Below are 57,671 nucleotides of genomic sequence, written 5' to 3' on the forward strand. Positions count from 1 at the left end.
TCCCATTCATAAAATAATACCTCCTTGCAACACTTAATGTCTAGTTTTATTCACTCGCAACCCCGTATCTCTCACATTCATCACTTACCTTTTCTGTGACTATACATTCCTTTTTCTTTAATGTTTCAGCCACTTGCTTCACATTTTCATTTTCCATATCAAAAGAAACCGCCTTAGTTCCATCTATATTCAAAAGATTGAGAAAATCTTTCTCATCTTCTCGTTTCCTTTCCCTTCATATTCAAAAAAATCCTCACATCTAAAGAAAGATACACCAAGGACAAGCATAAAGTTTTCACACTCTCTATCAGTCTTATCCCCTTTGCAACTCCCTCTCCACTGATTCCGTAGGCAGAATATATGCCACTCATTCCTCCATTTTCTAAGATTACACTAACTGGAATCGTGTAAACTCCAAAAAAAAGAAGCGAAAACACGCCTATACTCAAATAAACTGGACGCTTATCAAAGACCTTAAACGCAACTATTAAAAGAACCAGTTCCATGCTCTTGCACACCAAGCGTACTCCTCCTGCTAATGCAGGAGAAAGAAATTCAATTCTATAAATCACGTTCAGCAAAATACAAGCCAGAAATAGAAAGCGAAACCACTTCTCAGGAACCTTCCGTATCAGTAACATACCTAAAACCATAGCAACCAACAACATATTTATTTACTCCTTCTCATACCGTAATTTATTCTTCAACAGTAGTTTTCTCCAATATCCACCAGATGATTATAAAACATCCAACATACACAATCGTTCCAACTGTTGTTGATTCTCTGCCAAGCGTTGTGGTCAAATTCCAAATTGCATTATCTAAACCTAACTCTTGTACTTCCGGCATATCACCAAACCTCTCCACTGCATATTGCACTTGTTTCATGTAATAGAATAAAGTTCCCGCATAAAGAACTAACAGTGAGCAGAATACTGCCACTAAACCTGTAATTTCCTTTTTTTCTTTTTGTATCTTTCTTTTTCCTACCTTTACAAACAAAAAATAATATAGTCCTGTGATATAGAACATCATAGAAATTTCCATAACCGCTGCAAGTATCAACATATTCGGCTGACGGGCTACCGTCAAATCAATACAAGTATCAATCCCAGCCTTGATTAACGTTGTAAGAAATCCGAAAATTATACTTTTTGTTATATACTTCTTATTTCCTCCATCCATACACATCGACTCTGCGACACAAAATAAAACAGAATTATAAACCCACCACAATACAATCGATATAAAAAAGCCACTTGAAAAGTCTCCAAATACCATATATGGAATTCGTACTAATAACCTGCTCAAAAATCCAAAGGCAACTGTTGCCGCTATTATAATTGCTAATTCATTCTTTCTTTGATCTTCCATACAATTTTCTCCTTTCACACCTCTGAATATCTCATCTTCTTTTACTGCAATTTTTTATAATCCACGTACTCTATCCCTAATTTTTCCATTTCACCAAACATGTCCTCTTAACGTTCTTCATTATTCTGTATAACTTCAACCCTTTTTTCTGATAACCATTTTAAAATTTCCTCCTGTTCTTTATTTTTCGTAATATAATATACTAATTTCAAGGAGGAAATTTTCAATAAAGCTCCTATATTCGCTAAAAACAAACCTGTAAAATCTACAACTTCCAATTTATCTCTTTATCATAATTATATACATCAGCAGCCTACATTGTAAAGCCAAAAGCAAGCCATTTTCAGACTTGCTTTCCACCATATCACTTTCCTTATTGATAAATCATTTCTTTATCCACAATCTCCCTTGCACACGATTGTAAATTGTTTATTCTCGCTACCCATTCCATCTGATTTTCTGCCTTTAACCGTTCCGTGATCCCATGTGCCTGTTTCATCTGCTCTACAATCCTTTCAAAGCGTTCCTGTGCCTGTTCTTCTATATCTGCAAGATAACTATTCAGCCTGCCACTTGTAAGCAAAGTAATATAAACTGCTTCCTTATGTTCTTTCAAATAGCGTTTATGTCTTTGTCCCCATACGCCGATAAATCTTTGTTCTTCCTCCGGCAAGGTAAGGCAGGGGATAAGATAATCCCCGTGTCTGATATAAGTGCCGCCTATTTCTTCAAATATTGTTTTCTTCATAATCGTTTCCACCTTTCTTATCGTTCTCTATCCATTGATTTTTTCTTGACTGACCGTTTCGGCTGCTGTCTGCCTTCCTGCTGATAGCGGTGCAGCTTTTCCAGTACACTCGCTTTTTTCGGCTGCTCCAACGGTTTTTCTTTCTTCTGTTCCGTCTGATTTTTCCATACCCTTAGTTCTTCGTTGTATTCTATAATCAATTCTTCTGCCTTGTTATAAACCTTCTGAAAGGCTTGCACATTGGGATAGCCTTCCCGCTTTACGATCTGTTCCAAACTCTTTCTTATGCAGACGCTTTTCCAAATCCTCTAACAGTTCAATTCGCCCTTCCAGAGATTTTCGCTCTTTGCCTTTAAATAGTCCTCGTAACTCTGACAGTTGCTTTTTCAAAGAAGAAATATCCTGCTGTGTGCGTTTTATCTCCATGGACTGTCTCTGCAATTCATACATAAGCTTCTGCATATCTTTCCATTCCTGCAAATCAATCTTTGGTACAGGCTTCGGCGGTAGTTTAAATTTAAAAATTACCTCCTGCAAAAAGTCTTTCGCACCTCGGATAATCTGACGGAACATATCCGGCAGCCAACCGTGTGTCCTGATAGATTGCAGCGTTTTGTCTGTGATTTTTTCCTGCTTTATCTTCAAAACATCTTCTTCGGGAATGCCCTCGACTAATGCCACATCAACTGTCCGATTCCATTCCTGCCTTGCCGCATTGTCTGCCTTTATCTCCTCTGCTTTCGGATTGTTCTTTCCAATTTTCTTGGTTGCCAGATATACTCCGCCCTGTTGGAATACAGAGAGTTTTTCTGATTCCTCTTTTACATATCGGTTGATCGTATCGGTAAACAGTTCCTTGACTTCTTTGGTAAAGTCTTTGTTCTTAAACCATTCATCCTTTTTCGTGAAGATATGGCTTTCATAAACTTCCCCTTTAGGGATAATACTGCACCCCGCCCGAAGATTGCCCTGCTCGTCTAAAACCTCTTTCTTTGTGCGTCTATGCTTCCCCTGCTCATCATAAAACATATTTCGGGTAGCAATCTTTACTTCGGGTTGTTCTAACATTTTTCGTTCACTGAATACCAGATGAATATGATAATTCGTCTTTGCCTTGTTGTGATGAAGGGCAGCACTGCACTCCACTCCATATCTTTTATGAAAACTCTCCGTAAAAAGCCTTACCACATCATCTGCCCTGTACTGAACAAAACTTTCAGGAAGTGCAATGATAAACTCACGCCCTTCAATACATTTCCCTGCTGAACCACTCGCCTTAAAATCCAACTGATTTTCTCTTGCAAGATTTTTCCAAAACTCCGGTGTTGCCCCTTCTGTCTGATAGGTCGCATAGAGATATTCCTGTCGTTTCGGATTGGAGATATAATCAATCCTTCCTGCCACATCGGACAGCTTGCTTTGTCTGATAAATGAATGTCTGCCTATAAGCATCCTCCTTTCCCAGCTCTCGCCGACTTTATTGTGAGTAGGTGCATAGGCACCTGTTTACGAACCTATCCGCCTGTCGGCGGTTTGCTCCCGGCAGGGCGAAATATACAGAGCATAAAACTTTAGTTTTGTGCGATGGGTGTATTTCGCTCTCAAACGCCGAGGGCTTGTTTTTGTTTAACAAAGTCCGATTACTTCTCGGACTCACGCTTAGATTTATGGGCGTATCCGCCCTTTTTCTCTGCCCGTATCCGGGCTACTTTTTCTTTCCGACTTCTTTAAACCTTTGAACCACACCATTCATAATGAAATCGAATTTATATCCACCTCCTACCTTGTCTGTTATTCACAGGGGTGTGCCACACCCCTGTCCTTATCATCAAGGAAGAATTACCAACGGAAACTCTCCGACACTCCCCGCCTGTCCAGATATTCTTTTCTTGCCTGTTCCCGTTCTTCCTTTGTCGGTGCAGTTTTTGATTTTCCAAACAGGTCACGCATGACCATCCTGTCCAACTTTTTCTCCAACTCCTGCTTGATTTCTCTCTCACAGCTTTCATCTTCCATCAAGTGAAAACGGAGCAGCTGCATAAATAATTCCTGTGATATTTGCACGTTTCTCATCGTATCCCATCCTTTCCGTGACGGTATGTGACAGTTGTGACGGTTATTTCGATACCGCCCCGCTGTCAAAAATACCGTCACAACCGTCACCAACTGTCACGCTGTTTCCGTATCGTCTTTCCAAAACCGTATTTTTCTTCCATCATGGGTACGGTTGCTCTTATAATAAATGTCATGCTCCGCATACAATCGCCCTGAAAGAACATTCAGTTTTCGTGTGATGACATGGGGTTGAATTTCCACCTTTATCAGCAAAACCAGTTCCGTTGCCGAGCCTTCCCAAAAGGTTTTATCCTTCATAACAAGTTCGTCAATCTCATCCAGTAAAGGCTCTGGCGGTTCCTTCCACAGTTCGGTTTCTGCCCTTTGCAGTTCCCACAATAACGTTTCTGTATTGCGGATAAGATATAGCTTTTGGTCTTGCTGGTCTCTGCCCGATACTTCCAAAGTTGCGGCATTGCCTGTCCGTTTTTCTTTCTGAAGGAGAAACGCCCCATCCGCCGCACCGAGCAGTCCGCTTGTCCCCGAAATCATATCAAACTTATCATCCGCCGTCTGTTTCCTTGTGTGGTGTACGAGCAGGATACAAAGACCGTGGGCATCTGCAAAACTTTTCAGCCTTGCCATAATCTGATAATCGTTTGCGTAACTGTAATTATCTCCGCCGACCTCACGCACCTTTTGAAGTGTATCAATGATAATCAGTTTCGTGTCCGTATGCTCTGCCACAAACCTTGCAAGCTGTTCATCCAGCCCTTTCCCCAGCTGGCTGGCAGAAACAGAAAAGAAAAGGTTGTCCGCGCTCTCTGTTCCAAACATCCGATACAGACGTTCCTGTAAGCGGCGGTAATCGTCCTCAAGGGCAAGATACAGTACCGTTCCTTTTCGGGTGGTATACTTCCAAAGCGGTGTGCCTGTGCTGACATGATAGGCAAGCTGTGCCATCAGAAAACTCTTTCCCAGTTTGGGAGAACCCGCAAAAATATATGTGCCGGGGTAGAGCAGACCGTCGATCAGCGGCGGCTTGCTCTGATACTGGGTGTCAAACAGTTCATTCATGGAAACTGCTTTGAGATAGGATGGGTCTAAACTCAACTGCATTTCTCTCTGCATTTCCTCAAAACTCTTGATATTTTTCTCATACTCGGATATACTATTTTCAGCGATTTTTTGAATTGGCTGCTCCGTATCTGCGCCAACAGATACATTCGGGGCAGTCTTTTCTTTTTTATTCTCCATTCTCATCCTCTCCTTTCAGACCGCCAAGAATAATGGCAATCAGTTCAATTACATTCAGCAGTTCCTCATCCACGCTGTTCCCTGCTTCAATCCGCTTTAACTCTGTAAGGATAGCGGCAAGTTCCAGTTTGAGTGCCTTATACACTCTCGGATTACCCTGTACCACCACATCCTGATTCAGACAGCGGCGGTAACAGTATTCCTGTTTGGGCAGCCCCGATAAGGCAACCGCCTTGTTGATGCGTTCATTTTCTTCGGGAGATACCCGAAATCCTACTGTGATGTTTCTCCATCGGTTTTTGTTATCCCTGTTCTTAGCTGACATTTGCAATCTCTCCTTTCCCTAAATCATCTAATCTATCTGCCATTTCCGTCTGTTTTGACGGGAACAGATGAGCGTACTGGTAAGTGATGTCAATGCTTTCATGCCCCACACGGTCTGCAATCGCCACCGCCGAAAATCCCATATCAATGAGCAGACTGATGTGACTATGCCTGAGATCGTGAATGCGAATACGCCTTACGCCTGCGGCTTCTGCCCCTCTGTCCATCTCGTGATGGAGATAACTTTTTGTGACTGTAAAGATACGGTCTTTCTTCTTCAATCCGTAGAGCATACTCAGATACTCCTGCATTTCCTCACAAAGGAACTTCGGCATTTTGATTATGCGGTTGCTTTTCTTTGTTTTCGGTGTGGTAATCACATCTTCTCCGTGTAGCCGCTGATAGGATTTATTGATTCTGACCGTTTCTTTCTCAAAATCGAAATCCGCTGCGGTCAGTGCAAGCAGTTCCCCTTCTCGGATACCGCACCAGTAGAGCATTTCAAAAGCGTAAAAGGAAACTGGCTTGTCCATCATCTCAAAAGAGAACTTCTTGTATTCTTCTTTTGTCCAGGACAGCATTTCCTTGTGTTCCTCACTTCCCATATTTCCCACCTTTGCGGCAGGATTGGAACGTAACTCATAATAACGTACCGCATGATTAAATATGGCTGACAGTTGATTATGCAGCGTTTTCAGGTAAGTCTTGGAATAAGGCTTTTTCTTCTCATCCCGATAGGCAAGCAGTTCGTTCTGCCATGTGATAATCTCCTTTGTAGAAATCTCACTGATTCTTAACTTTCCAAAATACGGAAGTATCTTCGTGCGGATGATATGCTCTTTTGTCAACCATGTGTTCTCCTTCAAACGGTTTTTCACATCCCGGATATACAGTTCAGTAAAGGCTTCAAAGCTCATATCAAGGTCAGACGCATTCTGCAACTGGAACATCCGCTCCCATTCCTGTGCCTCTTTCTTGGTAGCAAAACCACGCTTGCATTTCTGTTTACGCTCACCTTTCCAGTTTACATACCTTGCCATCACATACCATGTTCCATTGGCTTCATTCTTAAATACCGGCATTACTTTTCCTCCTTTCCTGCTCCGTAGAGCCTTTCATAAAAATACTGGCGGTTTACACGCCCTGTGATCGTAATAAAACCTTTGGCTTTCAGTTCCTCATTCAACTGCCGGATTAACTTATAAGCATAAGGCTTTGATACGCTTAGTTCCTGTGCCACTTCTTCGGCACGAATAAATTTGTTATCCATAGATTGCCCTCCTTTTTCTCTAAACTTATTTGTTTAATTTTTAGCCTATTATACTAAGCATATTTGTTTGTGTCAAGTGGTTTCGAGAAAAATATTAAACTTTTTTGTTTTGTATTATCTTGACTTCGCCTAAACATATCTGCTATACTAATTACACTACATATACAAGGAGCGATGATTATGGCGATTGGAGAGAGAATACATTTTTTCCGCATTCTGCGTGGAATGACACAAAAATATCTTGGTACGATTGTCGGCTTTCCTGAACGAAGTGCCGATGTGCGTTTAGCACAATATGAAACAGGAACAAGAAAACCGAAAGCGGAACTTACTGCTGCACTGGCACAGGCACTTGATGTTTCCCCTCATGCCCTCGATGTACCCGACATTGACAGCTATATCGGACTGATGCACACTTTGTTTACCCTTGAAGATTTATATGGTCTGACTGTCAGCGAAGCAGACGGAGAAGTCTGTCTGAAAGTCAAGAAGGACAAAGGGAAAGACGCTCACGAACTACTGAAAATGCTCTATGCTTGGAAAGAACAGGCGGACAAGTTATCTTCCGAAGAAATCAGTAAGGAAGAATACGATAACTGGCGTTACCACTATCCGAAGTTCGATACCACACAGAGATGGGCGAAAGTACCATCACAGGAACTTAATGACACCTTAGTTGAAATGTTCAAAGACCAACTCAAACCAGATAAATAAAGACGACAAAAAGCCCTTAGCCATGAGTTTCATACCCACAGCTAAGGGCTTAGTTTATAATATGGATTTATTTGTTACACAACCACCTGTCAATCATTCTCTAACCATAAAACCACCGGATTATAAGAATAATGGCTCTTATGCAACTGTTATCAATTTGTTATCAAAAGACTTCTTGAAGTGCCGCAAACCCGCATAAACACTGGGTTTTTACGATACTACAACTTATTCAAACTCAATCGTTCCCGGTGGCTTGCTGGTCAGGTCGTAGAATACACGATTAACTCCCTTAACCTCATTAATAACACGGTTCATGACTCTGTTCAGTACTGCATATGGAATCTCAGAGGATTCGGCTGTCATAAAGTCAACTGTCTGAACTGCGCGGAGCGCTACTGCATAATCGTAGGTTCTGAAATCACCCATAACACCTACGCTCTGCATATTTGTCAGCGCTGCAAAGTACTGGTTCGGCATCCAGGACGGATCCTCACCGTGTTCCTTCTTATATTCAGCAGCTGCGTTATCTACCTCTTCACGATAGATAAAGTCTGCATCCTGTACAATGCGCACTTTCTCTGCAGTAACTTCACCGATGATACGAACTCCAAGTCCTGGTCCAGGGAATGGCTGACGGAACACCAGTCTTTCCGGAAGTCCAAGTTCCAGGCCAGCTTTACGCACCTCATCCTTGAACAGATCACGGAGCGGCTCGATGATTTCCTTGAAATCAACGAAATCCGGAAGTCCTCCTACATTATGATGAGATTTGATCACTGCGGACTCGCCGCCCAGACCACTCTCTACAACATCCGGATAAATAGTTCCCTGTGCAAGGAAATCTACTGCACCGATCTTCTTAGCTTCTTCCTCAAAAATACGGATAAACTCTTCACCGATAATCTTACGTTTTGCCTCAGGCTCTGTAACACCTGCAAGCTTGTCATAATATCTCTGCTGTGCATTGACACGGATAAAGTTCAGGTCGAACTGTCCCTCCGGTCCAAATATAGCTTCAACCTCATCTCCCTCATCCTTGCGGAGAAGGCCATGATCTACAAATACACAGGTAAGCTGTCTGCCGATCGCTCTGGAAAGAAGACCTGCTGCTACAGAAGAATCCACTCCGCCGGACAGAGCAAGGAGAACTTTTCCATCTCCAACCTTCTCACGGATCTCTTTAATGGTGTTCTCAACAAATGCATCCATTTTCCAGTCTCCTGCACAGCCACAGACATCAAGGACGAAATTGGACAGCATCTTCTTGCCTTCTACTGTATGAAGCACTTCCGGATGGAACTGGATCGCATACAGCTTCTTCGCCTCATTCTGTGCAGTTGCTACAGGGCAGTCTGCAGTATGTGCCGCAATCTCAAACCCAGGTGCAATCTGTGAAATATAATCTGTATGACTCATCCAACAGATTGTTTTATCAGATACATCTTTAAAAATTCTGGAATCTGTCTTATCGATCAGAAGTTCTGTCTTTCCGTACTCGCTGACATCTGCTTTCTCAACTTTTCCGCCCAGGACATGCATCATAAGTTGAGCTCCATAACAAAGACCCAGAACCGGAATTCCAAGTTCAAATAATTCTTTCGGACATGTAGGTGAATCTGCCTCATAGCAGCTGTTCGGACCACCGGTAAGAATAATTCCCTTAGGATTCATTTCTTTTATCTTCTCAAGATCGATCTTGTAGGAATAAATTTCACAGTATACATTACATTCTCTGACACGTCTCGCAACCAGCTGATTATACTGACCACCGAAATCCAGTACAACGACTGTTTCTCTCTTCATGTTTTCCTCCTTGTTTGTCATTATTTTTTCGCATCTCATTATAAATTACAGCCATAACTTTTACAATATTTATTTTACCTAAATATTTTTTAAACACGCTCTTGAGTTTATAAGTTTTTTAGAATTTAATCACGTTTTTTTCAACAGTCCATCACATTTTACTCACAAATTCCCTGTATATTAATAAGCAAATAAAGCAAATGCTTTACAGAACAAATGCAATTGCTTTTTCATCATATAGATTTTAACTTTTTTCTTTTTCATACTTAGCCGGACCGAAAGGTCCGGCCCTCCTTCTTTTTACAGGCCTTTTACGGGTCTGTTTTTTTATCCTTGCAGGTCATTTTATAAGTTTTTTAGAATTTCATCACATTTTTTTCAATTTCACATCACATTTTGCTCACATTTTCCCTATATAGTATTAAACAGATAAAGCGAATGCTTTATTGATAAAACTTTTTCTTTTTCATACTTGCCGGGTCGCAAGACCCGGTACTCCTTCTTTTTAAAATGTAAAAATCCCGTCAGCAGTACGCACAAGCTGCTGACGGGATTGTTTTTTCTACCATATTCCACCTATTAAATGTACGATCCATGCAACGATCCACGCAATGGCACACTGCCACAGAACTACAAATGCCGCCCATCTGCCACCCAGTTCACGTTTCACAGATGCAATTGCTGCCACACATGGAGTATAAAGCAGGCTGAATGCCAGCAGTGATGCTGCTGCCAGTGGTGTAAGCACGGATGCAATGCTTCCTGCAAAAAGAACCTCCAGAGTGGACACTACACTCTCCTTTGCCATAAATCCACTGATCAAGGCTGTACAGATTCTCCAGTCTCCCAGTCCAAGAGGCTTAAAGACAGGTGCCAGACAGCCTGCCACCAAAGCCAGAATACTGTCAGAGGAATCCTTTACTAAATTCAGATGCAGATCAAAGCTCTGAAGGAACCAGACTACCATGGTTGCCAGAAGAATCACTGAAAATGCCCTCTGCAGAAAATCTTTCGCTTTTTCCCATAAAAGCTGTGTCACATTCTTCGCTCCCGGCAGACGATAGTTCGGAAGTTCCATCACAAAAGGTACCGGATCTCCCTTAAAAAGAGTTCCGTTATACAAAAATGCTACCAAAATTCCTACTAAAATTCCCAACAGATAAAGTCCTGCCATGATCAGTCCGCCCTTCTTCGGAAAGAAGGAACTTACAAAAAAGGAATATATCGGAAGCTTTGCCGTACAGCTCATAAACGGTGTCAGCAGTATGGTCATTTTTCGGTCACGCTCACTGGTAAGAGTACGCGTAGCCATAACTGCCGGAACTGTACATCCAAATCCGATTAACATAGGCACAATGCTTCGTCCGGATAAACCGATCTTACGCAACAGCTTATCCATTACAAATGCCACACGGGCAATATATCCGCTGTCCTCCATCAGGGACAAAAAGAAAAACAGGGTTACAATAATGGGCAGAAAGCTGAGTACACTTCCCACTCCTGTAAAAATACCATCGATCACCAGGCTGTGCATAGCACTGTTCACATGAGCTGCTGTCAACGCTGCATCTGCCAGTTCAGACACTTTATCAATTCCCATTTCCAGCAGACTTTGCAGCCAGGCACCGATCACATTAAAGGTAAGATAAAAAACAAGAACCATAATTCCAATAAAGCAGGGAATTGCCGTATATTTTCCGGTAAGAATCCGGTCTATTTTCTCGCTTCGAATCCTCTCTTTACTTTCCATTGGTTTCACAACTGTCTGCTCACACAATCGTTCAATAAAGTCAAACCGCATATCTGCAATGGCTGCACTTCTATCTACCTGACGCTCTGTCTCCATCTGCTGCACAATATGTTCCAGCATTTCCGACTCGTTTGTATCAAGTTTCAGCCTTTCCAGAACCAGCGGATCCCCTTCGATCGCCTTGGTTGCCGCAAAACGTGCCGGAATGTCCGCCTGGGCTGCATGATCCTCGATCAGATGCATGACCGCATGAATACACCGGTGGACAGATCCCTCATGATCGTTTTTATCACAAAAGTCCTGGCGCAGCGGGCGCTCCTGATATTTCGCAATATGTAAGGCATGCTTCACTAATTCATCCACGCCCTCATTTTTTGCTGCAGAAATGGGGATTACCGGCACTCCCAGTAAAGCTTCCATCATATTCACGTCTATAGAACCCTGATTTCCGACTACCTCATCCATCATATTCAGAGCTACAACCATAGGAATATCCATTTCCAGCAGCTGCATGGTCAGATACAGATTTCTTTCTATATTAGTGGCATCTACAATATTAATGATAGCCTTTGGCTTTGACTCCAGTACAAAATTACGAGAAACAATCTCCTCGCTGCTGTATGGTGACATAGAATAGATACCAGGTAAGTCCGTGATTTCTGTATTGGGATGTCCTTTAATGGTACCGGTCTTACGGTCAACAGTTACACCCGGGAAATTTCCTACATGCTGGTTGGATCCTGTCAGCTGGTTAAACAACGTAGTCTTTCCACAGTTCTGGTTTCCTACCAGAGCATAGGTCAGCACAGTATCCTCCGGTAATGGATGTTCATCCTTCTTGGAATGATATTTTCCCTCTTCACCCAGACCCGGATGTGCTGCATCGCTTAATGTATCAATTCTCTTATGGCTGTTGCTCCGCCTGGGGATCTGTTCGATCTCTATCTGCTCTGCTTCTGCAAGTCTCAAGGTCAATTCATACCCATGTACCTGCAGTTCCATAGGGTCTCCCATGGGTGCAAATTTCACTACTGTAACCTCTGCTCCAGGAATCATACCCATATCCAGGAAATGCTGGCGCAAGGCCCCCTTACCGCCAACTGTTTTGATCACAGCACTTTTTCCGATTTCCAAATCTTTTAATGTCATTGTAATTCGCTCACCTTTTTAATTTGCCATAGTTAGTAATTTATGATTATGTCTATTTCACAGCAGAAGCTTTTATCTCAGGTTCCTGCCATCCGTTATTATTGAAGCTTTTTATCAATAACAATTTCTGAGGATAGCTTATACTAACTGATATTTTTTGTCAAGTAGGCAAGGTGAATTCTCAACAAAGAAAAGCACGTTACTTTTCACTTTTCCCGTTACCTTTATTTTCTATCAACAAAGAAAAACACCGTCCCCGCAGCTCCTACGTCTGCAAAAACAGTGTCTTTAGTGCGCCTTCAGGGGCTCGAACCCTGGACACCCTGATTAAGAGGAATCAGCGTTTTGTGGATATTGATATTGTTTACAGTTTTATATGATCATCTTCATATACTTTTGGTTCAAATCCCATATGTATATATATTTCCCACATTCCAGAGGCACGATCTAAATGATATTTTCTTTCTTCAGATGTTCCTGCATTATGTGCTTTTTCAATTTCTGTATTATAAATTGTTTCCATTGTTTTTTTACTGATACGTTTTGTATTATTTTCTTTTACTGTATATATTAGATTGCTTAATACACTTAAAATTAAAGCACAAATGAGAAGTAATGTTTTATCTTGTAAAATATATTGTAATAAGTTATTCATGTTTGTTCTCCTTTATCCAATTTTTGAATTTGATGATTTTGGGTTATCTTCTTTATACTTTTCAGCCATTTCTTCCAGACGTCCAATAAATTTTATTTGTTCTCTATCTGGAAGTATATTGAAATATTCAAGGAGTTCTTGTTCATTCAAAGATAATTTAGGTTCATTTCTCACTCCGGTGAGAATATAGTTTATATCTATATCATAAAACTCTGCTAATGTTATAAGTGTTTTGCTACCAATTAGTTTTTTATCATTCTCATAATCAGAAAATCCTCCTGTGGATATTCCCGTTTTTTCCTTTATTTCTGTGGTTTTTAGCTTATTTTCGATTCTCCATTCTTTTAGGCGGTTTCCTACAGTCATTTTTCTCCTTTCCGTGAGATTTTATATTGACATTCTCACTATAGTGTGATATAAATAAGAATGTAAAAAGTGATACTTTTATTACTTTATTAATATTTAATTTTACCATTATACGTTGCTTTTAACAACCGTTTTTGTTCTAAATCACCATACAGGAGGTGCATAATGGCAAAGAAAGTTAATTTGAAATCCGTCCGCCTGTCTGATCAGGTGATGGATTATGTGATCAACTTTGAAGGTGAAGGTTTTAACCAGAAGTTTGAAAACCTTGTCCTGTTCTGTATGGAACAGGAAGAATCCAAAAAACAGAGGATTACCCTTTTAGATCAGCAGATTGCCAAGCAGTATAAGAAGCTCGATGTTCTCCAGCAGATTTCCTCTAAGATCGGAGATGTCCGCAGTGCTCTCACCAATCTGGAATGTAAGGCAAATGATCTGTCTGACCTTATGGATAAACTGCTGGAAGATAAAAACGCTGATCCGGAACTGCCCTTCTTCTGATTCTGCGCAGTAAGTCAGTCAAGGGTGAGCGAAGCTCATTCATCTCGACCCTTGACAGACTGGACACAGCCAGTATAGAGAATCAGACAGGAAGGATGTGAAGCCTGCAAGGTGAGCATCCTTCTTGATTAACCCTCATGTGCTCCTGTCCTGAGTTCTTTCTCTTATCAGGGATATGTCACACTGGGACAGACAAATTCAGCTTTTTTAGCGGCCGCTGTCCCTATCATTCAAGGGACAAAAGTCAAGGTCTCCGCAGGAGCCCGAAGGGTTTAACCTTTACTTTTGGCTCTGTTGAACGGGCGGCAGCCTATCCCCGGCACGACAGGGAAATCCGGCTTTTTACTTCAATCTGCCGGGACTCTCCTGCATACCGGGGACAGACAATTCCGGCTTTTTACTTCAATCTGCCGGGACTCTCCTGCATACCTGGGACAGACAATTTCGGCTTTTTACTTCAATCTGCCGGGACTCTCCTGCATACCTGGGACAGACAATTTCGGCTTTTTACTTCAATCTGCCGGGACTCTCCTGCATACCTGGGACAGACAATTATCTTTACCCTCCCCCCTATGCACAGCCTAACGCTGTGGAGGGTCAACATACACTATCTTCTTCCCCCGGTCTTCCGGGGATGGTAACAACCCCATTGTGGGATTACATATTAACCAGTGCCTTTCCTGCTCTTATACAGGTCTGGCATACAAAATTTAAGGAGGTCTTTGACTTATGGACAAAATGAAGATTCTTGTAACTTTTGCAAACGTGTGGAAAATGGACAACGGACAGTCAGGCATGACAATCAATTATTTCATGTATGGTGAAAACGGTGAGCAGATGATCTCACGCATGGATGCTACAGGCGGGGCTGTAGGCCAGCAGCGTGCAAAATGCTCCCTGGAAGCTTCCAAACGTGAAAAGATCTCTTTTGTGCCCGGCATCTATGAAGCGAAGATGGGCATGAAGATCGGAAGCGATGGCAAGCCTGTCCTTACTGTGGAAGATCTGGACTTTTTCAGCCGTGTGCAGATCTTACCGGAGCAGCCTGAAAAGAAATAGGAAGTGGTGAAATGACATGGCAGATTTATTCTCAGACGGACAGGATGCATTATTTACACCGGATCAGGGAACTGTTCAGCAGCAGGTCATCCAGGCAGCAACTCCTGTACCGACTGCAACACCGGTACCAGTACCGGCTGAGCAGGATCCTCTGGATGGGGAAGCTTCTGCTGTTGGCGATCCCGCTGGCACTGCAGGCGGTCAACCTGGTGAAGGAGTGGAAGAGGTTCCGGACGCTGATCCAGTAAACCAGGTTGATTATACAGAGTTGCTGACAAAGCAGAATGAACTGTTGGAAAGCCAGCAGGAATTACTGATGCAGATTGTCCTGAAAGATGAGCAGATTGAGCAGGATATGAAAAATGTCCAGAATGCCATGCCTGCAGTGATGTGTATGCTGGGAGTGGTCATTGGTGTGCTCCTGGTTCATATCCTGGCTTCTTATATCCGGCCATAGGAGAATGATATGGAAAATGAAGAACTGTTTACAAGTCCGGAGGAAGAGACAGCTGGCACTGCTGACATAACAGATGGTGCCCCGGAAGTCTCGAAAGCTCCCCAACAGACAGAAAGCTTAACGCTTGCTGTTGAGGATTACAACATGATAGCGGTGAAATCAATCCCGATCGGAGCCCTAAGCGGCGCCATCTTCATGATAATAGGGTTCGCATATCTTGGGATTGTTCACATATTTAAAAAAGTTTAAGGAAAGGTGGTTTTTTACTATGATGAATCTGAAAAAGAAAATTGCCCCTGCATTAATGGGCGGAGCTCTTGCAGTTGCTACTGCTGTTCCTGCATTTGCATCTGATGCTTCTGGTACTGGTCTTTCTTCTGTTGAGACAGCACTGACAACATCCTTTACCAGCGTTGGAAGTTCTATGACAAGCCTTGTCGGAAAGATCCTTCCGATTGCACTTCCGATTATGGGAGCTCTTCTCCTTGTTGGATTTGGTATCAAAGCATTTAAGAAAGTTGCAAATAAAGCCTGAGGGTTTTCAGAACGGGTTACTTACATGGTGTAAGGTGAGGGAGGGAGACACCTTCCTCACCTTTTTTATGCAAATGTATCTCAAAAATAACGCAGCATGAGCCGGATCCGGATTCCTGCAGCAAAGGAATGAGATACAGGAAAGGGGGAAAATTGAGAAGGATAAAGAAAAAACTTGTGGCTGTGATACTGGCTGTTAATATGCTGGTGATCGGAATTTTCGGATCATACCAGACAGCTCAGGCTGCGGAAATTGTGGCAGGTTATACAGCATTGGAAGTTATTGAGGGTATTTTGCTTTCTTTTGGTATCTCGATTTTTACAACTGAAATGGTTTCAACATTAACAGAAGATCCAAAAACTGCCCAAGATGAATATTGGAGAGAAACACAGGCTGCTCATTGGGCTGAATACATGGAAGCTGTATATGAGGAAGAACGAAAAAAAGGTGGTGGTGGTTCTGGACCGACTCCAACACCTGGTGTTACTGGTTCAGATATCCCCAGTTTTAAAGAAGTAATACAGAATATGAAGAATACCGGAAAAATTGTTCTCGGAGCTGCAGCTGGTGCCGGGGTTTGGGAATGTATGAGTAAGGCGGTTTCCAGTCTTTGGGATAAGATGATGGGAAAACCGCAACAATTATCTGACAATATGCCGTTAGATTTGCTTGATCATTTATTGATATCAGGTTATCCATATTATTGTGTGGAAGATCATAATACATATTATTCTATTTATTTAGGAAAAGTTGGGTATCGTATTTGGGGCGAACGGGCTCAATTATATCGTGCTGTATCATATCATTATTTTAAAACGGGTTCTATTGGTGAAATGTCTCATTATAATGCAATAACTTGTTCATTAGGTGATTATAATAATATTCCGAATGAATCTGAATCTTGGGCACAAGAACAACTTGCTAATGCAGATAAATATGTAAAAGAAAACATTTGGGTTCATCCAGATCTGCAGGACACTTATAAAAATAATGGTAAGTTGGAATATCCTCAGCAAGCTCCGCAGCCTTTACAGATTCCTTCTATTGCTCAATTAATAGATCTTGCTAATAAGTTAAAGACAAATCCGCAACAGTCACCGAACTCTGTTCAAGAATTAATTGATCAATTAAAACAAAATCCGCAACCGCAGCCAACTGTAGCTCCTAATCCTGACCCCAATCCTAATCCTAACCCTAATCCTGATCCTGAGGTCTCTCCAAAGCCAGATGATACAACTACTGATGTAAATCCAGATGATTATAAAGCAGATCTCCGGCTTGTTTTCCCGTTTTGTATTCCTTTTGATCTAGTCCATCTGATCCAGGCATTTGAAGCAGAGCCGGAAGCTCCGGTGTTTGAGTTTCCTTTAGATCTGGAATTAGAAAATCCCTGGACTGGCAAAAAAATCCTTGACTATCATCATACATTTAAGCTTGATATGTCAGACTATGAACCAGTGATCAAGATCTTCCGGATCTTTGAAATCATATTTTTTATCATTGGATTGCTGATGATAACCCGTCAACAGATGATTAAGGGGTGATGATTATATGATTAAGTTTATGAAAGAAATCTTGGACAAGCTGCTGTCCGTGCTCCTGTCTCTGCTTCCGCTCTCTCCCTTTGCGGATGCCATTGATAACCTGTCCCAGCTTCCCTATCTTGGTTATCTGAACTATTTTGTTCCGGTAGGAACTTGCCTCAAGATCGGAGCTGCCTGGCTTGCTGCTATCGCACTTTTTTATCTGTATAGTGTATTAGCCCGTTGGATTAAATTGATTGAATAGAGGTAAGTATGCAAATGAAAACAAGATGTCCAAGCTATTGCGGCATAACCTGTGTTGACGGCAGTTGTCCTAATGCACTTGCTAATGAATATCCGGAGTATGGTTATGAACATTGTACCTGTGAAGAGTGCGGATATTACAAAGGCTGCAGTGATTGCTGTTTCGCAAATAATCCAGAATATTGTACTGAACCCGAAAAGGAAAAATATAAAGGGGTGATCTGATGATTTTCTTATACTCCGGGACTCCCGGATCAGGGAAAAGTCTGCATGTAGCAGAAAGGTTATACCATCTGCTCCGTGCTGGCCGTCCGACTGTGTGCAACTTTCCCATTAACCTAAACCGGATCCCTAAGAAAAAGCGTGATCTGTTCTGTTATAAGAGTAACCTTGAGATTACCCCGGAGTTCCTGATTGAGTTCTCCCAGAAACATTTCCAGGGTAAAAAAGTAAAGGAGGGTTCCCTGCTCCTGGTCATTGATGAGTGTCAGTTAATGTTTAATGCCAGGGATTGGAGTAAGTCCGGACGGGATAAGTGGCTATCATTCTTTACGCTGCATAGGCATTATGGCTATGACATTATCCTGGTAGCCCAGTTCGACCGGATGATCGATCGCCAGATCCGGAGCCTGATCGAGTATGAATATATTCACAGGAAGGTAAGTAACTTTGGTCTCCGGGGAATGTTCCTCTGTGCGATCATGCTGTCCCCCAAGCTTTTTGTCAGTGTAAAAGTCTGGTACCCGATGAAGGAGAAGGTAAGCAGTGAGTTTTTCAAGTGTAAGCGGAAATATTACTCGCTATATGATACTTACCTGATGCTGGATGCCCCGGAATGATGTATCTCATTTCCTCCGGATCTGCCAGGCTTTCTGCAGAAATTTTGAGATACATTTCAGGAAACGGCTGGCAGTCCCAGAGCCGGCGGCTGTCCAGAAACTCCGTCAGCCCTGCTGTGTGGGAAGACGGGGGTTGGGGGGACCCGTCTGACCGCGCGGCAGTGCTGCCGGAGTTACGTTACTGCCCCCTGCCACGGGCCTGTAATACGTGGTCTGAAAATACATACAAAATTCATGTGAAAGCCTTGTAAATACTGGCGAAAATGGCAATTTTAAAATTTCCCCAAACTGCCATTTGGGGAAAAACTTTAGTAAAGTAAAGTGAGGTGTGAAATTGGATATTAAGAAGCATTTAAACACAACTAAAATATACCAGGAATTGGATGATGAAAACCAAAAATACTGGTTTGACTTCAAACAAAAGAAGTTCCTGCATAACATTGATACCTTTTATTATTCCGTGAAATTAGTGGAGGATTTTACTGATGATTCCAATGATCCAAATGTGGCACAGTTTAGAAAGTATTTTGAGAAGAAAAAGTCTTTTCTTGCTTCCAGATACGGAGAATCCCTCCCGGTCTTCTTTGATGGTTTTGATCGTAGTCTTAACTTTTGCCCTGGCAGTTTTGCTGGTTTTTTCAACATCTGCTTACAGTGCCCGGAATGGTTTGACATATTTATTGCTCCTGTTGTCCCTCATTCTTCTGATGGCGGGCTGTCTGTTACGTCTGAGATCGTGGTACAGATTAGATCTTATATGTTATGGATGTATGGAGTGCATGAAGCCTTTGAGAGGTCTTATCATTATGTAAAGCTGATCTGTGATTATTTTGGTTTACATATTGCTTACTGCCAGGAAAACAGGATTGACTATTGTTGGCACAGCAACTACTTAAGTAACCCGGAAAAGTTCTTTTCTCCTGAGAATTTCTACAAAATGAGGGTTGACCGCTTCAAGGATGCCCTGATTCATACTGCAAAGGTCGGTTCAGAGGGCTATGAGATTGATTATGTATCTATGGGGAAACGTTCAGACAAGGTATTTATCCGTATCTATCTGAAAAGCAAAGAAGTTATTGAGAAGAATTATAAACCATGGTTCTTCAAGGTCTGGCTGTTCAACGGTCTGATCAACCGTTATGATCTGTATTGTTACGAGGAATGCTATAAGCGGCACTCCTGGGAATACCTGGATACTGCCAGGCTGAAATATTACAGTGAATATGGTTCTGATCCGGAGCTCCGGGAGCAGTGCTGTCATGTTGTAGAAGGTAAAGTAACTATGTCCCCGGATACGCTGCATAAACTTGCAGATACATTAACACCCAAGATCAACCTGATCATGAACGTGGAATACCAGACCATGAGGAAACACACCAAGACTTATGAACTGGTACCTTTCCGGGATAACAGCTCCAAGGAAACGGCAAAGCGTATCTATGATTATTTTGATAACAGGAAGATCATTGCCGATTATCTGACTTTCTTCGTCTTCCGGATGGTTCGCCCTGAGGGGGACAGCAACAAATCAAGACGGGAACTGTGTGCTTTCTGGTATGCGCTCCGGAGCTGCAGGATGATTGATGTCAACGTCCGTTCAAAGGATGTGAAACTGATCCGGCAGTACTGCAGGCAGCTTAACAGTGACATAATGAAAAAGCGTGTGATCAATGCAGCTATAACTCTTGGGATTTATACCAGGGGAATCAATAATGATAATGTGGTACAGGATTGTGTGGAAGCACTTTGTCAGCTGAATGATAATGATATTCATGACGCATTACGCTACAAACAGAAAAAAGCCCGCCAATTCAATAGCAGTGAACTGGCGGACACTTATGTAAGTAGTGTTACTCATGAGTATCAGATAGTCAATATCAATACTGGTGAAGTATCTACTGACATAATACCATAAGCATCTGAAAAATACAATTACAATCATGTATCTTAAAAATCATGCTGCAACGTTCTGATCAGCTGCATCTGCAGAAAGAAATGAGATACAAAAGGAGTGATATACATGTCTATAACTATTGACCAGGCTTTCCAGATCTTCATGGCTGACCGGGAAACTTCCTGTGTAGATAAGACCCTGATGTATTACCAGGAAAACCTGACTAATTTTTTTACTTATGTATCTGGAGTTTTTAACAGACCAACTAATGAAATTGATTGTGAGGAAATTACAAAGGAACTGTTCCAGAATTATATTAAGTATCTTCGGAAACGTCCCAAGTTCCAGAATCATCCTTTTCTGGAACCGTCCTCAGAACTGTTGTCCTCTACCAGCATCCGGACATATTGCAGATCGATCAAAGTCTTTGCCAATTTCTGCAAAGATAATGATTATGGTCATGATTTTACATACAAGGTTAAGCTTCCGAATGATGATGCAGGGGAAATCATCCCCCTGTATCAGTCCGAAGTCCAGCAGATCGACAAGCTTTTTAACCTCAAAACGGAGTTTGGTCTCCGGAATTGGTGCATTGTTCATTTAATGCTGGATGCAGGCCTTCGTTCTTCCGAAGTGATCAACATTCGGTTTTGTGATCTTCTTTTTGAAAAGAACATCATACAGATTTACAAATCCAAACGTGCCAGAACCCGGCTTGTTATTCTTTGCCCCCGGCTTAAAGTCAATTTAATGAAATACTGTGTGATCTACCGGAATTATACAGAGCTTCACCCTAAATCGTTTGTCTTCCTGCAGATGAGACAGCAAGAACCCATCAACCAGAATGTTATCAAACAATTATTTGCCCGGATCAAAAAGAAGTCAGCAATAGAAAGGCTGCATCCCCATCTTTGCAGACATACATTTGCGACCTCTTACATCAAGGGCGGTGGTAACATTGAAATGCTCCGGCTGCTCCTGGGACATTCCGATTACAAAACAACCAAAATGTATCTGCATCTTGCTCAGCAGGCAGAACTTCTGCATGAAGATATTTATCCTTTGGATCCTGTTTTTTTCAAAAGATTCTATTAGTTACGTTTATGCCCTTATGGGAACTTCCTCATAAAGGCATAAACACTTTCTTTTTTCACTTTTCCCGTTACCTTTATTTTCTATCAACAAAGAAAAACACCGTCCCCGCAGCTCCTACGTCTGCAAAAACAGTGTCTTTAGTGCGCCTTCAGGGGCTCGAACCCTGGACACCCTGATTAAGAGTCAGGTGCTCTACCAGCTGAGCTAAAAGCGCTTATCATCTTTAATTTTCTGAGGTATTGTGCCTCAACGCAAGTGATATTATATTAAATACCTCAGAAAATGTCAATAGGTATTTTAAAATTTTTTTATTTTTTTTGTTTTTCCTTTTTTTTATCCTTTTCAGACAGCTTATTCAGCATATTGTTGACTTCTTCCACGGATTTTCGCAGTTCATTAAAGGCATTTGGCACGGTTCTGTGCTCATAGCTGAACTGGATCATTTTATTATGGAAAGAACCCTTCCGTTTACGCTTCACCGGCAACTCCTGCGGACATTCTGCACAGGCAGCCTGAAGATCAGCCCTCCTGCCTGCACACCTGCCCTGGCAAACTCTTATTCTTATTCTATGCTCTGTTCTTCTCTATCTTTCACTTCTGTCCTCTGAATATCGTTCTCACGCCTCCGTATCACTCCCATGATACGATTCTTCTCCATCTTTCAGTTCTGTCCTCTGGAGATTACCATCTTACAAATAGGATTCCCCATAGAGGAAAATTTCTCCTCATATTCCGTCATTACATTTCCCTCAGACATCTGAGCATCATGATGCAGATCAAAGGTAAATGCATCCAGATTCCATCCTGCATCCTTCACCTCTTCCAGGGAAAACTCAAACAGCTCTCTGTTATCTGTCTTAAACTCTACCTTACCCTCCGGCACCAGGATCTGATCATATCGTGTCAGAAACTGCCTGGAAGTCAGGCGTCTTTTCGCATGACGTGCCTTTGGCCAGGGATCAGAGAAATTCAGGTAAATCTTATCCACCTCACCCTTTGCAAAAATCTCCGGCAAAAGTCTGGCATCCACCCGCATAAAATAAAGATTCGGATAAGTGATCCCCTCCTGTTCCAGTTCCGCCCTCTTCTGCAGCCCTCTCAGAAGCACACTGTCATACATCTCAATTCCTACATAATTAATTTCCGGATGCAGCCTGGCTAGATCCATAAGAAAACGCCCTTTCCCCATACCAACCTCAATATGAAGGGGCTGCTTTTTCTCAAACAAATCTCCCCAGCTTCCCTTATGCTTCTCCGGCTCCTGAATTACATAGGCACTCTCCAAAATCGCATCCTGCGCTCCCGGTATATTTCTTAATCTCATAAATCCTCCTGATACCCTTTCTATCGTCATGGGGATAAAACCCCAACATCATCTTTATAACGTACCATAACCGCCCCCTCACGTCAACTACCATCCACACTGCTGCCAGCCTCACCAATCCCCTGTGTTGCTGTTCGTTCCCTTCTTTGCGATACACTTCCCTACTTGCTCATAACCAAATAACTGCTCCGCTGCTTCGGTAAATAATTATCAAATTTTTACCCATATGTAAAATTTAGATGGTTTTTTTCTCCAAATAGGTGTATGATATCTAACAGATATTACTATTTTGCACATAGTACATCTGTCTTTTTTGTAAAATTTTGCCAACAAAGGAGGTTGAAGATGGAGCAGATACTTAACAAATTATCTGAAATCGAACTTACAGCCCAGCACATCATGGAAGACTGTAATCAGACTAAGCAGCAGCTATCTGCAGAAGCAGAAAAAAACTGTCAGGATTACGACCAACAGCTGGAAGCTCAGACCACTGCCCAGATCCGGCAGATCCGTCAGAAACTGGAAGAGGAAAAAGATACACGCCTCTCTGCCCTGCGTGCAGAAACAGAAGCAACCTTTTCCGCTCTGGACACATATTATGATGAAAATCACGTGTGCCTTTCCAAAGAACTTTTCCAGAAGATCCTGGAACTGTAAAAAGCACTGTTAATAGGAAAGGAAGTGAACACAAAATGGGAGGTGTACTCTCCTACAGCGGACTTTCCACGAAAATCCGCGCAATGCAAAGCCGGCTGACCACCATGGACCAGTTTGAAGAAATCCTTCAGCTGACAGATGTCCAACAGGTAGCCGCCTATCTGAAACGAATGCCGGAATATTCCTCCAAATGGAATTCGCTGGATGAAACCACTCTGCACAGAGGGCAGATTGAAAAGCTTCTGAAGAAATCTATTTTCCAGAATTTCTCCAGGCTCTACCATTTTGCCAATCCGGAACAGCGCAAATTCCTGGATCTGTATTCCAGTCGTTATGAAATCCGTGTACTCAAGGAGGTCATGACCAATATTTTTGACCACCGCACCACGGACCCTGTAGATGTCTCCCCTTACCGGGATTTTTTCCGACATCACTCCAAAATTGATGTGGACCGGCTCACCACCTGCGCCACTATGGAGGAGCTGATCAACAGCCTGAAAGGAAACGAATTCTATCATCCCTTGTGTAAAATCCAGGAGCATGAAAACGCCCTGCTTTTTGATTACGGCATGGCACTGGATCTGTATTACTTCACACAGATCTGGAATCTGAAAAAGAAGCTTTTCAGCGGCAAAGACCTGGAAGAAATTACCCGGACCTACGGTGAGAAATTTGATATGCTGAATCTGCAATTTATCCAGCGTTCCAAACGCTGTTACGGTATGCAGCCGGCAGACATTTATGCCCTGCTGATCCCAATGAACTACAAACTGAAAAAAGAAGAGATCACCGCTCTGGTAGAGGCTCCCACTGTCGAAGAAAGCCGCAGGATTTTCCAGAAGACCTGGTATGGCGCCAAATATGACAAGCTGTCTATAGCCAACCTTGAGGAATTCTACAACTATATTCTGCGAACTGTCCTGGAAAAGGAAGCACACCGGAATCCATACTCTGTGGCTATGATCTATTCCTATTTATACCACAAAGAACATGAGGTAAACCGTCTGACCATCGCCATTGAGTGCGTTCGCTACGGTGTGGCTCCCGCAGAAGCCATAGAATATATTAAGAACAATTAACCAAACAGGAGGTGACAATATGATTGAGAAAATGAAATTCCTGAGCATTACCGGGCCCAAGGCCGATATTGACCGGGTAGTAAATACCTACCTGTCCAAATACGAGATCCATCTGGAAAATGCTCTCTCTGAGCTGACCACAGTTCAGAACCTGACTCCTTTCCTGGAGATCAACCCTTACAAAGAGGCACTGAACACAGCCAATCTGTTCTGTGAGGAACTGAACAGCTTTGCAGCCGATACTGTAAAAGCTGAGACAGCACAGGCTGCAGCCCAGACAATGGATGTGGAGACAGCACTGGATACTATCCGCCGCATTCAGACAGACTACCAGGATCTGGACCAAAAGCGGGCTGATCTGGAGAATCAGCTGACCACTGTGGACGAATCCCTGCGAGTGATCCGGCCTTTCCGTAATCTCGATTTTGATATTTCCTCAATCCTGAAATTCCGGTTTATCCGTTTCCGTTTCGGAAGGATAGGAAAGGAATATTACCAGAAATTCGAAAGATACATCTACGATAATCTGGATACTATCTTTATTAAATGTGACGAAGATGACCAGTATATCTGGGGAATGTACTTTGTTCCGGAACCTGAATCCCAGAAAGTAAAGGCTGTATACTCCTCCATGCACTTCGAGAAGATCTACATGCCGGATTCTTATGAAGGCACCGCAAGAGAAGCTTTTGAGCAGCTTGCCCAGAAACGAAGCCTGATCCTGTCAGATTTCAACACTGCCAGTCAGAAGAGAAATGATTTCCTCATTTCCCACTGTCAGGAAATTCTTGCTGCCAGAGCTGCCATTGCCAGACTTTCCGGAAACTTTGATATCCGCAAGCTGGCAGCCTGTACCAGAGGTAAGGGCGAAAGTGATATCTTCTATATTTTATGTGGATGGATGACAGAAAAGGATGCCCATTCCTTCCAGACAGATATCAAGGATGACAGCAAAATTTTCTGCATTATTGATGGTGAGGATGATGAACATATCCAGCCTGAAACTCACCAGCAGCCGCCAACCAAGTTAAAGAATCCGAAGCTTTTTAAGCCCTTTGAAATGTATATCAATATGTATGGCCTGCCGGCCTACAATGAAATGGATCCCACCTGGTTTGTGGCCATCACTTATTCCTTTATCTTCGGCGCCATGTTCGGAGATGCAGGACAGGGACTGCTGTTGTTTATCGGCGGTTTCCTTCTTTACAAATTCAAACACATTGCACTGGCAGGTATCATCAGCTGTGCAGGTGTATTTTCCACGATCTTCGGAATCCTGTTTGGAAGCTTCTTCGGCTTTGAAAACCTGTTTCCGGCATTGTGGCTGCGCCCGATGAATAATATGATGACCGTACCCTTTATCGGTAAACTGAATACGGTATTTATTGTTGCCATCGGCTTTGGTATGGGACTTATCCTTCTGTGTATGATCTTCAATATCCTCAATGCATGGAAAGCACACGATACAGAGCATATCTGGTTCGACACCAACTCTGTGGCAGGCCTGGTCTTCTACGGCTCTGCTACTGTCTCCATCGCACTGATCCTCACAGGACATACACTTCCGGGAGGAATCGTACTCTTTATCATGTTTGGCATACCGCTGATCCTGATCTTCTTCAAAGAGCCACTTACAGCTCTGGTAGAAAAGAAATCTGAGATTATGCCAAAGGAAAAAGGAATGTTCATTGTACAGGGTCTGTTCGAAATGTTCGAAGTCCTGCTGAGCTATTTTTCCAATACTCTTTCCTTTGTCCGTATCGGAGCCTTCGCAGTCAGCCATGCAGCTATGATGGAGGTTGTGCTCATGCTCGCCGGCTTTGAAAGTGGCCACCTGAACTGGGTAGTAGTAATTCTGGGAAACCTTTTTGTAAGCGGTATGGAGGGTCTGATCGTAGGTATCCAGGTCCTTCGTCTGGAATACTATGAAATGTTCAGCCGCTTCTACAAGGGTACAGGACGCAAATTTGAGCCATTCCGCCCTACAAAATAATAAAAAAATCAACGAATAAAAAGGAGATCAATTATGACAACAATAGCACAGATTATTTTAGCAATCGCACTGGTACTCAGTATCATCCTTCCCTTCGGCTACTATCTCATCGGTGAGAAAAACCGAGGACGTTACAAAACCGCCATTGGTGTAAACGCATTTTTCTTCTTTGGCACCATGCTTATCGCCATCGCAGTTATGTTTACAGGTGCTTCCTCCGTACAGGCAGCAGCAGGCTCTGAAGCAGGACTTGCTACAGGTATGGGCTACATTGCAGCAGCTCTTGTAACCGGACTTTCCTGTATCGGCGGTGGTATTGCCGTAGCCAGTGCGGCAAGTGCAGCCCTGGGCGCGATCAGCGAGGATCAGAGTATCCTTGGTAAATCCCTTATTTTCGTAGGTCTTGCAGAAGGTGTTGCCCTCTATGGACTGATCATCTCCTTCATGATCCTGGGACAGTTATAAGATGCAGATGTTTCTGATCAGCGACAATATCGATACCTATACAGGGATGCGGCTGGCAGGTGTAGAGGGTGTGGTTGTCCACACACATAATGAATTGAAGGATGCCCTGGAAAAGGCCATCTCCAACAAAGAAATCGGGATCATCCTCCTGACCGAGAAATTCGGCAGAGAATTCCCCTCTATCATTGACGATGTAAAGCTCCATCACAAAACCCCTCTGATCATCGAAATCCCGGACCGGCATGGTACCGGACGAAAACCGGATTTCATCACATCCTATGTAAATGAAGCAATCGGATTGAAGCTATAAGGTATGAATAAAAACAACAGGCAGGTGTTAGCATGACAATTGATGAAAAACTCAGCCATTTCTATGATGTTACTATAGCGGATGCTCAGGCAAAAGCAGCCGGCATCCTGGAAGAACACAGAAAAGCTCTGGCACAAATGACAGAAAAACACAAGGCTGACAGCCAGGAAAACGCCCAGGTACAGATCAAGGCAGAAACTGCCAATGCCAGACGCGAGATCAATAAAGCACTTTCTGCAGAACAGCTTACCATCAAACGTGACTGGACCAAAAAACAGAACGAATTAAAAGAAAAGCTTTTTGCAGAAGTAAAAACACAGCTGGAAAATTTCCGAAATACCCCGGATTATCCGGCTTATCTGGAAAACAAAATCAAAGAAGCCCTGGATTTCGCAGAGCAGGATAAGATCAATATCTACCTCTCTCCTGAGGACAGTGCCCTTCTCCCGGATCTGGTAGAACGCACAAAAGCCTTCATTACAGTTTCTGCTGAAGGCTTCCTTGGAGGGATCAAGGCAACGATCCCCCACAAAAATATCCTGATCGACCATTCTTTCGCAGGAAATTTCCAGGCAATATACAAAGAATTCAAATTTGACGGAGGGCCAAAGCATGAGTAATACAGGTATTATCTACGGTGTCAACGGCCCGGTCATTTATCTGAAGGGTGACAGCGGCTTCAAAATCTCCGAGATGGTCTATGTAGGTCCTGAAAATCTGGTAGGTGAGATCATTGGCCTGAAAAAAGGCATGACAACTGTACAGGTCTTCGAGGAAACCACAGGACTGAAGCCTGGCGATACAGTTACAGGTACCGGAGATGCCATCTCCGTGCTTCTGGGACCCGGAATCATCCACAACATTTTTGATGGTATCCAGCGTCCTCTGGAGGAGATTGCCAAAGCCTCAGGTAAATATATTTCCCGTGGTGTCAGCGTAGACTCCCTTGACACACAGAAAAAATGGACCACACATATTACAGTAAAAGAAGGGGATGTAGTAGGACCTGGCTCCATTATCGCAGAGACCCAGGAGACTGACTCCATCCTGCACAAATCCATGGTTCCTCCCAATCTGACAGAGGCTACCGTAATCCATGCGGCAGCTGACGGAGAATACACAATTCTGGAACCCATCGTAACGATCCAGTTTGCAGACGGAACCACCAGGGATCTGGCACTGGCACAGAAATGGCCAATCCGTATTCCCAGACCTACCCACCAGCGCTTCCCTGCAAGTGTACCGCTGGTTACAGGACAGCGTATCCTGGACACCCTTTTCCCAATTGCAAAGGGCGGTACTGCTGCAGTTCCCGGAGGTTTCGGTACAGGCAAGACCATGACCCAGCATCAGATCGCCAAATGGTCTGACGCAGATATCATCATCTATATCGGCTGCGGAGAGCGTGGAAATGAAATGACCCAGGTTCTGGAGGATTTCAGTAAGCTGATCGACCCCAAATCCGGCAATCTGATGATGGACCGTACCACCCTGATCGCCAATACCTCTAACATGCCTGTTGCAGCTCGTGAGGCTTCTATTTATACAGGTGTGACCCTTGCTGAATATTACCGGGATATGGGCTATGATGTCGCCATCATGGCAGACTCCACTTCCCGTTGGGCAGAAGCTCTCCGTGAGCTGTCCGGACGTCTGGAAGAAATGCCTGCAGAAGAAGGCTTCCCTGCATACCTTGCCTCCAAGCTTTCCGCTTTCTATGAGCGTGCAGGAATGATGCAGAACTTAAACGGAACTGAAGGCTCTGTTTCCATTATCGGAGCAGTTTCCCCCCAGGGTGGTGACTTCTCAGAGCCTGTTACCCAGAACACCAAGAGATTTGTCCGCTGCTTCTGGGGACTGGACAAAGCACTGGCTTATGCCCGCCATTTCCCTGCTATCCACTGGCTCACCAGCTACAGCGAATATCTGGAAGATCTGACCCCCTGGTACAGAGAACATGTCTCTCCCAAATTTGTAGCAGACAGAAATCAGCTCATGGCTATCCTGAACCAGGAAAGCTCCCTCATGGAGATCGTTAAGCTGATCGGAAGTGATGTTCTCCCGGATGACCAGAAGCTGACTCTGGAAATTGCCAGAGTGATCCGTCTGGGATTCCTCCAGCAGAACGCCTTCCATCAGGAGGATACCTGCGTACCTATGGAAAAGCAATTCAAAATGATGGAGATCATTCTCTATCTCTACGAGAAATGCCGCGCCCTGATCAACCGTGGAATGCCGGTTTCCGTACTGAAGGAGGACAATATCTTCGAGCGGATCATTTCTATTAAATATGATGTACCAAACAATGAACTGGACAGATTTGAACAATACCACAAAGACATTGATACCTTCTATGACAAAGTCATGGAGAAAAACGGCTGATAACAGAGAGGAGAAGTTTATATGGCAATTGAATATTTAGGACTAAGCGAAATAAACGGCCCTCTGGTTGTCCTGGAAGGCGTGAAAAACGCTTCCTATGAGGAAATCGTAGAATTTCACATGGATGACGGAACACGTAAGATCGGCCGTATCATAGAGATCTATGAGGACAAAGCTGTTATCCAGGTTTTTGAAGGAACAGACAGCATGTCCTTAAGCAACACCCACACCAGACTGACCGGACATCCTATGGAGATTGGGCTTTCCCCTGAGATCCTGGGACGTACCTTTAACGGTATCGGACAGCCCATTGACGGATTGGGCGATATCACTCCTGAGGTAAACTTAAACATCAACGGACTGCCTCTGAACCCGGTAGCCCGTGAATATCCCCGTAACTATATTAACACCGGTATTTCCGCCATCGATGGACTGACCACCCTGATCCGTGGCCAGAAGCTGCCCATCTTTTCCGGCAATGGTCTGCCCCACGATAAGCTGGCTGCACAGATCGTACAGCAGGCCTCTCTGGGAGAGGATTCCGATGAGAAATTTGCCATTGTTTTCGCAGCAATGGGCGTTAAATATGATGTGGCAGAATTTTTCCGCCGTACCTTTGAGGAAAGCGGAGCCTCCGATCATGTAGTTATGTTTCTGAACCTGGCCAATGACCCGGTAGTAGAGCGTCTTCTTACACCGAAAATCGCCCTGACTGCTGCCGAATATCTTGCCTTTGAAAAAGGCATGCACATTCTGGTCATCCTGACAGATATTACCTCCTTCTGTGAGGCCATGCGTGAGGTATCCTCCTCCAAGGGAGAAATCCCTTCCAGAAAGGGCTATCCCGGTTATCTGTACAGTGAACTGGCAACCCTGTATGAACGGGCAGGTATTGTAAAAGGCAAACCAGGCTCTGTAACACAGATTCCGATCCTGACCATGCCAAATGATGATATCACTCATCCGATCCCTGACCTGACCGGATATATTACCGAAGGCCAGATCGTACTGGACCGCCAGCTCCATGGCCAGGCAATCTATCCGCCTATCAATGTACTGCCTTCTCTTTCCCGTCTGATGAAGGACGGCATTGGTGAGGGCTACACAAGAGCAGACCATCAGGATGTAGCCAACCAGCTCTTCTCCTGCTATGCCAAGGTTGGAGATGCCAGAGCCCTTGCCTCTGTTATCGGTGAGGATGAGCTCTCTCCGCTGGATAAAAGATATCTGGTATTTGGCAAAGCCTTTGAGAGTGAATTTGTAGGCCAGTCTGAGACAGAGAACCGAAGCATCACTGAGACCCTGGATAAAGGCTGGGAGCTTCTTGGACTGCTTCCAAGGGAAGAGCTTGACCGAATTGATACCAAAATCCTGGATCAGTATTACCATGAGACAGTACGCTAGAGAAGTGAGGTGATTACATGGATCCCAATACCTTTCCCACCAAGGGAAATCTCATACTTGCCAAAAACTCCCTGAAGCTCTCCCGCCAGGGCTATGAGCTGATGGACAAAAAGCGTAACATCCTGATCCGTGAAATGATGGATATGATCAATCAGGCCAAGGATATCCAGACACAGATCGACGTCACCTTCCGTACTGCATATGCAGCTCTCCAGAAGGCAAATATGGAGATCGGTATCGCCTTTGTACAGCAGATCGCAGGCACAGTTCCCATTGAGAACTCCATCCGGATCAAAACCCGAAGCGTTATGGGTACGGAGATTCCTCTGGTGGAATATGAGCCCACCACCAACCGGCCCACCTACGCTTACTACAGTACCAAAATGTCCCTGGATGAAGCTAAGGCAGCCTTTGAAAAAGTAAAAGAGCTGTCCATCCGCCTTTCCATGGTGGAAAACGCAGCCATCCGTCTGGCGGCCAATATCAAAAAGACGCAGAAACGTGCCAATGCACTGAAGAATATTACCATACCAAAATATGAAACATTGACCAAGGATATTCAGAATGCGCTGGAAGAAAAAGAACGTGAGGAATTCACCAGATTAAAAGTGATCAAAAGGATGAAGCAGGGAGCATAGCTGCAAATCCGGAATCAAAAAATTGCCAGGTAGTTATTTCCTGGCAATTTTTATTTTTCTGTAGAAATATTGCTAATGTCTGTTCCCTTCTCACTAACCTGATGTGCCTGCTGACCTGTAGAATTATACAAAATTCAGTTTTCATATTATGTGGAAAAGTATTTTTCAGACTATATTCTATGTGGATTATTATATATTACAGAATTGTTACATATCTTTTACATTATGCTTCATATCCATCGGAAGCACCTATACCCCTTTCCCTGCTCAGAGATTCTTTCATTCCGCTATTCAGCCTGATTCCAAATCAAATTCAAGAATATTCTGAAATTAATTCTCTATATTTCTATATTTTATCTTTTTCCCAAAATATTCTATGATTATTAGAATATAAAAAAGTCAATAGACTTCTTATATCTTTTTTAATATTTATGTCGATTTATCACTTTATACAAAACATTTGTTTTTTTCTTTTTTATGTAAATCAAGTATTCCACACACATAAAATGTGGATAATGTGGATAACTTTGTGCATAACTCTATTTTATGGGCTTTTCCTCAATTCTCATGTGTGGAAAAAATGTGTATGGTTTTCCACACCTTTTTCTTTTTTCGACAGAATTTGTGCAAAATGTTGAAAGTTCGATTTTCATCTCTGTTCTGCGCAAAAATACAACAAAAGGAGCCATAGGCTCCTTATGCATTCTCTATAAGATATTTCTGGGCGGAGACCACAGCATTGGCACCATCGGCCACTGCAGTTACCACCTGGCGGAGCATCTTTGTACGGACATCTCCTGCAGCAAAAATCCCCGGCGTACCGGTAATGCCTTCCTCTCCTGCAATAATATATCCGGCCTCATCCAGGGGCACCAGCTCTCCTAGCCATTGGGTATTGGGAATAATCCCCACAGCAATAAATACGCCATCTGTATGGATCACAGTTTCCTGTCCTGTCTTCACATTGGAAAGCTTCACTCCTGTCACTTGCTCTGCTCCCTGTATTTCCACAGCAACACTGTCCCAGATGATCTCCACATTCTTGCAGGATCTCAGGCTGTCCTGCAGGATCCTATCCGCACGGAACTCGTCCCTCCTGTGGACAACATACACCTTCTCGCAGATCCTTGCCAGGAAAATGGCATCCTCCACTGCAATATTACCGCCGCCGATCACCACAGCCCTCTTATTTTTGAAAAAGGCACCGTCACAGGTTGCACAGTAAGAAACTCCCATGCCGGACAATTCTGCCTCCCCCGGAATATCCAGAGTACGGTGGCTGGCACCGCAGGCCAGAACCACAGTTTTCGCTCTGTATTCATGCTTTTTTGTGCGGATGATCTTCTCACTGCCGGCATTCTCCACAGCCAGAACTTTCCCCCTGACAGGAGCAATTCCCAGCTTTTCCGCGTGATTTCCCATAGCCTCTCCCAGATCCATCCCTGAGATTCCCGGAAGCCCTGGATAATTATCCACCTCATAAGTATTCAGCACCTGGCCTCCCTCTACAAACTGATTATCCAGCCACAAAGCCTTCAATCTGCCCCTGACTGCATAAATTGCCGCACTGATCCCCGCCGGACCAGCCCCCAGAATCGCTATATCGTAAAGTTCTGACATCTCTCATACCTCCGTATTTTATGGAATCGCTATAGTAATAATAGCATACTGCCCATCTGTTTCCAATAAGATAGTAAAAAGTCCTCCTTCGAGGTTTCTATGAAAATTCTGAAAAAAATACTTGCCCTCACACTGGTCTTTGCCCTGGGGATAGGTGCAGGGTATGTGTCCGAACATCCTGTCACAGAAAATTCCCGTTTCCAGGCCTTCACAGAAAAGCTTTTCCAGACTGAAGTCTCCGCCAATGCCCTGACCCTCCACTATACACTGGCAGACCCGGCAGGGGCAGGGATCCGCCCCACAGAAATGACCCTGGGCGCCCTGGACACAGATTCTTCTGAAACAACCCGGCTCTGTAACGAATATGAGAACCTCCTCCGGTCCTTCTCTTACTCCAGATTGTCCAGAGACAATCAGCTTACACTGGATATGCTGCTTCTGTATTTCCACACCCGCGCTTCCCTGGGAGAAAATTACATACTGGAGGAACCTCTGGGGCCAAGTCTGGGAATCCAGGCTCAGCTTCCTGTCCTGCTGGGAGAATATGCCTTTCACTCCACCAGGGATCTGTCCGATTATCTGAAGCTTCTGGGCACCATCCGGCCTTACTTCCATAGTATTCTCCAATTTGAAGAAAAAAAATCCCAGGCTGGCCTCTTTATGAGTGATGCCACCCTGGATCGTATTCTGACTCAATGCCGTTCTTTTATCCGTGACCCCAATTCCAACTACATGGATGAGCTTTTCGCCCAGCGCCTGAAAACCTTCGGGAAGCTGACAGAAAAAGAGCAGAACCATCTCCTTACCTTCCATCACCAACTGATCACAAAACAGGTGATCCCTGCTTACCAGGAACTGATAGACGGACTGGAGAAGCTGCGAGGCACAGGCAAGACCAGCCGTGGGCTGGCATACTTCCCCGGTGGCAGAGAATACTACCAGTATCTTCTGCGTATCCAGACCGGCTCCTATGTTCCTGTAAAGCAAATCCAGAAACGGCTCTCTGATCAGCTTCTGACGGATTTCAGGCAGATCAAAGCTCTCATACAGACAGATTCCTCCCTGGTTGCTTCTCTGCAGAAATATTCCGGTCAGATTTCCCTTACTCCTGAACAAATGCTAAAAGAACTTCCCGGACTGATGAAAGAGGATTTCCCCCTATTAAAGAAGATCTCCTATGAAGTCCGCCGGGTTCATCCCTCCATGAAAAAATTCCTGAGCCCTGCCTTTTATCTGACTCCTCCGGTGGATACCCAGACTCCCAATGTAATCTACATCAACAACTCCAAAGGCACCTCCAGCCTGGAGCTTTTTGGCACCCTGGCCCACGAAGGCTTTCCCGGACACCTGTATCAGACTGTATCCTTTGCCAGAAGCGCTCCTGACAATATCCGCTATCTGATCACCAGTCCCGGATATATAGAGGGCTGGGCAACCTATGTGGAAGGCTACGCATACAGATATGCAGCCTCACTGATCTATGATATTATAAAAAATTCCTCTGCTGCCGCCTTTGATAACACACTCAGCTCTACACCTGACCGGAAGCTTATCCAAAATGCCACACAGCTGGCATGGCTCAGCCGCAGTACCAACCTGTGTCTCTATTCCCTGCTGGACATCGGCATCCACTACGAGGGCTGGGATCAAGGCAGAACCACAGCTTTTCTCAAAGCCTTCGGCATCACCGAGGAATCCGCAGTAAAAGAAATCTACCAGTACATTGTAGAAACTCCCGGCAATTACCTGAAATATTACTGGGGCAGCCTGAATTTCCAGGATCTGCAGACACGCTGCAGGAAAAAACTGGGCGATGATTTTAATCTGAAGGAATTTCACCGCCGGATCATGGAAATCGGCCCTGTACAGTTCCCGGTATTGGAAAAATATCTTTTCCTTTCCTATGCCTGATAGCTGCGGAAAAATTTCTGCAGCTTGGTAAGGGCCTGGGTCAGGGCCTCAGTCTCCTCCACATTCAGGTCCTTCAGGATTGCCAGAAGCATTTTCTCATGGAAATCCCTGTGGTGGCAGAAAGCCTTCTCCCCCTTCTCTGTGAGAGAAATCAATACTACTCTGCGATCCTCCTCACTGCGCACACGCTGGATATATCCCTTCTTTACCAGGTTATTCACTGCAATGGTCAGGGTGCCTACAGTCACATTCAGCGCCCTGGCTACTGTAGACATATTTTTCTGCTCCCGGATCCCCACTGCATCCATAATGTGCATATCATTTACAGAAATATTTTTATACTCCGGCGTGATCAGCGCCCGCTCTTCCAGATCCAGAATCTCATTAAACAAATTTACAAGCACATCATTGATCGCCTCATAATGGTTCATCCGGTCTTCCCCCTTTCACATATCAGTTACTGTCTCCGTTCTCAGTAACCTTTGTCTCTCATTATACACTATATTACTTTGCCTTACAAAGCATTTTTAGGCATTTTTTATCTGAGAATATAGTTATCAAGCGGATATTCGCAATCCGCTTCGCTACTTGATTCGGTTAAATACCTCTTTCTTTCAATAGTAAAGTTTGATATAATCATTACAATAATAATTCTGCCATTATCTATGGTATCAAAGGATCGATTTTATGAAAAAAAATAATATTCCCCTTAATTTCAGGGAAAAAAATAATTCAAGGATCAGCCTGCTATGTTCCGCGGCGGTTCTGATCGTATTGGTTTTCCTGATGCATCAGCTGGACTACGGCCTGATCACCAAGCCTGAGGAAAAAGCCGCCCAGGAAGCACAGAAGAAAGACGAAGAGGCAAAAAAAGCTGCGGAAACCCCGGAGATCACCACTGCAAGTGTAATCGCAGTCGGAGACAATCTCTATCACAGTAAACTGTACGAATCCGGTGAGTATGATTCCGGCAACTGGAATTATGACCATATTTATGCCAATGTTCTGGATGAAATCCAGGCTGCAGATGTGGCCATGATCGACCAGGAGACAGTCTTTGCCCCGGATCATGATTCCGTCAGTACCTACCCCTCCTTCGCAACTCCCCAGGAGGTTGGAGATGCCATCATCAAGGCAGGCTTCAATGTAGTGGAATCTGCCACCAACCATGCAGATGATTATGGATACGATTATCTGAAAACCACTCTGGATTTCTGGAGTTCCAAATATCCCACAATTCCTGTGCTGGGTATCCACCCCACCCAGGAGGACGCAGACATCGTCAAGGTCAAAGAAGTAAACGGAATCAGGATTGCTTTTCTTGATTATACATATGGCACCAACAACTCAGGTGCAGGCGAAGGCTACGAATACATGATCGATATCTTTGACAAGGACAAGATCACCACTATGATCCAGAAAGCCAAATCCATCTGTGACTGCCTTATTTTTGTTGCACACTGGGGTACAGAAGATGAGACCATGCCGAACGAATATGAGAAGCAATGGGCTGCCTTCCTTATGGAGCAGGGCGTGGATGTGATCATAGGCGGACATCCTCATGTACTTCAGCCTTATGGCCGTCTCTCAGATGACCAGGGACACAGCACACTGGTATTCTATTCTCTGGGAAATTTTGTTTCCACGCAGCAGGAGCTGCCAGAGCTGCTGGAGGGTATGGCAAGCTTTACCATTCAGAAAACAACCCTTAACGGCAAGAGCACAATTGAGATCCTTTCTCCTGAAGTAAAGCCTATGGTTATGCACTACAACCATGACGCAGGAGAATACGGACCCTATATGCTCTCTGATTATACCGAGGAGCTGGCTTCCCAGCACAGCGTCCGCAATGTGATCGGTGATGAATTCACCCTGGCAAACCTCCAGGCCAAATTTAAGGAGATCATGTCCATGAATGTGAAGCCGTCCACCAACACCAACCTGCTGAACGTAAAATTTGACTGGCAGGGCAACATGATCGACAAAACTACAGGAAATGTGGTAGAGGATACAGAATCCATCCATTCCTGGGAATACCTGAGTTCATCGGGAGATACTTCGGATTCTTCCGGCACAGGAGATTCTTCTGACACAGGAGATTCCTCCGAGGATGACGGAGACTCCTATGATGAATCCTATGACAGTTCCTATGATGACGGATCCTATGACGAATCCTATGATAATTCCTATGATGACGGATCCTATTAACGATTGATAATCTACAAAATAAAATAAACATCTGGTTTCGCACTCACTTGTATTATCCGGCAGTTACCTTGTCGGTGTATACAGGCTGAGCACTATGAAATCAGATGTTTTCTTTTTATTTTTACAGATATATAACTATTGAATTATTTTATATTCCCAGCAATCTGTGTGTATTTTCCCTGGTGACCTCAATAACTTCTTCAGGGGTTACCTGCTTCAGTTCTGCGATCGCCTGAACTACATAGGGCAGATACAGAGAGGAATTGCGTTTACCCCGATTGGGCTCCGGAGCCATGTACGGACAGTCTGTTTCCAGCACCAGCTGTGACAAAGAGGCATACTGTACAACCTCCTTCAGCTTCTTTGCATTTTTAAAGGTAACTACGCCTCCAATTCCCAGGTAAAGTCCCATATTCAAATATTCTGCGGCGATCTCACGACTGTATGAAAAGCAGTGAATAATTCCTCCATACATGCCTCCCTGCATATATTCCCTGACAATATTCAAGGTATCCTCCGCTGCATCACGGCTGTGGATCATAAAAGGAAGCTTCTCCTCCCGGGCAATCTCCATCTGGGCACGGAACATCTTCTGCTGTATCTCATGTTCCTTTTTCTCCTTATGCCAGTAATAATCCAGACCAATCTCTCCAATGGCGATCATCTTGTCCATATGGGAAATACAGCGGATCTCTGCCAGGGTTTCCTCTGTCATCTGCTCCGCATCATCCGGATGTACTCCCACAGCTCCGTATATAAACGGATACTTTTCAATCAGCTTCACCGTATCCTGCAAGCCATCTATAGATGCACAGACATTTACAAGCTTCTCAATTCCATGCTCCTGCATAGATGCAAGAAGCACCTCTCTGTCTGGGTCAAAAGCCTCATCATCATAATGGGCATGGGTATCTATGATCATTTTTATAATCCTCCTTATTGTCATTTTCAGACAGACCACGCTGTCAACAATGAACCCAAATTGCACTTTACGCCTACGGTAGCACATCCAATACAGCTTGTCCACATTTTTCAGCAAAATTATAAAAATCCCCCATTCCAGAATATGGATAATTCCGAAATGGGGGAAAATGTATTACTTGTGTTATTTTTTATTTTTCATCTTTTCTGCGGCGTTTAAAGAATACGGCTGCTCCGGCAATCACTGCTGCAGCTGCAAACAGTGCGATAAAGCCTCCGATTGGTGTAGAATCACCGGTTCTCACTGCAGATTTTCCTGAAAATCCACCTGTTGTATTTGGTGTATTCGGCGTATTCGGTGTGCCAGGTGTAGGTGTAACCTTTGTTGAATTCTCTGTATTCGTAATAACTACGTTTGCACTAAGATTATCATCATTCAAAGTTACCTGCGCATTATCAACTGTCACATCATACTTAAAGCTTGCTGCTCCCGCAACCGGCTTTCCGTTGGAATCAACCTCTGTCACATACAGGGTAATGGATCCGCTTTCCGGAAGTGCCACATTAACCTGAGCAGTTACTTCTGAACCACCGGCCAGATCTAACGGTACAATATTCGCAGAAACATCTGTTGAAAGCTGTGTGAAGCCCTCATCTGCAAAAATTCCTGCATAGAAGATCTCATTACTGTTCTTTGCTTTTCCGTCACTGCCAACCAGCTTCTTGGTAATGTTCAGTTCAGCTTCCTTATAGTAACCATCCGGAATATTCTCAAACTGGTTGTCAAAGTATACTGTCGTGCTGCCGTCAGCATTGTCAACTGTAACTGCATTTCCATCTGAGAAATCTACCATATACATAGTTCCATCTGCACATATATTTGCCAGATAACAGGTTCCGTCAGACTCACACTCGCCTACATAATAGGTCTGTCCCTTCTCCAGTCCTGTAAAGGTTACCGTAGATGCAGAAGCGTTCTTAAAGTTAAGTGCCAGCACATCAGAAACTCTCTGTGTACAATCAGCATCTGAATACAAAGCCACATAATAAGTTGCATCCTCAGCTCCGATCACTGTTCCGTCAACAGTTACCAGTTTCTTAGTTACAGATACGGAAACGTCCTTGCTCTCTTTCTTCTCATCTTTTACAAGAAGTGTATCCTCACTGATGGCTGTTGTGGTATTCGCAGTATCGATCGTTCCATCCTCATTCAATTGGAATGTGGTATCCTCTGCCACCTTATAGCCCTTCGGTGCTGCTGTCTCATGGAGAGTATAGACAACTCCCGGTTTCAGATCTGTAAGAGTATAAGCATCCTTACCGGAATCCCATTCAGCCACTACCTTGCCATCCGGGTCAATCACCTGAAGGTGAGCACCACCCAGAGCCTCATAGGTGTCGGCGTCTACTTTGCTGATTTTGACTGAGGCATCCTTGGTTTTAACATAATCATTTGTGATTGTAATGGTTGCTGTCTCTTTGTTTGTTACGGTTACTTTTCCACCATCTACACTGTAGGTAGTAGTCAGTTTATAACCTTCCATATCTGCATTTGTCTCTGTCACTGTATATTCGCCAAGCGGCAGGTTCTGGAATGTATATTTTCCATCTGCAAAATCACTGTAATGAACAGTTTCTGAATATCCATCCGGTCCTGTAACCGTAAATGTCATTGCTGCTTTCTGCTCTGCTGTAAGAGCGGAATCAGAAACATCACCTGTAATAGATTTAACAACTTCAAGAGTTCCGGATTTCAGAGTATTGGTAATTATATATCCGGTACGGGCATCTCCGCTTACAGATGCTTCATATCCATCTACTGTGCCAACCTCTTTTACTGTATAAGCAATTGTAGTTCCACCATTCTTCTCATCCAGACCAGTCCAAGTATAAGTCCATTTGTTTGCTTCATTTAAAGCAACCGGACTTCCACTTTCCCGTCCATCTGCATAAAGCTGGATCTTAATTTCTGATGGTCTCTTGTTGCCCTTGTTATCATTATCAACCCATGCTTTTGTTACCGTCACGCTAGTCCGACCTGGTGTATAGCTATTGGTGATATCGTATCCATTAATTGTTGTAGAATAACCGGCTACTGCATCCTCGGTCACTGTGTAGTTAATTGCAGTGCCATTTTCATATTTCGGCAGATCGGTGAAACTGTATTTCCAGTTATCTTTTGCTGTTACTGTCTTACTGTCTACCTTTGTGCCATTCGCCAGAAGATTGACTGTGATACTGGATGGTCGGCTGCCATCCTGATTTCCACCGTCTGACCAGGTCTTGGTTCCGCTTATGTCAACTTTCTCTTCTGTAGTCTGATTATAGATATTCTTAAATATTACATCAGCAAAAGTGTTATCAGTTACCTCTACAGTTGCTGTACTTCCCGGCTTCTCATTTGCAGTCACTGTCCAGGAATATCCTTCTACAGAAGCGTCGGTTTCTGTCACGGTATATGTACCGATTGGAAGGTTCTTCACTTCAACAGTTTTTCCGGCTTCCACTGAAACAGTCGCCCCTGCCCCGGTGTTTCCGTCTTTGTCATAGAAAACTCCATCTTTAGATACCGTAAAGGTATAAACCCTAGATTTCTCAAATCCATCCGGAACTTCCAGCGTTTTAGTGATCTTTAGGCTTCCCTTCTTTACACGGTTTATAAAGTTCGCTTTCTTGTCTGCACTTGGCAGCACATAGGTTCCATCCTTTTCTGTCAGCGTATCGTTTTCACTCTTTACTTCGTTGACTTTGAGTTTGTTGGCCGTACTGTCTGTCGCGATATTGACCTTCACTGTATATACAGCGCCATCATAAGCAATACCAACATCTGTTCCTGGTTTCTCCTTTATGGTCAGAGTATAATCCCCTGCCTTCTTAAATTCAATTCCGTTGAATGTAATGTTTCCGTCTGCATCGTTGGTGAACTTACCGTTCGGAATGATCACGTCAGCTGTCGGATCTGCTGTTACAACAAACTCATAAGCTCCCGCTTCCAGGGTTCCACCTTCCAGTAACTTACTTGCCTTCAGATTCAGGCTTGCACCATCAAACTTCTGATAGGTATTTGTAAATGTTACATTTGTATCGCTCTGGTTTTTTACTGTCACAGTTGCTTCATTTCCTACAGTTCCGTTTGCTGATACTGTCCAGGTGTATCCATCGACAGATGCATTTCTTTCTGTTACAGTGTATTCACCGATTGGAAGGTTCTTCACCTCCACCATTTGTCCAGCCCCTACTGTCACAGTTGCACCAATGTAGGTATTTCCATCCTGATCATAACATTTTCCATCTTTTGATACAGTAAAAGTATAGGATTTTGAATTCTCAAAGTCTTCTGGTGCAACCAATTGCTTAGTGATTTTAAGACTACCTACAGCGGCCTTATTTGTTACAATAATTTCACCATACAGATTCGTATTTGCTGTCTTTGCTGCTACATCAAGCTTTCCTTTTTCTACAGCATTTTGAATTCTAGTATTTAAAGTTTCCTTGGCGTTTCCAGGATTCCAGAAATAATACTTTCCAGAATCAACCTGATACCCTTGCGGAGCTTCTACTTCCTGATAATAGTATAAGGTATCTGCAATTAACGCTTCGTCATTGGTGCCTTCTCTTGGATATGTCAACCCTCCATCATTACCAACTTCAAGATGATTTCCTATCGTTTGAGTTGTTACATTTCCTTCATCATCAATACTAACCTTTACAATATCGAATTTAGCCCCTTTTAAAGGAGTACTTGCATCTTCTTTTGTTTTTTTCAACCTAATGTGATTATTATCCCCGTTTAATCCAGCTGAAGATTGAACCACCTGATACGACTTTGAATCTGTATCTGTTTCAATGTACGTTGCACTGCCACTCAGATTTACGGTATTGTTTACACTTACATTTTTACCAGCTTCCCCAGACAGCTGCGCATAGAAAATCAATTCCAAAGCCTTATTATCCGGAACATTTACAACCAATTTTCTTGTAGAACTATCATATGAATAATCTAACGCAGGATTGTCACTCTGATCTTTTGTATTTCGCAATGTCATTGGAAATGTCTTATTAATAACCAACGTCAGATTATCTGGGATAATATCTGTCAAAGTCAAACCACCAGAGGTCAGATTATCTGGCAATAACTGAATTGCTGCCGGATTGATAGTAACTATGTATTTGATATAGTTAGTTATATTATTACCGGAATCTTTATGCTGCTCAGATCCTTTCTTTACCACCTTAAAATCAACCCATACTGTGTGCGAATCTTCTTTCTCAATTGTTCCATCAACAATTAGAGAAGCAGAATTCTTAAATTCTACACGTTGAGTTTTTTTGTAATATTCATCATTTACTTTGAGTTCATAATTAAACCCATATCCTAACGATCCAATACCCTTAAACCGAAAATATACAACACCTTTTTCATTTGTATCAACAGTCACGATATCCCTAATCTTATTATTATCAATATTTGTGCATTGACTGTTTTGCACTTTAAACATAGAAGTAATACCACTAAAAGTTGTTCCCTCAGGAAGCACATCTTTCACAACAACTTCTTTCCCTGTATAGTCCAGGTTTGCCCAGTTTACTACTATTTTATATCTGATTGTTTTATTTGCTTCATCGTATTCTGCTCCATCCGCTTGCTGTTTATTAAGTATCTCCCCTCCCTGTACTGTAAAGTCAGCATTTACCCAAGGATTATCGTCTAATTTACATTTATTCTTATATGTATATCTGGTGGTTGACACTGTACCAGTAGTAGGTATTTTGCTATAGTCATAATTACTTTTATACGTAATCACATACTGAATAGAATTTCCATTTTCAACTGTTTCATTTGGAAAAGTAATATGAAAACCTTTTTTGTCAGAATCAACTTGTACCTTTTTTGAAACCTCATTTCCATCTTTATCTGTCACCTTTACAGAATTGTCTACCAGAGTCATGCCATCCTGCAATTCATCATGAAAAACATGTTCCCCACTGGAAGCAATTGTGACAGTTGCTTTCCAGTCAGCAGTATTTGCACCACTTTTATTATTTGTGAAATAAGTACATTCTTTCGTTACAGCAGGAATTGTTTCAACTCCTATTTCTTTTGAACCTGTGAAGGACTGTCCTTTTCCATTACTAAATTCATAATCATTTTTTACATTGACATTTCCAATCGTTGACTGTACGTTGTCAGGCAAAACTGTTGTATAGGAGAGCACATATTTTCCCATGTAATTTGCATCAGTAAATGTATATCCATTTTTAATAGCTGACCCTTTGATCATAAACGTATTTCCGTCATCTTTTGTTACTGTAACATCAGCATCATCAGAAATAGAAACATTTATACCAGGAATATCCTTAATAACAGCCCCATTTATATTCAGCGGACTTCCGGCATTAATTGTAATGGTCCAATCAATTGTCTTGCTGGCTGCATTGTAGGTTCCATTTTTCTCTGCCCATTTTTTGTGAAAAGTAGTAGTTACCGAATTTCCGGATCGCTCAGTTTTTCCTTGTGACTGATAAGTATAGGAATTTGTCTTAGTAACAGAAACCTCATTTTGTCCATTGTACATACTGCTGTAATTATCTATGAAAGCCCAGTACTCAATCACACAAGTATTATTTGCAGCCATATCTCCCAGGTTAAAGCTTGCTGTTTTATTGTCTGCTGAACAATCTGGCTGCAGGGTTATATCTGAACCATTCTTTTTAATCGCAAAACTATTTGTATCAAATGAAAGACCCTCTCCCAAAGTATCTTTGATAACCACATCATTTTCAGCCTCATTTGCCGTAACATTAATCTGATACTTTATTTTTCCATTTTTGTAATCTACCTCTAATTGTTTTTTTTCAGTAGACAAATAACTGTTTGTATCCTCCTGAAAATGAAATGTCTCTGTCTTAGATGCAACTGGGAATGTTACAGTAATTGTTTTTTCAGTAGTAATCTGAGTTTTATCAAACTTAAATCCGCAGCTGAAATAACCATTAAGGTTGGACAGGTTAGCAATTGATGCTGCTGAAATATTTAATAATATCTTTCCACCTTCAACATTGTAAGTACCCATTTTTTTATTACTGTTGTTAAAAATATCGCCCGAGGAGGTGATTTCTTTAAAAACAGACGGTAATGAATACTGATAAGTAATATCCGTTTGGGGTTTCTCTGTATTAGGGATCTCATAAGTCACATTTAAACGATAGGTACTGTTTTGGTCTAACTGCTCGTTTGTTTCAATATCAGTCCATATTCCATCTGTTTCTTTTTGAACAGATTGGCTTTTAACCCATGCCGACGGTAAGTCTGTATTAGTAGCACTTGGAACATTATTAGATTCCTCTGTCCCTGCTGCCTCCATTTCCACTGCAGGTGCTTCATTTGAAACTATTTCAGTTTCTGGAGCAGGGGTAACCGCTTCCTCTGTCTGTGGTTCTTCAGTCGGCTGTGCCTCTTCTGTCTGTTCCTGTTGTTTATCTGTTGAATCCTGCGTTGAGGTTTCCGTTTGTTCCGATTCTCCTTCCGTAGGAATCTTTTCCTCCGGTGTTTCCTCCACCTGTTTCTCAGGTTCTTCCTCCGTCTGTGCTGCCGGGGCTTCCGTTACTGTGGGAACCGCAGCTTCGCTGCTGGCGTAGATAACACTGGTAGTTGCCTGCTGGAAGATCATCAGGACTGTCAGTATTGCTGCCAGATAGCGTCTGACTTTCGTCGTTTTGCTTTTCATAATGTCATCCTCCCTTTGAATAAATATTTTCTTATTTCCCTATTGTAAATAGCAAATACGGATGATAAATCCGTCTGCCGATGAGACATCATAACTGTAAAATGACCAACAGTCATGATACTTTATCTCATTATTTGAGTATAGCATCATAAATTTTCGGATTCAATATTTTTACTTTTAAAAAAAATTATTGTAGGACAGTTCCGTCGATTTGCCCAATTTTTTTATTGATTCTCGAAAATTTTCGTATTCAAAAAAATAGAGAGGATGGGACAATATTTATATGTCACATCCTCTCCGTTCTGGAACTGTCTATTTTATAAACAGTACTTTTATCATTTTACATCAATCTACAAACTTAAATTCAGAATCGTTTGTAGTAAATACTGGAATTACCGATAACGGTGCAGCACACGTCACTGTACTTCCTCCTTCGTAAATTTTTCCAGTCTGTACTTCTTTCCAAGTCCTTCCTGCCGGCAGATAAACAGTACGCTCACGCATTCCTTCATAAAGAACCGGTGCAACAAGAATATCAGGTCCAAACATGTATTCATCATTAACATCCCAACAAGCTTCATCATCTGGATTATCATAAAATAACGGACGAATAACCGGTGTTCCTTTTTCATGCGCTTTCACCATCTGCTCTTTTACATATGGACGTAATGTTTCACGAGTATCAACAAGACCTTTTAAAATCTTATACACGTCTTCGCCATAACTGTAAATTTCGTTTTCAGCACCACTTCCAAATGGCTGATTCCACATTTTAGCAGCATTAGAAATAGTAAAATCAATTGGATCGCGAAAACCATGAAGCCTTGTAACAGGACAGAATAAACCAAACTGGAACCAACGAATTAAAAGTTCATGGAATTTGGGATCATAAATATTACCGCCCGTAAAACCACCAATATCAGTTGTCCACCACGGGATTCCAGAAAGTCCTACGTTTAATCCTGCAGCCAGCTGATTTCTCAGGAAATCGAAGGTAGAATGTGTATCACCAGACCATAAAAGAGCGCCATATCTCTGACTTCCTGCCCATACACAACGAAGAAGATTCAAGATGTTTTTCTGACCTTCTTTTTCCATACCTTCATAAAACGTTTTGGCATATTCCACAGGATAATAATTAGACACCTTCACAGCTGGACCTTTATAGTATCTAAAATTATCATAATCATAATGGAACATATAATCTGGCTCTGCCTCATCCAGCCAGAAAATACGAATACCATACTTATAATAATTTTCTTTTGCTTTATTCCAGACATACTCTCTGGACTCTGGATTAAACGCATCAAACAGATATTCGTTACCCATAAACTGCATCTGTACAGCGTTTGCACGTTCGGAACGTACTAACAGACCTAATTCTTTCATTTCTTCATAATTTTCGCTATTTACATCTACAGTTGGCCAGATGGAAACCATTAGCTCAATTCCCATACTTTTTAGTTCATCCACCATAGCCTGTGGATCTGGCCAATACTTTGGATCAAATTTCCATTCTCCCTGATTTGTCCAATGGAAGAAATCACAGACAATCACTGAAATAGGAATTCCTCTTTTTTTGTATTCTCTCGCCACATTCAGTAACTGTTCCTGTGTTGTATAACGCAATTTGCACTGCCAGAAACCAGTTGCATAATCAGGCATCATAGGAACTTTTCCAGTAGCATTTGCATATGCTTCCTCAATTTCAGCCGGAGTATCACCTGCCGTGATCCATAAATCCATATGCTCAGTGCACTCTGCAGTCCACTCTGTCAGATTATTTGCAAATGTAACACGTCCAATTGCCGGATTGTTCCAAAGGAAACCATATCCTTTATTAGAAAGAGCAAACGGAATGCTTGACTGAGTATTTCTCTGAGCTAGCTCCAGGCAGCATCCTTTCATATTTAACTGCTTTTCCTGTCTCTGACCAAGACCATAAATTTTTTCTCCATCCTGACCTTCAAAACGAAGAGTAATTTTATAATCACTAGAACCGATCAATGGCTTATACTCACGTCCGCAAATTGCAAGGGGACTTGTCTTTGCACCACCATTATTGACTCTCCATCTCTCTTCCAGAAGGACTTCCCCTTTCTGGTTATAATATGTCAACCATCCAAATTCATTAAAGGATGCGGTGATTTTTCCGTTTGTAATACTTGCTGTTTTTCCATTCACTTTAATTTGTGCTGTACAAGGAACCTGGTCATCAAGCAAAGCCCATGGCTCTTGGGATATTGATGCTGTCTTTGTACCACGAATTCGTAAACTGTTTTCGCCCCATGGTTCCAATTGTAAAAGTTCACTGTCATTTCTGTAAATCAATTTGTTTCCATCTACTTTAAATGCCATAACGTTACTCCTTTCTACGGATTCATCGCTTAATGTTCTTTAGGCCTTTTCATGTACCCATACTGTCATTTCATTTTCACCTCTATTTGCCCATGCATAATATGGAATATAGGTCAGATCCACTGGTTCATATTCCCAATTAGTATCCGAAGCATACAGTACTGTCTCATCCTCTAATTCTTTTAATCTGTAACCTTTCGTATGGATTTCATTAATGCCCAGTAATTTATCCGTTCTACGTTCAAGTTGCAGCTCAGAGTCTTTTGGAAGATAAATTCTTTGTAACCCCTTACCATTGTCTACTTCTTCCAGACAGTATACAAGTGGACCACACTGAATTGCCACTTTTCCAACATCTTTAGACACTTTTGGATTTGCATAAACACGTTTTGGTTCGAAATCAAGTTCCAAAAGAATGGTATCACCAGTATTCCAAGCACGTTTCAGATGTGCAAAACCATCTTTCACTTCTGTCTGTACTTTCTCACCATTTACCATAATACTCCATTTATTACTACTCCATGCTGGAATACGAAGACATATCTCATATTCTCCTGCTGTTTTTAAATTGAATTTAATCAATCCTTCATAGGGATAATCTGTTACAGTTTCCAATTCAATTGTTTTATTCTCCAGATGAATTATAGCCTGATCCGGTACATACAGATTTACATAAATTTGATTTTCTTTAATTGTATAAATATACTCGGCCAGGGAAGTGATCATCCTGCTCAAGTTTGGAGGACAACATGCACAGCCAAACCACGCCGGTCTTACAGGTAGCACATGCGCTCTATCTGGGTTTTCCTTGCTGATAATCGGATCTACTTCCAATGGATTTACATAGAAGAAACTTTTCCCATCCAGAGACATTCCGGCAAGACAGGTATTATACAATGCACGCTCCATCGTATCTGCATAATCACCTTTCTGTTCTGCTTCCAAAAGTCTCTTTGTAAAGAACATCATTCCCACAGATGCACAGGTTTCTCCGTATACCATATCATTTGGCAGATCATAATCAGAAGTAAACATTTCAGCTTTTGGTGTAGAACCAATTCCGCCAGTTACATACATCCTTCTCTGAACCATATTCTGATATAAAGTACGGCATGTATCCATCAGTCCTTCATCCTTTGTCAGTCGCGCTACATCAACAGCTCCACTTGCCATATACATACATCTTACCGCATGTCCTTCGAATGACTTCTGCTCACGAATTGGTAAATGATATTGTTCATATTTCGGACCATTGCTGTACATTCCATATGGTGGATAAAGATATGAGAAATGGGAAGCATGATTTCTTTTTTCAAATTCAATATCAAAGTAATAGGGCTTCTTTCCTCTTTCATCTATAAAATATTTGGCAAGTTTCAGATATCGTTCCTCATTAGTTGCCTCATACATTTTTACTAACGCAAGTTCAATTTCTTCATGTCCTGGATATCCATGTCTTTTGTTTTCTTCGGGTCCGAAATTCTGATCAATCAGATCCGCCATCCTGCACATAATCTTTAATAGTTTATCTTTTCCAGTTGCCCTGTAATATGCTACAGCAGCCTCCATCATATGTCCTGCACAGTAAAGTTCATGGCATTCACATAAGTTTGTAAAACGGTTCTCTGGCTCTTTAATTGTAAAGTATGTATTTAAATATCCATCTTCCTGCTGAGCTTCTCCAATCAGATCAACTGTATCATCAACAATTTTTTCCAACTCTTCATCTGGATCACTCATCAGTCTGTATGCAACGGCCTCCAACCATTTCGCAAGATCACTGTCTTGAAAAACCATTCCATAGAAGTCGCCCTTTTCTCTTCCTGCTGCAATCTTAAAGTTTGCAATACAATGACTTGGATAACCTTCATCATTACCTTCTGCCACACTAAAATTCTCAATACTGTGATCCGGCACTGCATCTTTCGCCACATCGTTTAAAATATCCCACTGATAAGGCAAAACCTGTTCTTTTACTAATTTTGAAACTCTTCCAAGAAGACCCGATGTAATTTTCACGTCATTAATAGCCGCATGCATAGTTTGCTTCTCCATATATTTGCTCCTTTAGCGATACAGGATGCGCTGTATCATAAACACGCATCCTGTATTAATAACATAATTTTCATTTATAGTATTATTATTCTGCCAAATAATACATATCTGCATTATCAGCAGTTACAACAGCGCATCCTGAATCTCCAGTTGCTGGTAAGGATGGGAAGCCTTTTGCATACCAATCATCTGCAGATTTGATACAATCCTGGTTTGCAAGCATGTAAACATAAATCATACTCCAGAAACCTTCTGCGTATGGAGACTGCGACAGTGTTGCTTCAACAGAGCCAGATTTAATGGAATCAAGTGTTGTTTTATCAGTATCAAAGCCTACCACTTTAATTTCTCCTGTAAGTCCCGCTTCTGAAAGTGCAGTTTCTGTTCCAAGGACAGCCTGCTGAAGTGCTGCAAAAATGTAATCAATATCACTATCTGTAGACAGTAAACTTGAAAGATTAGTAGCTGCTTCGTTTTCATCATTGCCAGCATCCACAACCTGTACCATCTCAATATCAGGATATTTATCAGCAAGCTCAGTTGTAAATCCTTCAATTCTCTCATTAATATTGGATTGTCCTGTACGTGTCAGACAAGCAACTCTTCCTTTTCCGCCAAGCTTCTCACCAATATAATCTGCTGCCGTTACACCAGCCTGATAGTTTGATGTACCAAGGAAAGTAGTTCTTTTACTATTTGGCGAATCAGAGTCAAACGTTACAATTGGAATACCCGCATCAATTGCATTGTTAATCGGATCTACATAAGCATCAGCGTCCATACAGGTAACCGCCATACCAGTTGGATTTAATGCAATAACCTGTTCCAGAGATGTGACAGCTGAATTAACGTCATATTCAGTTGTTCCGCCATATTTGGCTTCTACGCCAAGCATCGCTGCTGCATCCTGGAATCCTCTCCAGCACTCTGTCCAGAATGAATATCCTGACAGAAATGTTACCATGTAATAAGTCTGATCCGGATGTGCCTCAAGCTGCAGACCATCTGCGAATACTGTAGTTCCCATGGTAGCGGTTGTCATTGCTGCTACTAATCCTGCTGCTACAAGTTTTTTTGCCTTCATTCTTTTTTCCTCCTAAACTTTTATATAGTTTTTAAGTTTTTATGCTTTGCAACACGTCATCCGTGCATATGCATTCATTTATTAGACTACCTTTTTGTTATTTATGCAAAATCAATTTTTCTTTCTATTGCTAAGTGCATCAAATATGATGGCAAGAATCAAAATTGCTCCTGTAATAAAGTTCTGCCAGTGAACAGATACATTCAGAATTACAAGGATATTACTGATAACGCTCATAAGAACTACACCTAACACAGCTCCTGCAACCGTTCCCTTACCACCTGTAAGGCTTACACCACCAATAACAGCAGCTGAGATAACTGTCATTTCTACACCAGAACCAGTACTTGATGTTGCAGTTCCAAAACGAGAAGCAGTAAGAACACCCGCAAGACCAGAAAGTGCACCGGTAAGAACATATACCATTGTTTTTACAAGTCTTGTATTGATTCCAGACAGCATAGCTGTTTTTTCATTACTTCCTACAAAAAATACATTTCTTGCAATCCCTGATCTACGAACAAGAATATCACCGATTACAACAAGCACCAGACATACTAAAAATAATAATGGAAACTTCCCAACAGATCCGGATCCAATAACACGAAAAGCCTTTACTCCTGGTGCATCCTGCAAACCAATAGAGCCACCATTTGTAAGAACATATACAATGCCTCTTGCCATCTGCTGCATACCTAATGTAGTAATAAATGCATTCAGATTCAAATAACCAATCAGCAAACCATTTATACTACCGCAAAAAATTCCTACTAGTATTCCTACAATACATGCCATCCAGATGCTCCATCCATTGTTTGTAAGAACTACAACACAAACTGCACTTAATCCAAGTACTGATCCAACTGACAAATCAAATCCGCCGCTTACTAATGCCAATGTCATTGCAATTGCAATAATGGCATTACAGGAAAATCCAATTGCCGTCGTTCGCAAATTGGTCACTGTAAGGAACGCCGGGGATAAAACTGATATAAACACTATAAGTACCAAAAGTATTACCAATACGGAAAACTCTTTCATGGAACGAATATTTTTCCAAACAGAATTTTTCGATCCTTGTTCTTTTGTTGTTGCCACATTTTTCATACTTCATTACTCCTTGTCACTAAATTCGGAAATAGTAGTTACTATCTGATTCTGAGTTAATTCGTCTCCAGCTATTTCTCCTACTACTTTTCCTACGTTTATCACTACAACTCTGTCGCAAACACCTACTGTTTCCGGCATTTCAGAAGAAATAACAACAATGCTGATTCCTTCATTACTTAGTTTCCTTAATAACTGATGGATTTCTGCCTTTGCACCTACATCAATTCCTCTTGTCGGCTCATCCAAAAACAGAACCTTAGGTTTCATAGCCAACAGCTTTGCAAGCATTAATTTTTGCTGATTTCCACCAGAAAGACTTCCTATATTCTGTGATGTGGAAGAATATTTAACATTCAACATCTCTTTATATTTTGCTGTAATATCTTCCGCATGTTTTTCTGATAAAAGACCATTTTTACAAAAAGCTGAAATTTGTGGTGCAACTATGTTTTCAACCAAAGACATTTCCAAAAAAAGTCCATCTTTTTTCCTGTCCTCTGTAAGATAACAAATTCCTGCTTTGGATGCATCTTTACAGTTATTAATGGAAATCTGCTTTCCATATAAATAAATATCTCCTGATTGCCGTTTGTCAATTCCGCATATAGCTCTTGCAATTTCTGTTCTACCTGCACCAACGAGTCCACATAATCCTAAAATTTCACCCTTATACGTGGAAAAGCTTACATTTGAGAAATAAGGTTTACGAGTCAGACCCTCTACTCTTAATACCTCTTCACCTCTGGATTTGTTTTTTTCAGGATAAAGATTTCCAAGTTCTTTTCCTACCATATTGGAAACAACATATTCTGGATTCGTATCTTTTACCTGAATTGTTTCAATCTTTTGTCCATCTCTCATAATTGTAATCGTATTACAAATGTCAAAAATTTCTTCCATTTTATGGCTTATGTAGAAAATTCCAATCCCCTGAGAAGCAAGTCTGTGAATGATTTCAAACAAACCTTTTGCCTCTTCATCATTTAAACTGGAAGTAGGTTCATCAAAAATAAGAACCTTACAATCTGAAGATAAAGCTTTTGCAATTTCTACCATCTGCTGCTGTGCAACACTTAATGTGCTAACCAAAGCAGCCGGATTGATGTTTTTACCACTTTCTCCAAACTGATCCAGAATTTTTCTTGAAGCATTGTTTAGAACTACATTATCAACCATGCTCTTCTTAGTAGGTAAATGACCAATAAAAATATTATTACCTACTGTCAGATCCTGACATAATGCCAATTCTTGATGCACAAAACCAATTCCCGCCATCTGTGCATCATTCGGATTACGAAAATGAACTTCTGTGCCATCCAAATAAATAGAACCACTATCTGCTGAAAAAACTCCTGATATAATATTCATCAATGTTGACTTTCCTGCACCATTTTCACCAACCAGTGCGTGAATCTCACCTTTTTTCAGTTCTACTGATACACCTTTCAATGCATATGTACCAGTGAAGTGTTTCTTTATATCTGAAGTTCTAAGTATTACCTCATTATTCATTTCAGTAACCCCCTCCTTTCTTTTATTTTCGTTTCTGTTTTTTCTTTTTCGATTATGTTTATATTTTATCTCTTTTTTTCATTTTGTCAATCATTTTTGTTCATTTAAAACCATTTTGTAAATAATTCACAGATATAATTGTTTATTTTTGTTCATAACTTTTCTTTGGTTGTTCATTTCTTTTCTTTTTTCAAAAATAAAGTTTATTTTTGTCAGTTTACATGTTATAATATAAAAAGAACATCTCATTCTAAAGCGATTAAACAGGAGTTTATATATGTTACCACTCAAGCGTCTAGAAGAAATAAAACGAATTCTAACTGAAAATAAGCAGGCTGATGTGCCTTCCCTAGCTCAAGAGCTAAATGTTACAGAAGCTACTATCAGGCGTGACCTGGAAAAATTAGAAAACGAACAGTTCCTTACACGTACACACGGCGGTGCTGTACTAAATGAACAGGAACCATCTGAAAGTTCTTTATTTCAGCTACCGGATACAAACAAAGATATCTATTCCAATATTGGAAAAATTGCATCTCAGTTTATTCAGAATAGTCAGGTTATCTTTCTCGGCCCTGGCTCTTGTTCCCGTTTTATCGTGCGCAACTTGCAGGCTAAAATAAATGTAACTGTCATAACGACTGATTTAATGGTTGCCCATGATTGTGCTGCACACAGTCCCAATGTATCTGTAGTCATTCCTGGCGGAAATCTAAATCCGTCCACTTTAAATCTTTCCGGTACCATGACATTCAATTCACTTGACAATTTTTACTTTGATATTTCATTTTTTGATATAGATGGTATTACCATGACACGCGGATACTCTGTTTCCTCATTGAATAAAGCCTATTTAATACAAAATATATTTAAAACCTCTAAACAAAATTTTGCTTTATGCCCATATGACCGCTTTAATTGTGAAGCTCCGGCAATCGTAGGAGACATCAATATGTTTCCCTCTGTTATTACTAATGAACGGGTAGATGACCTATATAAAGAATACTACTTCCAACACAATATTCAGGTATTTGCCACCTTTAATATTTAAATATCTTATAGTACATCAGAGGTATATTATGAATAATTTTATTCTTTCATGTAAAAATATAAGTCTGACCTTAAATCAGGTTCCGATTATAGAAAATATTAATTTCTCACTTTATCCAGGTGAATTTCACTTACTCATGGGCGAAAATGGGGCTGGTAAGACTACTCTTGCAAATATTCTTTCAGGAGTTTACCCTTTCAAATCTTATTCCGGAACCATTATATTTAACCAACAGGAGCTTCGCTTAACCACTCCCCGTGATGCTATTAAGAAAAAAATAATCACTATTCATCAGGATACCCATCTTTATGAGAATATGACTATTGCAGATAACCTGTATGCAAACTTACCTGCCAAAACAGCTCTAAATAAATTTATTTCTTCCAAAAAAAGAATTCAACTTGCAAATAATTTTTTCCAAAAGCATAATGTATCTATTGATTCTTCACGGATGGTTAATGAATGTAGTGCTGTTACCAAACGCAAAGTAGAACTTTTAAAATTATATCTTATGGAACCTGATTTGCTCATTCTTGATGAGCCTGTGGCTTTTATGAATCCTTACGAAATCGAATTTTTTCTTGACATAATAAAGCATTTTAAAAATAAAGGAGTTACGATTCTTTGTATCTCGCACAAATATCAGGCATTTTATGATCTAATAGACAGATTTTCTATTTTTTATGATAAAGAATTAAAAACAACCTTCACCAGAGAAGATATCGATAATGGAAATATTAACAGTCTCCTGTTTGCAGATTTCTGTCAAAGCCGCTACCCTAAAATCCAGGTAAAAAAAGGAAAAGAAGTATTGTGTACAGAGCACCTTGCCACAGATGGATCTCTAAAAGATATTTCTTTTTCCCTGCAACAGGGAGAAATCCTAGGCTTTTTCGGTCGTTCCGGATCTGGCAGAAACACCTTATCCAAAGCTTTATTTGGAATCGAGCCATTAACTAGTGGTACTATTTATATTGACCGACTTCCAACCAGAATCACATGTCCTCAGGATGCCCTGGATTTAGGACTTGCTTACATTACAGATGAACGAATAGACACTGGATTGTTTTCCAATCTTGATCTTCTGGAAAATGTTTACTCAATTAAAGAAAATAATCTAGGACGTTTTTGGGCACATACAGCACTAGAATATAACCGTTATTATAAATATACAAAAAAACTAAATTTAAATCTGAATCCTCACATGAATCCAGATTCTCTTTCTGGTGGCGAGCAGCAAAAGTTAATCATGATGCGTTGGCTTATGTCTTCTGCTCGTATATTTATTTTTAATGAACCTACCCAAAGTATTGATGTTCCCTCAAAAATAGATATATATAATATGTTCAACGATTTGCTTTTAAAAGGTGCTTCTATTCTTGTTTTCAGTTCTAATCTCGAGGAGCTTATGGGAATCTGTGACAGAATTATATTTATCAAAGATGGAACTGTTTCCGGTGAAATATCACATGATGAAAGCCCTTCCTCCATTCAGGATTTAATTTAGCTTAAAACAAAAAGCGAGACTCTTACCACACACGTTATGTGTGTAGTAAGAGTCTCGCCGTTTCATCACGATACGGATGGAATCTTTACCCGTTGAGACTGATGACACTGCAAATCTACATCTGTCACCTACTCCCTGTTATATATTCCACTATAGACTGCCCGGGAAGTTTTGTCAAGCTATAATTGAAAATTGTGGAGAATTTTCGTTATAATTATTACCGTTCGCTCTATTCTTAGTAACGCAGCCAAAACTCATTCCAGATTATCTGTGGTAATAATACATCTTACAGAATAAGCTCTTTAGCAGATTTCTGCTCCTGCCGGCATTTCTTTCTCCGGAACCATGAGGGAGAGATTTCCATCAGCATCTTCTGCACAGAGGATCATTCCTTCACTGAGGATTCCTGCAAGTTTGGCAGGTTTCAAGTTAGTCACTACCATTACTCTCTTGCCAACCATTTCCTCTGCGCTGTAATGTGCTTTAATTCCTGATACAATCTGACGTACCTGGCTTCCGATCTGTACCTGTGAGCAGAGAAGTTTTTTGGATTTCTTTACTTCCTCACAGGAGATGATCTTGCCAACCTGGAACTGAAGTTTTTCAAAATCATCAAATGTGATCTCCGGTTTTGCTTCTATATCAATCACATCTTCTTTTTCCTCTGCTGGCTCTTCTGCTTTTGGCGGATGGAGCTCTGCTACCTTTTCCATTACTTCCTTCAGGTCCAGACGTGCAAAAAGAATCTCAGGTTTCTCAGTTACCTTGTTTCCTGACGGATACAGACCAAATGTATTAAGATCCTCAAGAGTTCTGTCCTCTGCACTTAACTGAGCAAGGATTCTCTCTGTTGTTTCCGGCATAAAGGATTTCAGAAGAGTTGCACCAATGCAGATTCCCTCAACCAGGTTGTAAAGAACTGTTGCAAGGCGGTCTTTCTTCTCCTCATCCTTTGCAAGTGCCCATGGCATTGTCTCGTCAATGTATTTGTTGCAGCGTTTGAAGATTGTAAATACCTCTGTCATCGCATCTGCTACACGAAGCTTGTCCATCTTTTCGTTTACTTTTGCAGGTACGGAGAGAATGAAGTTCTTAAGATCATCATCTACTGGCTCAGCTACACCCTTATTCTCCACAACACCACCGAAGTATTTGTTGGACATGGAAATCGTACGGTTTACAAGGTTTCCAAGAGTATTTGCAAGCTCAGAGTTGAGACGCTCTACCATCAGCTCCCAGGTGATCACACCATCATTCTCAAATGGCATTTCATGAAGCACAAAGTAGCGGACTGCATCTACGCCAAAGAAATCTACCAGTTCATCTGCATAAAGTACATTTCCTTTGGATTTACTCATTTTGCCGTCGCCCTGGAGCAGCCATGGATGGCCAAATACCTGTTTCGGCAGAGGCAGATCCAGTGACATAAGGAAGATAGGCCAGTAAATTGTATGGAAACGGATAATATCTTTACCAATAAGGTGCAGGTCTGCAGGCCACAGCTGTTTGAACTGCTCTGTGCTCTCACCGTCACAGTCATAGCCAATTCCTGTAATATAGTTAGTAAGGGCATCCAGCCATACATATACCACATGCTTCGGATCAAAATCTACCGGGATTCCCCATTTGAAGGATGTTCTGGATACACAGAGATCCTGAAGTCCCGGAAGAAGGAAGTTGTTCATCATTTCGTTCTTACGGGATTCCGGCTGAATGAAATCC

51 protein-coding genes, 1 tRNA gene and 1 pseudogene (1 of these 53 running past the window's edge) are annotated in these 57,671 nt (G+C 42.0%); 25 read left to right on the forward strand and 28 right to left on the reverse strand.

Annotated elements, in window-relative coordinates:
* Positions 1 to 46: 46 nt before the first annotated feature.
* The 11 genes and pseudogenes from H8Z82_RS17070 to H8Z82_RS03895 all read right to left on the reverse strand — a co-directional run bounded on the left by H8Z82_RS17070 (position 47) and on the right by H8Z82_RS03895 (position 7,028).
* Positions 47 to 193 carry a hypothetical protein gene (locus tag H8Z82_RS17070; RefSeq protein ID WP_207724615.1) on the reverse strand — a complete coding sequence of 49 codons (147 nt, stop codon included), beginning with the start codon at positions 191 to 193 and terminating at the stop codon, positions 47 to 49.
* A 19-nt stretch (positions 194 to 212) separates the two neighbouring features.
* Positions 213 to 668 (reverse strand): hypothetical protein, encoded by a 456-nt coding sequence (locus tag H8Z82_RS03850; protein WP_186994310.1) that lies wholly within the window; start codon positions 666 to 668, stop codon positions 213 to 215.
* Between the two features lie 28 nt (positions 669 to 696).
* Positions 697 to 1,374 carry a hypothetical protein gene (locus H8Z82_RS03855; RefSeq protein WP_186994311.1) on the reverse strand — a complete coding sequence of 226 codons (678 nt, stop codon included), beginning with the start codon at positions 1,372 to 1,374 and terminating at the stop codon, positions 697 to 699.
* 107 nt (positions 1,375 to 1,481) lie between these two features.
* Positions 1,482 to 1,652 carry a hypothetical protein gene (locus H8Z82_RS03860; protein ID WP_182279275.1) on the reverse strand — a complete coding sequence of 57 codons (171 nt, stop codon included), beginning with the start codon at positions 1,650 to 1,652 and terminating at the stop codon, positions 1,482 to 1,484.
* A gap of 95 nt (positions 1,653 to 1,747) precedes the next feature.
* A complete protein-coding gene (locus tag H8Z82_RS03865; protein WP_186994312.1) occupies positions 1,748 to 2,122 on the reverse strand; it encodes a TnpV protein in 375 nt (124 codons plus the stop codon).
* Positions 2,123 to 2,139: 17 nt separating this feature from the next.
* Positions 2,140 to 3,574, reverse strand: a pseudogene (locus tag H8Z82_RS03870) (MobA/MobL family protein).
* A gap of 387 nt (positions 3,575 to 3,961) precedes the next feature.
* Positions 3,962 to 4,195, reverse strand: coding sequence for a complexin-2 (locus tag H8Z82_RS03875; RefSeq protein WP_182448591.1), 234 nt, complete (start codon positions 4,193 to 4,195; stop codon positions 3,962 to 3,964).
* A gap of 96 nt (positions 4,196 to 4,291) precedes the next feature.
* Positions 4,292 to 5,434, reverse strand: a complete 1,143-nt coding sequence (locus H8Z82_RS03880; RefSeq protein WP_186994313.1) for a helicase RepA family protein — start codon at positions 5,432 to 5,434, stop codon at positions 4,292 to 4,294.
* Positions 5,424 to 5,759 carry a plasmid mobilization protein gene (locus H8Z82_RS03885; protein ID WP_119247563.1) on the reverse strand — a complete coding sequence of 112 codons (336 nt, stop codon included), beginning with the start codon at positions 5,757 to 5,759 and terminating at the stop codon, positions 5,424 to 5,426. The genes H8Z82_RS03880 and H8Z82_RS03885 overlap by 11 nt, the downstream gene beginning before the upstream one ends.
* Positions 5,749 to 6,840 carry a site-specific integrase gene (locus H8Z82_RS03890; RefSeq protein WP_186994314.1) on the reverse strand — a complete coding sequence of 364 codons (1,092 nt, stop codon included), beginning with the start codon at positions 6,838 to 6,840 and terminating at the stop codon, positions 5,749 to 5,751. Before H8Z82_RS03890 ends, H8Z82_RS03885 begins: the two co-directional genes overlap by 11 nt.
* Positions 6,840 to 7,028 carry a transcriptional regulator gene (locus H8Z82_RS03895; protein WP_025580398.1) on the reverse strand — a complete coding sequence of 63 codons (189 nt, stop codon included), beginning with the start codon at positions 7,026 to 7,028 and terminating at the stop codon, positions 6,840 to 6,842. The genes H8Z82_RS03890 and H8Z82_RS03895 overlap by 1 nt, the downstream gene beginning before the upstream one ends.
* A 180-nt stretch (positions 7,029 to 7,208) precedes the next feature.
* Between H8Z82_RS03895 and H8Z82_RS03900 the strand changes: the two genes are divergently transcribed.
* The gene (locus H8Z82_RS03900) at positions 7,209 to 7,742 is read left to right on the forward strand and encodes a helix-turn-helix domain-containing protein (RefSeq protein WP_186994315.1); all 534 of its coding nucleotides are present in this window, start codon (positions 7,209 to 7,211) and stop codon (positions 7,740 to 7,742) included.
* A gap of 225 nt (positions 7,743 to 7,967) precedes the next feature.
* Here the strand turns inward: H8Z82_RS03900 and guaA are convergent, their stop codons facing one another.
* From guaA to H8Z82_RS03920, 4 genes are all read right to left on the reverse strand, one after another.
* Positions 7,968 to 9,545 (reverse strand): glutamine-hydrolyzing GMP synthase, encoded by a 1,578-nt coding sequence (gene guaA, locus H8Z82_RS03905; protein ID WP_019163218.1) that lies wholly within the window; start codon positions 9,543 to 9,545, stop codon positions 7,968 to 7,970.
* A 562-nt stretch (positions 9,546 to 10,107) separates the two neighbouring features.
* Positions 10,108 to 12,444, reverse strand: coding sequence for a ferrous iron transport protein B (gene feoB / locus H8Z82_RS03910; protein ID WP_186994316.1), 2,337 nt, complete (start codon positions 12,442 to 12,444; stop codon positions 10,108 to 10,110).
* Between the two features lie 364 nt (positions 12,445 to 12,808).
* A complete protein-coding gene (locus H8Z82_RS03915) occupies positions 12,809 to 13,099 on the reverse strand; it encodes a hypothetical protein (RefSeq protein ID WP_186994317.1) in 291 nt (96 codons plus the stop codon).
* 12 nt (positions 13,100 to 13,111) lie between these two features.
* Positions 13,112 to 13,465, reverse strand: coding sequence for a helix-turn-helix domain-containing protein (locus H8Z82_RS03920; protein ID WP_186994318.1), 354 nt, complete (start codon positions 13,463 to 13,465; stop codon positions 13,112 to 13,114).
* 165 nt (positions 13,466 to 13,630) lie between these two features.
* Here H8Z82_RS03920 and H8Z82_RS03925 point away from each other — a divergent pair, with 165 nt between their 5' ends.
* The 11 genes from H8Z82_RS03925 (at position 13,631) to H8Z82_RS03975 (ending at position 21,632) form a co-directional block, all read left to right on the forward strand.
* The gene (locus H8Z82_RS03925; RefSeq protein ID WP_186994319.1) at positions 13,631 to 13,966 is read left to right on the forward strand and encodes a hypothetical protein; all 336 of its coding nucleotides are present in this window, start codon (positions 13,631 to 13,633) and stop codon (positions 13,964 to 13,966) included.
* A 729-nt stretch (positions 13,967 to 14,695) separates the two neighbouring features.
* Positions 14,696 to 15,025: a hypothetical protein gene (locus H8Z82_RS03930; protein ID WP_186994320.1), complete on the forward strand. Its 330-nt coding sequence runs from the start codon at positions 14,696 to 14,698 to the stop codon at positions 15,023 to 15,025.
* Between the two features lie 16 nt (positions 15,026 to 15,041).
* Complete coding sequence (locus H8Z82_RS03935) at positions 15,042 to 15,482, forward strand: hypothetical protein (RefSeq protein WP_186994321.1); 441 nt, start codon at positions 15,042 to 15,044, stop codon at positions 15,480 to 15,482.
* Between the two features lie 9 nt (positions 15,483 to 15,491).
* A complete protein-coding gene (locus H8Z82_RS03940) occupies positions 15,492 to 15,731 on the forward strand; it encodes a hypothetical protein (protein ID WP_186994322.1) in 240 nt (79 codons plus the stop codon).
* A gap of 19 nt (positions 15,732 to 15,750) precedes the next feature.
* On the forward strand, positions 15,751 to 16,017 hold the full coding sequence (locus H8Z82_RS03945) for a major coat protein (protein WP_186994323.1): 267 nt from the start codon (positions 15,751 to 15,753) through the stop codon (positions 16,015 to 16,017).
* Positions 16,018 to 16,169: 152 nt separating this feature from the next.
* Positions 16,170 to 17,561, forward strand: coding sequence for a hypothetical protein (locus H8Z82_RS03950; RefSeq protein ID WP_186994324.1), 1,392 nt, complete (start codon positions 16,170 to 16,172; stop codon positions 17,559 to 17,561).
* 7 nt (positions 17,562 to 17,568) lie between these two features.
* Complete coding sequence (locus tag H8Z82_RS03955) at positions 17,569 to 17,805, forward strand: hypothetical protein (RefSeq protein WP_186994325.1); 237 nt, start codon at positions 17,569 to 17,571, stop codon at positions 17,803 to 17,805.
* Between the two features lie 14 nt (positions 17,806 to 17,819).
* On the forward strand, positions 17,820 to 18,029 hold the full coding sequence (locus H8Z82_RS03960) for a hypothetical protein (protein WP_186994326.1): 210 nt from the start codon (positions 17,820 to 17,822) through the stop codon (positions 18,027 to 18,029).
* Complete coding sequence (locus H8Z82_RS03965) at positions 18,029 to 18,643, forward strand: zonular occludens toxin domain-containing protein (RefSeq protein WP_186994327.1); 615 nt, start codon at positions 18,029 to 18,031, stop codon at positions 18,641 to 18,643. Before H8Z82_RS03960 ends, H8Z82_RS03965 begins: the two co-directional genes overlap by 1 nt.
* 334 nt (positions 18,644 to 18,977) lie before the next feature.
* A complete protein-coding gene (locus H8Z82_RS03970; protein ID WP_186994328.1) occupies positions 18,978 to 20,558 on the forward strand; it encodes a hypothetical protein in 1,581 nt (526 codons plus the stop codon).
* Between the two features lie 105 nt (positions 20,559 to 20,663).
* A complete protein-coding gene (locus H8Z82_RS03975) occupies positions 20,664 to 21,632 on the forward strand; it encodes a tyrosine-type recombinase/integrase (RefSeq protein WP_186994329.1) in 969 nt (322 codons plus the stop codon).
* Positions 21,633 to 21,773: 141 nt separating this feature from the next.
* Here H8Z82_RS03975 and H8Z82_RS03980 read toward each other — a convergent pair.
* The 3 genes from H8Z82_RS03980 to trmB form a co-directional block, all read right to left on the reverse strand.
* Positions 21,774 to 21,846: transfer RNA gene (locus H8Z82_RS03980), tRNA-Lys, on the reverse strand.
* A 94-nt stretch (positions 21,847 to 21,940) separates the two neighbouring features.
* On the reverse strand, positions 21,941 to 22,111 hold the full coding sequence (locus tag H8Z82_RS03985; protein WP_173743078.1) for a hypothetical protein: 171 nt from the start codon (positions 22,109 to 22,111) through the stop codon (positions 21,941 to 21,943).
* 182 nt (positions 22,112 to 22,293) lie between these two features.
* On the reverse strand, positions 22,294 to 22,956 hold the full coding sequence (gene trmB, locus H8Z82_RS03990) for a tRNA (guanosine(46)-N7)-methyltransferase TrmB (RefSeq protein WP_186994330.1): 663 nt from the start codon (positions 22,954 to 22,956) through the stop codon (positions 22,294 to 22,296).
* 345 nt (positions 22,957 to 23,301) lie between these two features.
* Between trmB and H8Z82_RS03995 the strand changes: the two genes are divergently transcribed.
* From H8Z82_RS03995 to H8Z82_RS04035, 9 genes are read left to right on the forward strand one after another with little or no spacing between them, the layout of a single operon-like run.
* Positions 23,302 to 23,613, forward strand: a complete 312-nt coding sequence (locus tag H8Z82_RS03995) for a hypothetical protein (protein ID WP_186994331.1) — start codon at positions 23,302 to 23,304, stop codon at positions 23,611 to 23,613.
* Between the two features lie 35 nt (positions 23,614 to 23,648).
* Complete coding sequence (locus H8Z82_RS04000) at positions 23,649 to 24,692, forward strand: V0D/AC39 family V-type ATPase subunit (protein ID WP_186994332.1); 1,044 nt, start codon at positions 23,649 to 23,651, stop codon at positions 24,690 to 24,692.
* A 19-nt stretch (positions 24,693 to 24,711) separates the two neighbouring features.
* Positions 24,712 to 26,685, forward strand: coding sequence for a V-type ATP synthase subunit I (locus tag H8Z82_RS04005; RefSeq protein WP_186994333.1), 1,974 nt, complete (start codon positions 24,712 to 24,714; stop codon positions 26,683 to 26,685).
* Positions 26,686 to 26,718: 33 nt separating this feature from the next.
* Positions 26,719 to 27,150 (forward strand): ATP synthase subunit C, encoded by a 432-nt coding sequence (locus H8Z82_RS04010; protein ID WP_019163225.1) that lies wholly within the window; start codon positions 26,719 to 26,721, stop codon positions 27,148 to 27,150.
* Between the two features lies 1 nt (position 27,151).
* Positions 27,152 to 27,460, forward strand: a complete 309-nt coding sequence (locus H8Z82_RS04015) for a V-type ATP synthase subunit F (protein ID WP_019163226.1) — start codon at positions 27,152 to 27,154, stop codon at positions 27,458 to 27,460.
* Positions 27,461 to 27,492: 32 nt separating this feature from the next.
* Positions 27,493 to 28,080, forward strand: coding sequence for a V-type ATP synthase subunit E (locus H8Z82_RS04020; RefSeq protein ID WP_186994334.1), 588 nt, complete (start codon positions 27,493 to 27,495; stop codon positions 28,078 to 28,080).
* Positions 28,073 to 29,842 carry a V-type ATP synthase subunit A gene (locus H8Z82_RS04025; protein ID WP_186994335.1) on the forward strand — a complete coding sequence of 590 codons (1,770 nt, stop codon included), beginning with the start codon at positions 28,073 to 28,075 and terminating at the stop codon, positions 29,840 to 29,842. Before H8Z82_RS04020 ends, H8Z82_RS04025 begins: the two co-directional genes overlap by 8 nt.
* A 21-nt stretch (positions 29,843 to 29,863) precedes the next feature.
* A complete protein-coding gene (locus tag H8Z82_RS04030) occupies positions 29,864 to 31,246 on the forward strand; it encodes a V-type ATP synthase subunit B (protein WP_186994336.1) in 1,383 nt (460 codons plus the stop codon).
* A 17-nt stretch (positions 31,247 to 31,263) separates the two neighbouring features.
* Complete coding sequence (locus tag H8Z82_RS04035; protein WP_186994337.1) at positions 31,264 to 31,884, forward strand: V-type ATP synthase subunit D; 621 nt, start codon at positions 31,264 to 31,266, stop codon at positions 31,882 to 31,884.
* 696 nt (positions 31,885 to 32,580) lie between these two features.
* Here the strand turns inward: H8Z82_RS04035 and trxB are convergent.
* Entirely contained in the window at positions 32,581 to 33,504 is a 924-nt protein-coding gene (trxB, locus tag H8Z82_RS04040; protein ID WP_186994338.1) for a thioredoxin-disulfide reductase, read from the reverse strand.
* Between the two features lie 99 nt (positions 33,505 to 33,603).
* Between trxB and H8Z82_RS04045 the strand changes: the two genes are divergently transcribed.
* Entirely contained in the window at positions 33,604 to 35,415 is a 1,812-nt protein-coding gene (locus tag H8Z82_RS04045; protein ID WP_186994339.1) for a DUF885 domain-containing protein, read from the forward strand.
* Here H8Z82_RS04045 and H8Z82_RS04050 read toward each other — a convergent pair.
* A complete protein-coding gene (locus H8Z82_RS04050) occupies positions 35,406 to 35,846 on the reverse strand; it encodes a MarR family winged helix-turn-helix transcriptional regulator (RefSeq protein ID WP_186994340.1) in 441 nt (146 codons plus the stop codon). The genes H8Z82_RS04045 and H8Z82_RS04050 overlap by 10 nt on opposite strands.
* Positions 35,847 to 36,102: 256 nt before the next feature.
* On the opposite strand from H8Z82_RS04050, the gene H8Z82_RS04055 reads away from it, so the two are divergent.
* Positions 36,103 to 37,623, forward strand: coding sequence for a CapA family protein (locus H8Z82_RS04055; RefSeq protein WP_186994341.1), 1,521 nt, complete (start codon positions 36,103 to 36,105; stop codon positions 37,621 to 37,623).
* A gap of 148 nt (positions 37,624 to 37,771) precedes the next feature.
* Here H8Z82_RS04055 and H8Z82_RS04060 read toward each other — a convergent pair whose 3' ends face one another.
* The 7 genes from H8Z82_RS04060 to H8Z82_RS04090 all read right to left on the reverse strand — a co-directional run bounded on the left by H8Z82_RS04060 (position 37,772) and on the right by H8Z82_RS04090 (position 53,391).
* Positions 37,772 to 38,545: a TatD family hydrolase gene (locus H8Z82_RS04060; RefSeq protein WP_186994342.1), complete on the reverse strand. Its 774-nt coding sequence runs from the start codon at positions 38,543 to 38,545 to the stop codon at positions 37,772 to 37,774.
* Positions 38,546 to 38,735: 190 nt separating this feature from the next.
* Positions 38,736 to 45,272, reverse strand: coding sequence for a Cna B-type domain-containing protein (locus H8Z82_RS04065; protein ID WP_186994343.1), 6,537 nt, complete (start codon positions 45,270 to 45,272; stop codon positions 38,736 to 38,738).
* A 345-nt stretch (positions 45,273 to 45,617) separates the two neighbouring features.
* Positions 45,618 to 47,630: a glycoside hydrolase family 31 protein gene (locus tag H8Z82_RS04070; protein WP_186994344.1), complete on the reverse strand. Its 2,013-nt coding sequence runs from the start codon at positions 47,628 to 47,630 to the stop codon at positions 45,618 to 45,620.
* Positions 47,631 to 47,669: 39 nt separating this feature from the next.
* Positions 47,670 to 49,685, reverse strand: coding sequence for a glycoside hydrolase family 127 protein (locus tag H8Z82_RS04075; RefSeq protein ID WP_202018825.1), 2,016 nt, complete (start codon positions 49,683 to 49,685; stop codon positions 47,670 to 47,672).
* 85 nt (positions 49,686 to 49,770) lie between these two features.
* Complete coding sequence (locus H8Z82_RS04080; protein WP_186994345.1) at positions 49,771 to 50,769, reverse strand: substrate-binding domain-containing protein; 999 nt, start codon at positions 50,767 to 50,769, stop codon at positions 49,771 to 49,773.
* A 111-nt stretch (positions 50,770 to 50,880) separates the two neighbouring features.
* On the reverse strand, positions 50,881 to 51,876 hold the full coding sequence (locus H8Z82_RS04085) for an ABC transporter permease (protein WP_186994346.1): 996 nt from the start codon (positions 51,874 to 51,876) through the stop codon (positions 50,881 to 50,883).
* 6 nt (positions 51,877 to 51,882) lie between these two features.
* Positions 51,883 to 53,391, reverse strand: a complete 1,509-nt coding sequence (locus tag H8Z82_RS04090; protein WP_186994347.1) for a sugar ABC transporter ATP-binding protein — start codon at positions 53,389 to 53,391, stop codon at positions 51,883 to 51,885.
* A gap of 277 nt (positions 53,392 to 53,668) precedes the next feature.
* Between H8Z82_RS04090 and H8Z82_RS04095 the strand changes: the two genes are divergently transcribed.
* Both H8Z82_RS04095 and H8Z82_RS04100 read left to right on the forward strand, forming a co-directional pair.
* The gene (locus H8Z82_RS04095; protein WP_186994348.1) at positions 53,669 to 54,442 is read left to right on the forward strand and encodes a DeoR/GlpR family DNA-binding transcription regulator; all 774 of its coding nucleotides are present in this window, start codon (positions 53,669 to 53,671) and stop codon (positions 54,440 to 54,442) included.
* A gap of 28 nt (positions 54,443 to 54,470) precedes the next feature.
* Positions 54,471 to 55,949 (forward strand): ATP-binding cassette domain-containing protein, encoded by a 1,479-nt coding sequence (locus H8Z82_RS04100; RefSeq protein WP_186994349.1) that lies wholly within the window; start codon positions 54,471 to 54,473, stop codon positions 55,947 to 55,949.
* 302 nt (positions 55,950 to 56,251) lie between these two features.
* Here the strand turns inward: H8Z82_RS04100 and metG are convergent, their stop codons facing one another.
* Positions 56,252 to 57,671: the 3' portion of a methionine--tRNA ligase gene (metG, locus tag H8Z82_RS04105; RefSeq protein ID WP_019163238.1), read on the reverse strand. Its footprint extends 536 nt past the window's final position; only the last 1,420 of its 1,956 coding nucleotides appear in the window; its start codon lies beyond the right edge, outside the window; its stop codon occupies positions 56,252 to 56,254.

It is taken from the genome of Blautia difficilis, from assembly GCF_014297245.1.
Classification (GTDB): Bacteria; Bacillota; Clostridia; order Lachnospirales; family Lachnospiraceae; genus Blautia_A; species Blautia_A difficilis.

Coding starts and splice junctions, on each gene's coding strand:
- H8Z82_RS03850 (WP_186994310.1), bottom strand. CDS start 668: ATGTTGTTGGTTGCTATGGTTTTAGGTATGTTACTGATACGGAAGGTT.
- H8Z82_RS03855 (WP_186994311.1), bottom strand. CDS start 1,374: ATGGAAGATCAAAGAAAGAATGAATTAGCAATTATAATAGCGGCAACA.
- H8Z82_RS03865 (WP_186994312.1), bottom strand. CDS start 2,122: ATGAAGAAAACAATATTTGAAGAAATAGGCGGCACTTATATCAGACAC.
- H8Z82_RS03875 (WP_182448591.1), bottom strand. CDS start 4,195: ATGAGAAACGTGCAAATATCACAGGAATTATTTATGCAGCTGCTCCGT.
- H8Z82_RS03880 (WP_186994313.1), bottom strand. CDS start 5,434: ATGGAGAATAAAAAAGAAAAGACTGCCCCGAATGTATCTGTTGGCGCA.
- H8Z82_RS03885 (WP_119247563.1), bottom strand. CDS start 5,759: ATGTCAGCTAAGAACAGGGATAACAAAAACCGATGGAGAAACATCACA.
- H8Z82_RS03890 (WP_186994314.1), bottom strand. CDS start 6,840: ATGCCGGTATTTAAGAATGAAGCCAATGGAACATGGTATGTGATGGCA.
- H8Z82_RS03895 (WP_025580398.1), bottom strand. CDS start 7,028: ATGGATAACAAATTTATTCGTGCCGAAGAAGTGGCACAGGAACTAAGC.
- H8Z82_RS03900 (WP_186994315.1), top strand. CDS start 7,209: ATGGCGATTGGAGAGAGAATACATTTTTTCCGCATTCTGCGTGGAATG.
- guaA (WP_019163218.1), bottom strand. CDS start 9,545: ATGAAGAGAGAAACAGTCGTTGTACTGGATTTCGGTGGTCAGTATAAT.
- feoB (WP_186994316.1), bottom strand. CDS start 12,444: ATGACATTAAAAGATTTGGAAATCGGAAAAAGTGCTGTGATCAAAACA.
- H8Z82_RS03915 (WP_186994317.1), bottom strand. CDS start 13,099: ATGAATAACTTATTACAATATATTTTACAAGATAAAACATTACTTCTC.
- H8Z82_RS03920 (WP_186994318.1), bottom strand. CDS start 13,465: ATGACTGTAGGAAACCGCCTAAAAGAATGGAGAATCGAAAATAAGCTA.
- H8Z82_RS03925 (WP_186994319.1), top strand. CDS start 13,631: ATGGCAAAGAAAGTTAATTTGAAATCCGTCCGCCTGTCTGATCAGGTG.
- H8Z82_RS03930 (WP_186994320.1), top strand. CDS start 14,696: ATGGACAAAATGAAGATTCTTGTAACTTTTGCAAACGTGTGGAAAATG.
- H8Z82_RS03935 (WP_186994321.1), top strand. CDS start 15,042: ATGGCAGATTTATTCTCAGACGGACAGGATGCATTATTTACACCGGAT.
- H8Z82_RS03940 (WP_186994322.1), top strand. CDS start 15,492: ATGGAAAATGAAGAACTGTTTACAAGTCCGGAGGAAGAGACAGCTGGC.
- H8Z82_RS03945 (WP_186994323.1), top strand. CDS start 15,751: ATGATGAATCTGAAAAAGAAAATTGCCCCTGCATTAATGGGCGGAGCT.
- H8Z82_RS03955 (WP_186994325.1), top strand. CDS start 17,569: ATGATTAAGTTTATGAAAGAAATCTTGGACAAGCTGCTGTCCGTGCTC.
- H8Z82_RS03960 (WP_186994326.1), top strand. CDS start 17,820: ATGAAAACAAGATGTCCAAGCTATTGCGGCATAACCTGTGTTGACGGC.
- H8Z82_RS03965 (WP_186994327.1), top strand. CDS start 18,029: ATGATTTTCTTATACTCCGGGACTCCCGGATCAGGGAAAAGTCTGCAT.
- H8Z82_RS03975 (WP_186994329.1), top strand. CDS start 20,664: ATGTCTATAACTATTGACCAGGCTTTCCAGATCTTCATGGCTGACCGG.
- trmB (WP_186994330.1), bottom strand. CDS start 22,956: ATGAGATTAAGAAATATACCGGGAGCGCAGGATGCGATTTTGGAGAGT.
- H8Z82_RS03995 (WP_186994331.1), top strand. CDS start 23,302: ATGGAGCAGATACTTAACAAATTATCTGAAATCGAACTTACAGCCCAG.
- H8Z82_RS04000 (WP_186994332.1), top strand. CDS start 23,649: ATGGGAGGTGTACTCTCCTACAGCGGACTTTCCACGAAAATCCGCGCA.
- H8Z82_RS04005 (WP_186994333.1), top strand. CDS start 24,712: ATGATTGAGAAAATGAAATTCCTGAGCATTACCGGGCCCAAGGCCGAT.
- H8Z82_RS04010 (WP_019163225.1), top strand. CDS start 26,719: ATGACAACAATAGCACAGATTATTTTAGCAATCGCACTGGTACTCAGT.
- H8Z82_RS04015 (WP_019163226.1), top strand. CDS start 27,152: ATGCAGATGTTTCTGATCAGCGACAATATCGATACCTATACAGGGATG.
- H8Z82_RS04020 (WP_186994334.1), top strand. CDS start 27,493: ATGACAATTGATGAAAAACTCAGCCATTTCTATGATGTTACTATAGCG.
- H8Z82_RS04025 (WP_186994335.1), top strand. CDS start 28,073: ATGAGTAATACAGGTATTATCTACGGTGTCAACGGCCCGGTCATTTAT.
- H8Z82_RS04030 (WP_186994336.1), top strand. CDS start 29,864: ATGGCAATTGAATATTTAGGACTAAGCGAAATAAACGGCCCTCTGGTT.
- H8Z82_RS04035 (WP_186994337.1), top strand. CDS start 31,264: ATGGATCCCAATACCTTTCCCACCAAGGGAAATCTCATACTTGCCAAA.
- trxB (WP_186994338.1), bottom strand. CDS start 33,504: ATGTCAGAACTTTACGATATAGCGATTCTGGGGGCTGGTCCGGCGGGG.
- H8Z82_RS04045 (WP_186994339.1), top strand. CDS start 33,604: ATGAAAATTCTGAAAAAAATACTTGCCCTCACACTGGTCTTTGCCCTG.
- H8Z82_RS04050 (WP_186994340.1), bottom strand. CDS start 35,846: ATGAACCATTATGAGGCGATCAATGATGTGCTTGTAAATTTGTTTAAT.
- H8Z82_RS04055 (WP_186994341.1), top strand. CDS start 36,103: ATGAAAAAAAATAATATTCCCCTTAATTTCAGGGAAAAAAATAATTCA.
- H8Z82_RS04060 (WP_186994342.1), bottom strand. CDS start 38,545: ATGATCATAGATACCCATGCCCATTATGATGATGAGGCTTTTGACCCA.
- H8Z82_RS04065 (WP_186994343.1), bottom strand. CDS start 45,272: ATGAAAAGCAAAACGACGAAAGTCAGACGCTATCTGGCAGCAATACTG.
- H8Z82_RS04070 (WP_186994344.1), bottom strand. CDS start 47,630: ATGGCATTTAAAGTAGATGGAAACAAATTGATTTACAGAAATGACAGT.
- H8Z82_RS04075 (WP_202018825.1), bottom strand. CDS start 49,685: ATGGAGAAGCAAACTATGCATGCGGCTATTAATGACGTGAAAATTACA.
- H8Z82_RS04080 (WP_186994345.1), bottom strand. CDS start 50,769: ATGAAGGCAAAAAAACTTGTAGCAGCAGGATTAGTAGCAGCAATGACA.
- H8Z82_RS04085 (WP_186994346.1), bottom strand. CDS start 51,876: ATGAAAAATGTGGCAACAACAAAAGAACAAGGATCGAAAAATTCTGTT.
- H8Z82_RS04090 (WP_186994347.1), bottom strand. CDS start 53,391: ATGAATAATGAGGTAATACTTAGAACTTCAGATATAAAGAAACACTTC.
- H8Z82_RS04095 (WP_186994348.1), top strand. CDS start 53,669: ATGTTACCACTCAAGCGTCTAGAAGAAATAAAACGAATTCTAACTGAA.
- H8Z82_RS04100 (WP_186994349.1), top strand. CDS start 54,471: ATGAATAATTTTATTCTTTCATGTAAAAATATAAGTCTGACCTTAAAT.